General features: G+C 50.5%; 57 protein-coding genes, 2 rRNA genes and 1 riboswitch (2 of these 60 cut by a window edge). Of the genes, 34 read left to right on the forward strand and 25 right to left on the reverse strand.

Annotation, left to right across the window (positions count from 1 at the left end; all coding sequences use genetic code 11):
- Nucleotides 1-186: the end of a glutamine--fructose-6-phosphate transaminase (isomerizing) gene (gene glmS, locus NTE_RS10775; RefSeq protein ID WP_148701022.1), read on the forward strand. 1,581 nt of this gene lie to the left of the window's left edge; only the last 186 of its 1,767 coding nucleotides appear in the window; its start codon lies beyond the left edge, outside the window; its stop codon occupies nt 184-186.
- A gap of 294 nt (nt 187-480) precedes the next feature.
- On the opposite strand, the gene NTE_RS10780 is transcribed toward glmS, so the two are convergent.
- Nucleotides 481-690: a hypothetical protein gene (locus NTE_RS10780; RefSeq protein ID WP_148701023.1), complete on the reverse strand. Its 210-nt coding sequence runs from the start codon at nt 688-690 to the stop codon at nt 481-483.
- A gap of 331 nt (nt 691-1,021) precedes the next feature.
- Here NTE_RS10780 and NTE_RS10785 point away from each other — a divergent pair, with 331 nt between their 5' ends.
- Nucleotides 1,022-2,743, forward strand: a complete 1,722-nt coding sequence (locus NTE_RS10785) for a discoidin domain-containing protein (protein ID WP_158385447.1) — start codon at nt 1,022-1,024, stop codon at nt 2,741-2,743.
- A 163-nt stretch (nt 2,744-2,906) separates the two neighbouring features.
- Here the strand turns inward: NTE_RS10785 and NTE_RS10790 are convergent, their stop codons facing one another.
- Nucleotides 2,907-4,631 (reverse strand): right-handed parallel beta-helix repeat-containing protein, encoded by a 1,725-nt coding sequence (locus NTE_RS10790; RefSeq protein ID WP_148701025.1) that lies wholly within the window; start codon nt 4,629-4,631, stop codon nt 2,907-2,909.
- A 16-nt stretch (nt 4,632-4,647) separates the two neighbouring features.
- Nucleotides 4,648-6,042 (reverse strand): glycosyltransferase family 2 protein, encoded by a 1,395-nt coding sequence (locus tag NTE_RS10795; protein WP_148701026.1) that lies wholly within the window; start codon nt 6,040-6,042, stop codon nt 4,648-4,650.
- Between the two features lie 456 nt (nt 6,043-6,498).
- Between NTE_RS10795 and NTE_RS10800 the strand changes: the two genes are divergently transcribed.
- Entirely contained in the window at nt 6,499-6,978 is a 480-nt protein-coding gene (locus NTE_RS10800) for a RidA family protein (protein WP_148701027.1), read from the forward strand.
- A 325-nt stretch (nt 6,979-7,303) separates the two neighbouring features.
- Here NTE_RS10800 and NTE_RS10805 read toward each other — a convergent pair whose 3' ends face one another.
- The 3 genes from NTE_RS10805 to NTE_RS10815 form a co-directional block, all read right to left on the reverse strand.
- Complete coding sequence (locus NTE_RS10805) at nt 7,304-8,296, reverse strand: DHHA1 domain-containing protein (RefSeq protein WP_158385450.1); 993 nt, start codon at nt 8,294-8,296, stop codon at nt 7,304-7,306.
- Nucleotides 8,297-8,511: 215 nt separating this feature from the next.
- Nucleotides 8,512-11,482, reverse strand: a 23S ribosomal RNA gene (locus tag NTE_RS10810).
- Between the two features lie 252 nt (nt 11,483-11,734).
- Nucleotides 11,735-13,204: ribosomal RNA gene (locus NTE_RS10815) — 16S ribosomal RNA — on the reverse strand.
- The 16S and 23S rRNA genes sit together here, the layout of an rRNA operon.
- Nucleotides 13,205-13,733: 529 nt before the next feature.
- Here NTE_RS10815 and NTE_RS10820 point away from each other — a divergent pair.
- Nucleotides 13,734-15,857, forward strand: a complete 2,124-nt coding sequence (locus NTE_RS10820) for a thioredoxin domain-containing protein (protein WP_148701029.1) — start codon at nt 13,734-13,736, stop codon at nt 15,855-15,857.
- 5 nt (nt 15,858-15,862) lie between these two features.
- On the opposite strand, the gene NTE_RS10825 is transcribed toward NTE_RS10820, so the two are convergent.
- Together NTE_RS10825 and NTE_RS10830 are read right to left on the reverse strand one after the other, a co-directional pair.
- Nucleotides 15,863-16,186: a hypothetical protein gene (locus tag NTE_RS10825; RefSeq protein ID WP_148701030.1), complete on the reverse strand. Its 324-nt coding sequence runs from the start codon at nt 16,184-16,186 to the stop codon at nt 15,863-15,865.
- A 36-nt stretch (nt 16,187-16,222) separates the two neighbouring features.
- A complete protein-coding gene (locus NTE_RS10830; RefSeq protein ID WP_148701031.1) occupies nt 16,223-16,447 on the reverse strand; it encodes a hypothetical protein in 225 nt (74 codons plus the stop codon).
- Between the two features lie 587 nt (nt 16,448-17,034).
- Here NTE_RS10830 and NTE_RS10835 point away from each other — a divergent pair.
- Together NTE_RS10835 and NTE_RS10840 are read left to right on the forward strand one after the other, a co-directional pair.
- Nucleotides 17,035-17,670 (forward strand): pyridoxamine 5'-phosphate oxidase family protein, encoded by a 636-nt coding sequence (locus NTE_RS10835; RefSeq protein WP_148701032.1) that lies wholly within the window; start codon nt 17,035-17,037, stop codon nt 17,668-17,670.
- A gap of 4 nt (nt 17,671-17,674) precedes the next feature.
- Complete coding sequence (locus tag NTE_RS10840; RefSeq protein WP_148701033.1) at nt 17,675-17,965, forward strand: hypothetical protein; 291 nt, start codon at nt 17,675-17,677, stop codon at nt 17,963-17,965.
- Here NTE_RS10840 and NTE_RS10845 read toward each other — a convergent pair.
- A complete protein-coding gene (locus tag NTE_RS10845; protein WP_075054325.1) occupies nt 17,962-18,234 on the reverse strand; it encodes an Sso10a family chromatin protein in 273 nt (90 codons plus the stop codon). The genes NTE_RS10840 and NTE_RS10845 overlap by 4 nt on opposite strands.
- A 67-nt stretch (nt 18,235-18,301) precedes the next feature.
- A complete protein-coding gene (locus tag NTE_RS10850; protein WP_148701034.1) occupies nt 18,302-18,817 on the reverse strand; it encodes a PadR family transcriptional regulator in 516 nt (171 codons plus the stop codon).
- Nucleotides 18,818-19,972: 1,155 nt separating this feature from the next.
- Between NTE_RS10850 and NTE_RS10855 the strand changes: the two genes are divergently transcribed.
- Nucleotides 19,973-20,977: an MEDS domain-containing protein gene (locus tag NTE_RS10855; RefSeq protein ID WP_148701035.1), complete on the forward strand. Its 1,005-nt coding sequence runs from the start codon at nt 19,973-19,975 to the stop codon at nt 20,975-20,977.
- A gap of 77 nt (nt 20,978-21,054) precedes the next feature.
- Here NTE_RS10855 and NTE_RS10860 read toward each other — a convergent pair whose 3' ends face one another.
- Nucleotides 21,055-21,741 (reverse strand): phosphatase PAP2 family protein, encoded by a 687-nt coding sequence (locus NTE_RS10860; RefSeq protein WP_158385452.1) that lies wholly within the window; start codon nt 21,739-21,741, stop codon nt 21,055-21,057.
- Between the two features lie 155 nt (nt 21,742-21,896).
- Between NTE_RS10860 and NTE_RS10865 the strand changes: the two genes are divergently transcribed.
- Nucleotides 21,897-22,382, forward strand: a complete 486-nt coding sequence (locus NTE_RS10865) for a DUF4396 domain-containing protein (protein WP_148701037.1) — start codon at nt 21,897-21,899, stop codon at nt 22,380-22,382.
- Between the two features lie 12 nt (nt 22,383-22,394).
- On the opposite strand, the gene NTE_RS10870 is transcribed toward NTE_RS10865, so the two are convergent.
- Nucleotides 22,395-22,964 (reverse strand): hypothetical protein, encoded by a 570-nt coding sequence (locus tag NTE_RS10870; RefSeq protein ID WP_148701038.1) that lies wholly within the window; start codon nt 22,962-22,964, stop codon nt 22,395-22,397.
- A gap of 211 nt (nt 22,965-23,175) precedes the next feature.
- On the opposite strand from NTE_RS10870, the gene NTE_RS17360 reads away from it, so the two are divergent.
- Together NTE_RS17360 and NTE_RS10875 are read left to right on the forward strand one after the other, a co-directional pair.
- Nucleotides 23,176-23,298 (forward strand): hypothetical protein, encoded by a 123-nt coding sequence (locus NTE_RS17360; protein ID WP_264357906.1) that lies wholly within the window; start codon nt 23,176-23,178, stop codon nt 23,296-23,298.
- A 4-nt stretch (nt 23,299-23,302) separates the two neighbouring features.
- Nucleotides 23,303-23,842, forward strand: a complete 540-nt coding sequence (locus tag NTE_RS10875) for a hypothetical protein (protein WP_148701039.1) — start codon at nt 23,303-23,305, stop codon at nt 23,840-23,842.
- A gap of 12 nt (nt 23,843-23,854) precedes the next feature.
- On the opposite strand, the gene NTE_RS10880 is transcribed toward NTE_RS10875, so the two are convergent.
- From NTE_RS10880 to NTE_RS16655, 4 genes are read right to left on the reverse strand one after another with little or no spacing between them, the layout of a single operon-like run.
- The gene (locus NTE_RS10880; protein ID WP_148701040.1) at nt 23,855-25,093 is read right to left on the reverse strand and encodes a cation:proton antiporter; all 1,239 of its coding nucleotides are present in this window, start codon (nt 25,091-25,093) and stop codon (nt 23,855-23,857) included.
- Nucleotides 25,094-25,143: 50 nt separating this feature from the next.
- Nucleotides 25,144-25,506 carry a hypothetical protein gene (locus NTE_RS10885; protein WP_193354071.1) on the reverse strand — a complete coding sequence of 121 codons (363 nt, stop codon included), beginning with the start codon at nt 25,504-25,506 and terminating at the stop codon, nt 25,144-25,146.
- 37 nt (nt 25,507-25,543) lie between these two features.
- Nucleotides 25,544-26,143, reverse strand: coding sequence for a sulfite exporter TauE/SafE family protein (locus tag NTE_RS10890; protein WP_226987274.1), 600 nt, complete (start codon nt 26,141-26,143; stop codon nt 25,544-25,546).
- The gene (locus NTE_RS16655; protein WP_158385454.1) at nt 26,140-26,301 is read right to left on the reverse strand and encodes a hypothetical protein; all 162 of its coding nucleotides are present in this window, start codon (nt 26,299-26,301) and stop codon (nt 26,140-26,142) included. The genes NTE_RS10890 and NTE_RS16655 overlap by 4 nt, the downstream gene beginning before the upstream one ends.
- A gap of 119 nt (nt 26,302-26,420) precedes the next feature.
- A riboswitch (Fluoride riboswitch) is annotated at nt 26,421-26,503 on the forward strand.
- Between NTE_RS16655 and NTE_RS10895 the strand changes: the two genes are divergently transcribed.
- The 7 genes from NTE_RS10895 to NTE_RS10920 all read left to right on the forward strand — a co-directional run bounded on the left by NTE_RS10895 (nt 26,490) and on the right by NTE_RS10920 (nt 30,442).
- Nucleotides 26,490-26,927, forward strand: coding sequence for a fluoride efflux transporter FluC (locus NTE_RS10895; protein WP_264357907.1), 438 nt, complete (start codon nt 26,490-26,492; stop codon nt 26,925-26,927). (Overlaps the previous riboswitch by 14 nt.)
- Nucleotides 26,928-26,955: 28 nt before the next feature.
- Complete coding sequence (locus tag NTE_RS10900; protein WP_148701043.1) at nt 26,956-27,270, forward strand: DUF190 domain-containing protein; 315 nt, start codon at nt 26,956-26,958, stop codon at nt 27,268-27,270.
- Between the two features lie 55 nt (nt 27,271-27,325).
- Nucleotides 27,326-28,189, forward strand: coding sequence for a cation diffusion facilitator family transporter (locus NTE_RS10905; protein ID WP_158385456.1), 864 nt, complete (start codon nt 27,326-27,328; stop codon nt 28,187-28,189).
- Between the two features lie 138 nt (nt 28,190-28,327).
- On the forward strand, nt 28,328-28,918 hold the full coding sequence (locus tag NTE_RS10910; RefSeq protein WP_148701045.1) for a hypothetical protein: 591 nt from the start codon (nt 28,328-28,330) through the stop codon (nt 28,916-28,918).
- Between the two features lie 2 nt (nt 28,919-28,920).
- Nucleotides 28,921-29,520 (forward strand): hypothetical protein, encoded by a 600-nt coding sequence (locus NTE_RS10915; protein WP_148701046.1) that lies wholly within the window; start codon nt 28,921-28,923, stop codon nt 29,518-29,520.
- Between the two features lie 32 nt (nt 29,521-29,552).
- Complete coding sequence (locus NTE_RS16660) at nt 29,553-29,720, forward strand: hypothetical protein (protein WP_158385458.1); 168 nt, start codon at nt 29,553-29,555, stop codon at nt 29,718-29,720.
- Nucleotides 29,721-29,731: 11 nt separating this feature from the next.
- The gene (locus NTE_RS10920; protein WP_148701047.1) at nt 29,732-30,442 is read left to right on the forward strand and encodes a DsbA family protein; all 711 of its coding nucleotides are present in this window, start codon (nt 29,732-29,734) and stop codon (nt 30,440-30,442) included.
- Here the strand turns inward: NTE_RS10920 and NTE_RS10925 are convergent.
- The gene (locus NTE_RS10925) at nt 30,439-31,752 is read right to left on the reverse strand and encodes a hypothetical protein (RefSeq protein ID WP_148701048.1); all 1,314 of its coding nucleotides are present in this window, start codon (nt 31,750-31,752) and stop codon (nt 30,439-30,441) included. The genes NTE_RS10920 and NTE_RS10925 overlap by 4 nt on opposite strands.
- Before the next feature lie 81 nt (nt 31,753-31,833).
- Here NTE_RS10925 and NTE_RS10930 point away from each other — a divergent pair, with 81 nt between their 5' ends.
- Genes NTE_RS10930 through NTE_RS10945 form a run of 4 tightly spaced genes read left to right on the forward strand, consistent with a single transcriptional unit; the run spans nt 31,834 to nt 33,769 of the window.
- Nucleotides 31,834-32,607, forward strand: coding sequence for a hypothetical protein (locus NTE_RS10930; RefSeq protein WP_148701049.1), 774 nt, complete (start codon nt 31,834-31,836; stop codon nt 32,605-32,607).
- 51 nt (nt 32,608-32,658) lie between these two features.
- Complete coding sequence (locus tag NTE_RS10935; protein ID WP_148701050.1) at nt 32,659-32,853, forward strand: hypothetical protein; 195 nt, start codon at nt 32,659-32,661, stop codon at nt 32,851-32,853.
- Nucleotides 32,854-32,912: 59 nt separating this feature from the next.
- Entirely contained in the window at nt 32,913-33,455 is a 543-nt protein-coding gene (locus NTE_RS10940; RefSeq protein WP_148701051.1) for a hypothetical protein, read from the forward strand.
- Nucleotides 33,452-33,769 (forward strand): cupin domain-containing protein, encoded by a 318-nt coding sequence (locus tag NTE_RS10945; RefSeq protein WP_148701052.1) that lies wholly within the window; start codon nt 33,452-33,454, stop codon nt 33,767-33,769. Before NTE_RS10940 ends, NTE_RS10945 begins: the two co-directional genes overlap by 4 nt.
- Before the next feature lie 88 nt (nt 33,770-33,857).
- Here NTE_RS10945 and NTE_RS10950 read toward each other — a convergent pair whose 3' ends face one another.
- The gene (locus NTE_RS10950) at nt 33,858-35,291 is read right to left on the reverse strand and encodes a sialidase family protein (RefSeq protein WP_226986965.1); all 1,434 of its coding nucleotides are present in this window, start codon (nt 35,289-35,291) and stop codon (nt 33,858-33,860) included.
- Between the two features lie 136 nt (nt 35,292-35,427).
- Here NTE_RS10950 and NTE_RS10955 point away from each other — a divergent pair, with 136 nt between their 5' ends.
- From NTE_RS10955 to NTE_RS10980, 6 genes are all read left to right on the forward strand, one after another.
- The gene (locus NTE_RS10955; protein ID WP_148701054.1) at nt 35,428-35,595 is read left to right on the forward strand and encodes a 50S ribosomal protein L40e; all 168 of its coding nucleotides are present in this window, start codon (nt 35,428-35,430) and stop codon (nt 35,593-35,595) included.
- Between the two features lie 473 nt (nt 35,596-36,068).
- On the forward strand, nt 36,069-36,386 hold the full coding sequence (locus tag NTE_RS10960; RefSeq protein WP_226986966.1) for a winged helix-turn-helix domain-containing protein: 318 nt from the start codon (nt 36,069-36,071) through the stop codon (nt 36,384-36,386).
- A 201-nt stretch (nt 36,387-36,587) separates the two neighbouring features.
- Entirely contained in the window at nt 36,588-36,779 is a 192-nt protein-coding gene (locus NTE_RS10965; protein ID WP_148701056.1) for a hypothetical protein, read from the forward strand.
- Nucleotides 36,780-36,808: 29 nt separating this feature from the next.
- The gene (locus NTE_RS17365; protein WP_264357908.1) at nt 36,809-37,018 is read left to right on the forward strand and encodes a cupredoxin domain-containing protein; all 210 of its coding nucleotides are present in this window, start codon (nt 36,809-36,811) and stop codon (nt 37,016-37,018) included.
- Between the two features lie 98 nt (nt 37,019-37,116).
- A complete protein-coding gene (locus NTE_RS10975; protein ID WP_148701058.1) occupies nt 37,117-37,440 on the forward strand; it encodes a hypothetical protein in 324 nt (107 codons plus the stop codon).
- 512 nt (nt 37,441-37,952) lie between these two features.
- Complete coding sequence (locus tag NTE_RS10980) at nt 37,953-38,843, forward strand: DDE-type integrase/transposase/recombinase (protein WP_226987275.1); 891 nt, start codon at nt 37,953-37,955, stop codon at nt 38,841-38,843.
- A gap of 763 nt (nt 38,844-39,606) precedes the next feature.
- Here the strand turns inward: NTE_RS10980 and NTE_RS10985 are convergent.
- The 6 genes from NTE_RS10985 to NTE_RS11010 all read right to left on the reverse strand — a co-directional run bounded on the left by NTE_RS10985 (nt 39,607) and on the right by NTE_RS11010 (nt 46,610).
- Nucleotides 39,607-40,611: a transposase gene (locus NTE_RS10985; protein WP_148701060.1), complete on the reverse strand. Its 1,005-nt coding sequence runs from the start codon at nt 40,609-40,611 to the stop codon at nt 39,607-39,609.
- A gap of 100 nt (nt 40,612-40,711) precedes the next feature.
- The gene (locus tag NTE_RS10990) at nt 40,712-41,560 is read right to left on the reverse strand and encodes an HAD hydrolase family protein (RefSeq protein ID WP_148701061.1); all 849 of its coding nucleotides are present in this window, start codon (nt 41,558-41,560) and stop codon (nt 40,712-40,714) included.
- Nucleotides 41,561-41,600: 40 nt separating this feature from the next.
- Nucleotides 41,601-42,503: a transcription initiation factor IIB gene (locus NTE_RS10995; protein ID WP_226986967.1), complete on the reverse strand. Its 903-nt coding sequence runs from the start codon at nt 42,501-42,503 to the stop codon at nt 41,601-41,603.
- Nucleotides 42,504-43,176: 673 nt separating this feature from the next.
- On the reverse strand, nt 43,177-44,727 hold the full coding sequence (gene pckA, locus NTE_RS11000) for a phosphoenolpyruvate carboxykinase (ATP) (RefSeq protein WP_420835308.1): 1,551 nt from the start codon (nt 44,725-44,727) through the stop codon (nt 43,177-43,179).
- 247 nt (nt 44,728-44,974) lie between these two features.
- Nucleotides 44,975-45,979 (reverse strand): PLP-dependent cysteine synthase family protein, encoded by a 1,005-nt coding sequence (locus NTE_RS11005; RefSeq protein ID WP_148701063.1) that lies wholly within the window; start codon nt 45,977-45,979, stop codon nt 44,975-44,977.
- A 16-nt stretch (nt 45,980-45,995) separates the two neighbouring features.
- Complete coding sequence (locus tag NTE_RS11010) at nt 45,996-46,610, reverse strand: hypothetical protein (RefSeq protein WP_148701064.1); 615 nt, start codon at nt 46,608-46,610, stop codon at nt 45,996-45,998.
- 331 nt (nt 46,611-46,941) lie between these two features.
- On the opposite strand from NTE_RS11010, the gene hyfB reads away from it, so the two are divergent.
- The 7 genes from hyfB (at nt 46,942) to NTE_RS11045 (ending at nt 56,391) form a co-directional block, all read left to right on the forward strand.
- Nucleotides 46,942-49,032: a hydrogenase 4 subunit B gene (gene hyfB / locus NTE_RS11015; protein ID WP_158385460.1), complete on the forward strand. Its 2,091-nt coding sequence runs from the start codon at nt 46,942-46,944 to the stop codon at nt 49,030-49,032.
- Entirely contained in the window at nt 49,032-49,979 is a 948-nt protein-coding gene (locus NTE_RS11020; protein ID WP_148701066.1) for a respiratory chain complex I subunit 1 family protein, read from the forward strand. Before hyfB ends, NTE_RS11020 begins: the two co-directional genes overlap by 1 nt.
- A gap of 15 nt (nt 49,980-49,994) precedes the next feature.
- On the forward strand, nt 49,995-50,666 hold the full coding sequence (locus NTE_RS11025) for an NADH-quinone oxidoreductase subunit K (protein WP_148701067.1): 672 nt from the start codon (nt 49,995-49,997) through the stop codon (nt 50,664-50,666).
- A gap of 2 nt (nt 50,667-50,668) precedes the next feature.
- Nucleotides 50,669-52,291 (forward strand): hydrogenase 4 subunit F, encoded by a 1,623-nt coding sequence (locus NTE_RS11030; protein WP_148701068.1) that lies wholly within the window; start codon nt 50,669-50,671, stop codon nt 52,289-52,291.
- A 113-nt stretch (nt 52,292-52,404) separates the two neighbouring features.
- On the forward strand, nt 52,405-54,102 hold the full coding sequence (locus tag NTE_RS11035) for a hydrogenase large subunit (protein ID WP_158385462.1): 1,698 nt from the start codon (nt 52,405-52,407) through the stop codon (nt 54,100-54,102).
- The gene (locus tag NTE_RS11040) at nt 54,099-54,932 is read left to right on the forward strand and encodes an NADH-quinone oxidoreductase subunit B family protein (RefSeq protein WP_193354072.1); all 834 of its coding nucleotides are present in this window, start codon (nt 54,099-54,101) and stop codon (nt 54,930-54,932) included. Before NTE_RS11035 ends, NTE_RS11040 begins: the two co-directional genes overlap by 4 nt.
- A gap of 1,222 nt (nt 54,933-56,154) precedes the next feature.
- Nucleotides 56,155-56,391 carry a hypothetical protein gene (locus NTE_RS11045; RefSeq protein ID WP_148701070.1) on the forward strand — a complete coding sequence of 79 codons (237 nt, stop codon included), beginning with the start codon at nt 56,155-56,157 and terminating at the stop codon, nt 56,389-56,391.
- On the opposite strand, the gene NTE_RS11050 is transcribed toward NTE_RS11045, so the two are convergent.
- Nucleotides 56,354-57,671, reverse strand: the 3' portion of a protein-coding gene (locus NTE_RS11050) for a hypothetical protein (RefSeq protein WP_148701071.1). The gene runs 434 nt beyond the window's last position; only the last 1,318 of its 1,752 coding nucleotides appear in the window; the start codon falls outside the window, past its right edge; it ends in the stop codon at nt 56,354-56,356. The two genes, NTE_RS11045 and NTE_RS11050, sit on opposite strands and share 38 nt — an antisense overlap.

Consider the following 57,671-nt stretch of genomic DNA (forward strand, 5'->3'; position numbering starts at 1 on the left):
GTTGGGGTTTCTGACCAGAACAACGAGCTGTATGACTATTGGATCCAGCTGCCCAAGGTACAAGACGTATTCTATCCCCTCGTAGAGGCGATCCCACTGCAGATACTTGCCTACTGCATGGCCGTCGGGAAAAAGGTCGACCCGGACTATCCAAGAAACCTGGCAAAGTCAGTGACGGTCAAGTAATAAAGGCATACACATTTCTGTGTGCGCGCGTGTTATTTTATCGCGCACAGCAGATCTTGTCTTTTTTGAACATTTCACACGCGCAGAAGCGCCGCTGCTAATTCAGCAAATGCTGCTGTAGCAGCATATAATTAACTGCAGAAGAGGCGAGAGATTTTTTCATTCAGTTTACTAACGCAAGGTAATGATCATTGTGATCCGTCTTCCAGGATATCTTGCAATCTCGCTTGTCAAGAGGACATGAATACAGCTCGTTGCAGTACACGCACCTGTGCGCGTGGTCGCCTCCGCGCGTCATGTCGTTGGAATGGCCTCTATTTGCTCTTCAATGTCGGAAAGTGCCTTTCGTATATAGTCGGCAGTGATAAGCGACGGTATCTTCAGCTGCATCGATGGAGGAAGCATGGCATTTGCCCTGATCAGGATCGAGACCTGCCTGTCGATGTCGTTGTCGTTGCGACATTCGGAAACAAGGCGCCTTACAGAATCCACGACCTCTTGCATGAGGTATGTGGTAGCCGCAAGCGCTCTTTATCATTATGACCGGTTTGCGTTGATAAAATGAGGGATAATGCCAAGGGAGGCGTCAGGGTGAAAGAGGCAGACAACTAAAGGGTGCAATATAGAGAAAAGTTTCTGGTATTGTCTATGTCGTTGACGTGTTTATTGATATATCTTGCCCGTGTCTGACGATCGGACTTGTGCTGTTACTACTATCACTACAACAACAAACGATAAATCACAAGAAAGTGTGGGGAAAGGGCCGCCTGCAGGTTGCTATTATTATAGAGTTGGAATCGGTATGCAAAAAATCCGCATGAAACAGTCTTTGTTATTGCGATTAACAATTTTTGCTCTTTTTGCTGCAACTCTGGTAATACTACCCCCCATCGCGACAGGCGCTGGCAAAGCAGTCATTTCTGCAAGTGCGGCAGAAGAACAAGTCGCTCACCCATCATCATCATCACCATCCTGCGTGGCTTTGCCGATAGCAAAGGCAGAGGCATCAGGAAACGAGATTGGAAACGTGCCAAGCAATGTTGCTGACGGCCAGCCTGTTACGAAATGGTCATTTTTTGGGAAAGGCGCGTGGGTATCGGTTGACCTTGGAACGCTTGCAGACATCTGCCATGTCGACGTGGAATGGTACAGGGGTAACACTAGGCAGAGCACGTTTACCATATCGTATTCTTCTGATGCTGCAACGTATACCCAGCTTTATTCGGGCAAGAGCTCTGGAAACACGTCTGGCTTTGAGAGGTACGACTTTGCAAACGTCGACGCCAGATATGTCAGGATCACGGTAAACGGGAACACCCAAGACGATTGGTCGGCCATTGCAGAGATCAAGGTGTACGGCGACGTTTCTGCAGTGCCAGACAATACCAAGCCTTTCATAATGGTGGACCAGCCTGCAAACAACAGCAAAGTAATAGCGTCGTCATCAGCAGCATCTTCTGATGCCGCCACGGTCAGCATCAGGGGCAAGGCGGAAGATTTTGGAAGTGGAGTGAAAATAGTCGAAGTCAGGACAGACGGCACGGCATACGTGCCTGCAACGCCTGCTGCCTCAGGCGACTGGTCAGCATGGACCCATTCGCTCAAGCTTTCCTCAGGGGCGCACAACATAGTGGTGCGCGCGACTGACAACGCTGGAAACCAGCAGTGGCACGTCTCGGTCGTAAGGGTTTTCCAAGAGCCCAGTTCTACGGTACTGGCCGCAAGTCCTCTGAAACCAAAGGACAGGTTTGGCATCACACAGCTGTACCCGTCTGCTGCCGGCGGGCTTGAATGGTCTTCAAAGTGGGACAATGGAAATGCCCGGCAGTTTGGCAATGTCGTTGACCCGGACGACAGCTGGTTTGAGACGACACACGGCATAGGGAACTACACCGTCGACGGCAACGGCACCCTGACGGCGGCCGGCAACTTTACACGGATGTACGTGCACGACCCTGCCAATGTCAGGGAATGGTCAGAGAACCTGGAGATAACAATATACATCAACAGGATAAACGAAACGCAGCTTATCGACTATTCCGGCCTGCAGATATTTGCCCGTACAAACCACGGCACGAACGGCAACGAAAACAGGAATTTCTGCGACGACAGGGGGTACGGCGTCCTGGTACTTACTGACGGCAGGTGGAAGCTTGAAAAAGAGACAGCCCACCACCTGTCAAACGGCTATGTGGACCTGCCGGGCCAAAAGCCCTGGAGCGAGCTTCCAAAGAACACCTGGGTGGGCATCAAGTTTGTGCTCCGCAACATGGACAACGACACCAAGGTAAAGCTGGAACTGTACCGCGACATGACTGGAGGATTGAACGGCGGCAGGTGGGAAAAGATGTACGAGTTTATAGACAACGGCACGAACTTTGGGGCAGGATACGGAGCTTGCAAGCCCGGCGTAAACCCTGCACTGCCACTCGTGCACTCGTTCATAGATCCAACCAGCGAGACAAGAAAGCCGATGCTTTCTGTCTATGCAAGAAACGAGTACGGGACGATGGAGTACGCCAACTTTACCATAAGGGAAATCAACCCGCTTCCCTGACTGCTTGCGCTTTTTTTCTGTCATAGTGTGCACGCACTCTTTTGCTGCCTACGGCTGCTGTGTGTGTACATGCACACGATGATGAAGATTTTTTCGGATCATGGTTTTGTAGAGAATAAGAAAAAAGGATCGGCTAGCCAGTGCGGGCGTAGAGAAAAAAATCTCAGCCCGCGGAGACAGAGTACCTGTTGTCCCGCATGGTGTTGCCGGTGCTGTCAGCGTCGATTCTGAATCTTTCAAGCACATTGTCTGCCACGACGTTGTTTGCGACGGTGTTGCGCGACGACCCTTCAAGGATTCCGACGCCGTACTTGTTGCCGACTATGATGTTGTTTTCAACAGAGTTGTTGTAGCTTTCTTTCTGGATGAACACTCCGTACTTTTCATTGAAGCGCACGACGTTGTCCTTTACTATGCTAGAGTTGGTGAGCCAGTGGAGCCCTATGCCCTCGACGTTGTACTCGACTATGTTGTTAGTGATTGTGACGTTGTTGCACCACAGCGAGCAGATGATCCCTTGGTTGCCGTTGTCGTGCACATTGTTAGAGTCGACTACAAAGTTGACTGACCGGGTGTGCGGGTCAAGCCCGTAGCGGGTCTGCCCGTAGATCTCGTTGTTCAGTATCCTAAAGTCGCTTGAATCCTCCGAATAGAACCCGTAATAGTTGAAGGCAATGGTAGAGTTGGCAACTACAAAGTCTTTGGCGTTGTAGTATTCAAGTGCGGCGTGGGCGTACCTGGTGTCTTTGAGTCCGCCAAGAGAGTATCCAAGGTGCGTTATGGTAGAGTTCAGGACATCCATGTGCCCTCCCCTTACCACGATGTACGGGCGCGGGATGTACGGGTCTATCTCGGGGCGTGCACGGACAGGGTCCCACGAAGTCACGGTCGAGTTTGCAATCGCCGCGTTTCCGCGGATCTCAAGGTAGGTTGGATTAGGGTTGCGCTCAGACGAAGAGAGCAGTAGCACCCGGACCCCGTTTATCTCAAGGGTTGTGTTGTTTCCCATTATGATGGGCCTTGTGACAAGGTAGGCAGATTCTTGCTCGTTGTAGCGTACCGCGGAAGGATACTGCTTGGACAGCAGGTCCATGGTCCATTTCCCTTCGTTTACCCGCGTTGCGGAATTGTTGCCGTCGGAGATGAGCACGAGGGGCGGAACCTGCGAATCGGAAGGCTGCTGCGGACTTGCAGCCGCGGCAGGCTGGTCAGAGAACACGATCCCTTTTCCGTCCTGCTTTAGCACGTCTTCAAGCACAATCTTGTGCGCCATTATTTTTGGAGAGAACGCAATGACTGATGAGTCAGCGTGACGCAGTGCCACCCGGATGAACTCCATCGCGTCGCGGTCCCTGCCAGTCTGGCCAAGGATTTCGTTTTCGACTAGCGGCACGCCCCTGTATACGGACGGGAGGTATCCCGCCGCCTTGTAGCCGCTCAGGTCATCCCATGTCTTGATAACGTACCCCTGGTCCTGGATTCTCTTGGCCACAAAGTCGTGTTCTTTTAGGAACCTGTCTTCTATGAAGAACACCGCCTTGCTGACGTTGTAGTTCTGGAGCAAGTCAAGCAGTGGCAGCAGGTTCTCCTGATTTCCGTACTGCACGTAAAAAGTCAGAGTCACCGTGCTTGGCATACTTGGGTCGTACAGTATCCTTGGGCCCACGTTTGGCAGAGGAGGAGCAGGTCCAAGGCCGAGCTGTGTCGCAATGGGCGTGATGTTGTTTTTCAGAAAGTCATTGTTGTTGTACGCCTTTTTGGCCGAATAGCCCAAGTAGTCAATGAACTCGGCGTTTCTGTTGCTTGATACGGGCAGGTACATGTTCCATATCACGATGCCAAAGGTGCTCGCAAGGAGCGCACACAGCAGGACGGAGGTGTATTTCATTTTTTCTTGCCACCACTCACCTTGTCAGCCACGACTTGTTCCTCACTGTGAGGAAAGAATAGTATTCCAGCGAGCTGAGGAAAAAGCCCATCACCGACCACGTAAGCCGGTAAGCCCACTTGCCGCCCGTATCTGGGTTTCGCAACTTGAACTCTGCTGCAAACAAGAGCCCAATGAATAGCAGGCCGGCGACGTACACAACTGCCGACCAGTACTCGCCCTGAAGCGGAAGAAGGATGAGCGAGCGGATAGCTACCACTGGCGAAAGGAACGACCATATCATCTGCAGGTAATATACGGCTGCGGCAAACGGGTTTCTGTCCTTGTAATAGTATGGCGCGGTAAAGAAGAACACGCGCAGCCAGCTTTTCTTCCAGCGTATCTGCTGCCACATGAATTTCTTGAACCTGTGCGGGACCTCTGTGTAGACGATTGCGCTTTCAGAGTACATGGCCTTCCACACCTTTTGCTCCTTGTCAAGGTAGTGCTTGTTGCCGCCAATGACATAGCTTGTCAGGTGGCGGTCGTCGCCCAGCGTGAAATCGGCTCCCAAAAAGACGTCGTTTGCCCACTTGTCAAGCGCAGGCATGATGGCCTCCTTCCTGTAAGCTGACAGGATTCCGGGGCAGCAGGTCACGGTGCCAAAGGCGCTTTCCATCGCCTTCATTATGGAAAACTGGCCGTCGTACCAGGTGTCCTGCATTTTTGTCAGCGTGTTCTGTTCCGCGTTCACCGCGCGGCCGTGGCCGGAGACGGCGCCCACATCAGGGTCGTCAAAGACCTTTACCATCCGCTCTATGGCGGTCTTTTCAATTATGCAGTCAGAGTCGATGAGCAGTATGATGTCGCCCTTGGCCGGCCCTGACACTATTCCCTCCCGGACGGCCTTTCTCTTGCCGACGTTTTGGGCAAGGTGTATGACAGATATCCTGTCAGGGAACTCTTTTCGCAGGAGGTCCATCGCGTGGCCGGTGTCGTCTGTCGAGCCGTCGTTTACCATTATTACCTCGATGTTCTGGTACGTAGATGCAAGGCACGACTTGGCGGCCTCGATTATCATGACAGGATCGTTCTTGGCAGGTATTATCACGCTTACAAGAGGCTCTTGTGCGCTAAAGGGAGCGCCGGCGCCGCCATCACCGTTGACATTCTTGCCATCTTCTTCTTTCTTTCCCTTCTTTTTGCCGTAAACAGGATCCCTGTACATCGTGTAAGAAACAATGAATGAGCTAAAGACCAGAAACGTAGTAAGAAAGCTGTATATGCCGAGAATCGGGTCCAGATAGAAAAACAGCATGTATAGCTTTGTGGCGATAAGCGCGCCTGCCCCCGCTATGATAAGCGACCTTACAGCTTTCTTTCGGGGCGTAAGCTTTTGCGGTGTGTAATTTTCTCTTGTGACTAGCTCCACTTATGCAGTCCCCCCGTAATGCGAGCGCAAATGGGAAAACCGGCGTGCAGGCATTGGTCTACGAACAAGTATTCTCGACAAGTGTGAAATGCTCCCTTGTACGTGGCTAAAAGAAACAGCGTCTTGGGCGAAATCCTAGGTGATGCGAATTGTCAGGCCGGCGGTATCTATGGAGAAAATAACTCACATTATCGCATGTAAACGGCGAAAGAGACAGACTCTATAAGAGTGCAAGTGAGTATGTATGCATGCTTTGGTTCAGGGTGATTCAACAGGTCCTTTCATGCTTCTATGGCCGTTATGATTCTCTGCACAGAGAAATCGTTTGCTATTTCTTTAACAATAGTGCATGCAAAAACAGCAGTACTAGTCCGTTCATCATTTTTTGCCCGCCATATATATACATAGAAGCAAGATAAATAACTCCAGGCAGGCTCTGATATAGCGTCTACCATCATGACGACTACATCATCAACAACAGCAGCAGAACAGACCCTCAAGTCGCTTGGCATAACGCTTCCAACCCCGCCTGCGCCCGCCGGCTCGTACGTGCCAGTCGTAGTTAGCGGCAACTTGGCATTTGTGGCAGGCCAGATCCCAGTAGAGGCAGGGCAGGTGAAATTCAAAGGCAAGGTCGGCAGGGACGTTTCGATAGAGGCAGGGCAGCAGGCTGCACGACTTTGCACTATAAATGCGGTTGCGCAGCTAAAGGCCGCGCTTGGCTCACTTGGGCGCATAAAGCGCATAGTAAAAGTGACAGGGTTTGTCAACTGCGAGCCGTCTTTTGCGGACCAGCCCAAGGTCATAAACGGCGCATCTGATCTCCTTGTACAAATCTTTGGAGAAAGCGGCAAGCACGCCCGCGCCGCAGTTGGCGTCAGCAGCCTGCCCCTCGAAAGCGCGGTGGAAGTAGAGTTCATCGTCGAGATAAAGTAAAACACAACATATAGCAGGAAAAAGAAGAGAAAAAGGAGACTTTCTGGTCTACTAGTCTTTATCGATTGCCAGAGTAAGAATTCCTCTGTGACCGGAGACTCTTTCATGCTCGAAAAGCTCAAAATCATGCGAAAACATCTTTTTACACTTGTCGCAGGCATAGCAGTGCTGCATTGGGCTCATATCATCATGCAACCAGCCTTTTTGCTGCAAGGGCCCATATTGCATGTTAGGTCAGACACTGTTGGCCTAAAAGACAGTTGGCCTAAAAGACAGCCGCCTTTGCAGCCACGCAGCTAACAAATGATTTGTCAAGAATATGCTTCTATCCTGCTACCATCTTTGAATCCAGCGTCTTTATGAATTCGTTCAATCTGTCTTTTGGTATGACTGCACCGCACGCCTTGTCGTGGCCTCCGCCGCTCCCTCCAAGGCCGCTTGCGATGTCGTTTACGAGCCGGCCAAGGTGCACTTTGCAGCTCTTTGAGCCGCGTATTGAAACCACGTACGAGCCAATGTCTTCCTTCAGCTTGTAGACCATCGCCGCCGGCTTGCCCGACGAGCCAAGCACAAAGTTGACCACCATGCTTGACGACAATTCGACGGTGCTTGGCGCGTGCGCCAGGTTGTCCAGTTTTACAATGCCGGAGCGTATCGACTCGACGGCGTTTGCCACCTTCTTGGCGTACCTTTCTGCAAGCTCAAAGCCGCCCTTGACGTCGTGCGGGTACCTGCCCTTTGACAGCGTGTCGACGATCCTTACGAGAAAGTCCTCGTCTTTTTGGCTTGCAGAGATCATGTACGAAAGCGAAGTTGCTTCAAGCATGAGAAACTGCCTGTCGTAGCGCGGAACAAGTTTTGCCGCGGCGGGCTTTTTCTCCATATAGTCGGTGAGCGCGCCCATTGCGGCAAGAAACGTCGCGCTTTCTGGCAGCTTTTTCTTGTACTTGCGGTACACCTGGACGCTCGTGCATTCCTTGACCGTATGCACAAGCGTCACCTTTGCCTTTTTCAGGCCCGCAACAGTTTCCTTGCTGATGTCGTGGTGGTCGACGTAGGTCACCTTTGTACCCTTGCCAGTGATTTTTGCAAGCAGCTCTACAAACCTCTGCTCGTTCTTTTTCGACAGCCCAAGGTCGCAGATGAACAGGCTGTCGATTTTCTTTTCAGAGGTGGCAAGCTTTTCCAGCTTGGGTATGAGCGCAGGGTAATCGGAAAGTATGACGGTCTGGGCGTCAAACGCGGCCTTGGCAAGGGCTGCAGAAGCAAGACCATCGACATCCTCCTTGTGAGACATCACTACAATTTCTCTAGACAACAATATACACAGAGCATAGCCGTGGCTGGCCGGGATTAATAGTTTGAGAAAAAGAGAGAAAGAAGAAAACGCGGACCGCCGTGCACAGGAAACAGAAACACAACTACGAAATGGGCTTACACGTTCTTTGCGTGTTCCGGGACTGCGGAATAGTGCGTCCATGGCAACGGTGCCGATGGCTATCCACCAACAAAACCGGTTGCTTTGAACAATCCGGTTCAAGTGCGTTGGGCTGTTGGTGATGGCAGGCTGAACACCTCGCCGAAGCTTGGTGCTTACACCTCCATCCCATCAACGCCATCTTCTATGGCCGCCCTTCTCCTTACGGAAGGCTGTCTTTTCTCGGGAAAGGCTTCGTCCTTAGATGCTTTCAGGACTTATCCTAAGAAGCTTAGCTGCTCAGCATGCCCTGTCGGACAGCTGATAAACCAGAGGCTTCGCCGCCCTGTTCCTCTCGTACTAGGGGCGACTTCCCCTCAGACAACCACGCCCCTGTCAGGCAGAGACCGACCTGTCTCACGACGGTCTAAACCCAGCTCACGTTCCCCTTTAATGGGCGAGCAGCCCCACCCTTGGCTCCTGCTGCAGAACCAGGATGGGAAGAGCCGACATCGAGGTACCAAACCGCGGGGTCGATGGGAGCTCTCGCCCGCGACGAGCCTGTTATCCCTAGGGTAACTTTTCTGTCACCACCGGCCCCCAATAGTGGGGACACGATGGATCGCTAAGCCCGGCTTTCGCCTCTGGATTCCGTATCATTGGGAATTCAGTCAGACTGGCTTTTGGCTTTGCCCTCACCGGCGGAGTTCTGTCCCGCCTGAGCCAATCTTTGGGCCCCCTCGATACATTTTCAAGGGGGTGCCGCCCCAGCCGAACTGCCCACCTGCCGATGTCCCCGTGAGAACGGGTTAGCGATACGGTAATGAAAGGCTGGTGTTACAACGGCGCCTCCACCAATCCCGGAGGACTGGCTTCGATGGCTCCCAGCTACGCTCTGCATCCACAACCATACCGCAACAACAGGCTGCAGTAAAGCTCCACAGGGTCTTCTCTCCCCGACAGAGGTTCGTGGACTGTTCGTCCACGTTAAGTGGCTTCACCGGGCTGCAGGCGGGGACAGCGGGGCCCTCGTTGTTCCATTCATGCACGTCGGAACTTACCCGACAAGGCATTTGGCTACCTTAAGAGAGTCAGAGTTACTCCCGGCGTTTAGCGGCCCTTAGCCCAATTGAACTCAGGTTTTAGGTACCGCCACTGGCCAGGATACAGAGGCCGTACTCATCCTTTCGGACTAGCGACCACCTGTGTTTTTATTAAACAGTCGGGACCCCCTGGTCACTGCGACCTGAAGCTCCTGCTCCTCGCAAAAGCCTCAGGCACTCCTTATACCATAGGTACGGAGCTAGATTGCCGAGTTCCCTCGCCTTACGGTATACCCGAAAGACCTTAGATTTCTCATCCAGGGCACCAGTGTCGGTTCTCGGTACGGTCATGAAGCAATCTCCCTTGCCATGCTTTCAATGTCTCCTGGATTCAAGCGAACCCGCCTTGCGGCAGGCCATTCACCACTCGTCTGGGATCTCGCCATTACGGCACTCCCCCAAACTCGAAAGCTTGGACAGAACGACGGTTCTGCTCGCCTTATCCTGAAGCGACATGGTAGGTCATAACGACGCCTCATGGCATTGGAATATTAACCAATTTCCCATTCGGGCAACTCTGTTGAGGTTGCTCTTAGGACCGGCTAACTCCCGGCTGATGACGCATTGCCGGGAAACCCTTGCCCTTGCGGTCGCCGAGATTCTCACCCGGCTATGCTGTTACTGCCACCAGGATCTGCAATAGTTAGTTCGGTCCACTGGACTTCACAGCCCAGCTTCGACCCAAACACTACGCCCACCTACCGCGCGCCGGCCTCGCCGGCGGCCTAAAGTATCGGTAGTCTGCTTTAGCCCCGTCCATTTTCAGGGCTTCCGAGCTCGGCAGGTGAGCTGTTACGCACTCTTTGAAGGATGGCTGCTTCTGAGCCTACCTCCCTGCTGTCTTTGCTCGAAAACACCTTTTTGTTTGACACTTAGCAGACATTTGGGGACCTTAACTTTAGTCTGGGTTGTCCCCCTTTCGGTTATGAGGCTTACCCCACATAAACCCGCTTCCCGACTTCTACGGCGCCCGTACATTCGGAGTTCGAATGGGCGGCGAGCCCTTTCGAGCCCTTACCGTCCGATCGGTGCTCTACAATACAAGCAACCTCCATCGAGACAAGACTGCGATCTACTTCGGTGGGAACTAGCGATCACCGGACTAGATTGGTTTTTGACCCCTAATCCCAGTTCTGGGGACCGATTTGCACGTCAGGACCCTTGCGGACCTCCAGGGGGCTTTCGCCCCCCTTCGTCCTGACCAGGACTAGATCGTCCGGTTTCTAGCCTTACTGCCATGACTCAAGACCCTTTCGGATCCTCTGCCTCGCCAAAGCTGCGCAGATTTGGTTTCCCTTCGCCTTCCCCTCGTCAGGTTAGGCTCGCCATGACAGCAATCTCCCTGGCCCGTGTTTCTAGACGGAACGTACGACCCTGGAAGGCTTCAGTCCCTTGCGGAACCTCCACCTGACTCCTTTTGAGCCGTACACGTCTGTAACCGGTTGATTTCAGACACTTTTCACCCCCCTTCCGGGGTACTTTTCAACTTTCCCTCACGGTACTAGTGTGCTATCGGTCTTGGTGAATATTTAGCCTTGGATGCTACTTTCACCCATAGTCACTGGCCACTGCCAAGGCCAGTTACTCTTACTATGGCAGAATCCAGTTCTCTATTGCATACGGGGGTATCACCCTCTTCGCCAGCACGTTCCAGAACACTTCTGCTCAGAGAACTGCATCCAACGCCATAGCACACCACATCCCTACCACGTTACCGTGGCAGGTTCAGTTTGGGCTCTTCCGTTTTCGCTCGCCGCTACTAGCGGAATCTCGATTGATTTCTCCTCCTCGTCCTACTCAGATGCTTCACTTCGGACGGTTCGCCCTCCCAAGCTGAAAGCAAGGGAGTGTAAAGAGAGACCTCATTCGGAAATCCCGGGATCAACGGTCGCATGCACCTACCCCGGGCTTATCGCAGCTTGCCACGTCCTTCATCACTTACCAAGCCGAGTCATCCTTCAACCGGCGTCTTTGCACTTGTACACCGGCCAACACTATTGCAGCCCCGGAAACTCTACGCGAACGTTTGTTTCCGTAAAGCCACTTCGTTTTACATTTCCTCTATCGTTTTCGTGGCGTGTTTCTGTTTCCTGTGCACGACGGTCATTGCAGGCAGCGCCTGCTGCGTCCTTCGCCCCATGCTCACGCATGGAGTTGCATGTTTGTTTTTGCATAGGTCACACGTGCACCCTGACAATGGCAATCCTTTACACTCAAGTCGTCCGGCCGAAATCTAAGGAGGTGATCCAGCCGCAGGTTCCCCTACGACTACCTTGTTACGACTTCTCCCCCGTTGCTGACCCCAGGTTCGATAGCGCCAATTAGGCGCCACCTCGCCAAGAACCAGCTTCGGTGAAGCGACGGGCGGTGTGTGCAAGGAGCAGGGACGTATTCACCGCGCGATAGTGACACGCGGTTACTAGGGATTCCAGATTCATGAGGGCGAGTTTCAGCCCTCAATCATAACTGAGGTAAGGTTTGTGGGATTGCCTCCTCCTTTCGGAATCGGAGCCCGTTGTCCTTACCATTGCAGCCCGCGTGTGGCCCGAGGGTTTCGGGGCATACTGACCTGCCGTAGCCCCCTCCTTCCTCCGCCTCAGCGGCGGCGGTCCCTCTAATTAGCCCTGCTAGTCCGGAGACCAGCAGTAGCAACTAGAGGCAGGGATCTTGCTCGTTACCTGACTTAACAGGACACCTCACGGCACGAGCTGGCGACGGCCATGCACCTCCTCTCAGCTTGTCTGGTAAAGTCTTCAGCTTGACCTTCACTCTGCTGTCGCCCCCGGTAAGATTTCCGGCGTTGACTCCAATTGAACCGCAGGCTTCACCCCTTGTGGTGCTCCCCCGCCAATTCCTTTAAGTTTCAGTCTTGCGACCGTACTCCCCAGGCGGCAGACTTAACGGCTTCCCTGCGGCACTGGGTTGGCCCAAAGCCAACCCATCACCGAGTCTGCATCGTTTACAGCTGGGACTACCCGGGTATCTAATCCGGTTTGCTCCCCCAGCTTTCATCCCTCACCGTCGAGCGCGTTCTGGCAAGCCGCCTTCGCCACTGGTGGTCTTCAGTGGATCAGAGGATTTTACCCCTACCCACTGAGTACCGCTTGCCTCTCCCGCCTCCTAGCCCTGTAGTATCCTCCGCAGCCCATCTGTTGAGCAGGTGGATTTAACGGAAGACTTGCAGAACCGGCTACGGATGCTTTAGGCCCAATAATCGTCCCGACCACTCGGGGTGCTGGTATTACCGCGGCGGCTGACACCAGACTTGCCCACCCCTTATTCTGCACCATTTTTAGAGGTGCCAAAAGACGTCCTTAACGGACGTCACTCAGAGTAACCCTGTCAAGCTTTCGCCTATTGCAGAGGTTTCGCGCCTGCTGCGCCCCATAGGGCCTGGGCCCTTGTCTCAGTGCCCATCTCCGGGCTCCTCCTCTCAGAGCCCGTACCGGTTACAGGTTTGGTGGGCCATTACCTCACCAACAGCCTGATCGGCCGCAGTCCAATCCAGGGGCCATGTAGGTTTCAGCCATGATCCATTCCAGAAACCATGGCCTATCGCGGTTTATCCTCAGTTTCCCGAGGTTATCCACGTCCCCTGGGTATGTTGACTACGTGTTACTGAGCCGTATGCCACGCATTGCTGCGTTAACTCGCATGGCTTAGTCCCACTCTGATAGCAGTCGGGTCCGGCAGGATCAACCGGAGTCAATCCATTTTTTTTGTATTTTTTCTCGTTAATGAGAGTACGGCCGGACAACTTGGTAATTGTGCGGATCGCTATTGTCGTTATGTGTTATCGTTACGGGTTTGCACGTGTGACCTATGTCGGAAACGATGTTGACATCGAATCCCCATGATATGAGCGCAACTGGAGGTCAGTGAATCACAAAATGGCTCATTACCAACATCATCACTGACGCCGCCTTGATGTTACGTTCGTTCATTTCCTTTACAAGGCACCGATATAAATCTTTCAGAACGAGCGTAAACCGTGAGAAGACACATCACTACCGGCCACTGCAAGCGTCCGATTTAGTGCTGGTTAAAGCTTGTACAAACCTGTTAATAAAGTCTATGCCTGATTTCTACAGGTAGAGCAATAGTTCCAGTTGATCATGTGCTTTGAAGCCAAGTAATTCAAGATTTTGTTGTTTTGTACGACTTTCACAGAAATTTTCTCTTCCATAAAAACCACTACAAAGTCTAAATAGAGTGCTAGAGAAGCTGCAGGCACAATGCATGACAATCCCCATGCTGCCAACAGCGGTGGCAAACCAAACAGGCTCGTACAAGAGACCAGCCCGTACCTCTTGCAGCACGCATACAACCCTGTCGAGTGGTACGCGTGGGGGGAAGAAGCTTTGGAGCGCGCGAAAAAAGAGGACAAGCCCATCTTCCTAAGCGTCGGATATAGCGCGTGCCACTGGTGCCACGTGATGGCCCACGAGTCGTTTGAAGACGACGAGACTGCCAAGATAATGAACAAGCATTTCATCAACATCAAGGTCGACAGGGAGGAGCGCCCGGACATCGACGACATTTACCAGCGCGTGTGCCAGCTTGCGACGGGCACCGGCGGCTGGCCGCTCTCGGTTTTCCTGACTCCAAACCAAAAGCCGTTCTACGTCGGCACGTATTTCCCAAAGGACGGCAGGCAGTACGGCCTGCCGGGCTTCAAGACCATATTGCACCAGCTGGCGGAGGCTTACAAGAGCAAAAAGAACGAGGTCGAGATGGCAAGCGCCGAGTTCATGGACGCGCTATCGCAGACTGCCAGGGACGTTGCCGCTCTGCCCGCCGGCGAGGCAACCAAGGCAGACGTGGAGCGCTCAATACTGGACGAGGCAGCCATGGGACTGCTGCAGATGGGCGACACCATATATGGCGGATTTGGGCAGGCACCCAAGTTCCCAAACGCGTCGAACCTGCTTTTCCTCTTGCGCTACTATGACATTTCCGGCATCAACCGCTTTCGAGATTTCGTGGTATTTACGGCAGACAAGATGGCGCAGGGAGGCATACACGACCAGCTGGGAGGCGGCTTTGCGCGCTACTCGACTGACCAAAAGTGGCTCATCCCGCACTTTGAAAAGATGCTGTACGACAACGCGCTCCTTGCGCAGCTGTATGCCGAGCTGTTCCAGATAACCAAAGACGAGGAACATATTGCAGTCCTGAGAAAGACGCTTGACTTTGTAATCCGCGAGATGACGCACCCAGAGGGCGGGTTCTACTCGGCGCAGGACGCAGACTCTGAGGGCGAAGAGGGCAAGTTCTACCTGTGGACCAAAGAAGAGATCCGCGAGATTCTGCAGGACCAGCTTGCAATAGACGCCTTTTGCGAGCGCTATGGCGTAACAGAAGGAGGCAATTTTGAGTTCAAGAACATACTCAACGTCAGGTCTTCTGTCGCAAGCATCGCGCAGAGGTACGGCAAGACGCCGGACGAGATAGCAAGGATAATCCAGGATTCATCTGCCAAGCTGTTTGCAGTCCGCGAAAAGCGCGTCAGGCCCGGCAGGGATGAAAAGATCCTGACGTCGTGGAACGGCCTGATGATATCGGGGTTTGCAAAAGGCTATGCGGTCACCGGCGACACACGATACATTGACGCGGCCAAAAATGCGGTCAGGTTCATCGAAAGCAGGCTTGCTTCTTCTTCTGATGATGACGATGACGGCAGGCTGATGCGCACGTTCAAGGACGGCCAGTCAAAGCTAAACGCGTACCTTGACGACTATGCGTTTTACGTATCGGGACTTTTGGACCTCTTTGCAGTTGATTCAAGGCCAGAATACCTGGAAAAAGCTGCAAAATACACGGAATTTATGGTCAAGCACTTTTGGGACGACAAGGAGGGCAACCTGTTCTTTACCTCTGACGACCACGAGCAGCTGATCGTGCGGACCAAGAGCTTTTACGACCTTGCAATCCCGTCAGGCAACTCTGTGGCGGCGTCAAACCTTCTCCGGCTGTACCACTATACGCAGAATAACGGCTATCTAGACAAGGCGGCCCGCATAATGAAGTCTGGAGCTAGGCCGGCCGCTGAAAACCCGTTTGGCTTTGGGCAGCTATTGATTGCGATATACATGTACGTGAAAAGGCCAGTAGAAGTCACGGTCGTTGGCAAGGGCGGCGGCATGTCAGGGTGGCTAAAATCGCAGTTTCTGCCCGACGGCATCACCGCGTTTGTATCAGAAGAAAAGGACCTGCCAGCCCTGCAGAAATACCCTTTCTTCCAGGGCAGAAGCGCCGAAAAGGGCGAGACGGCGTTTGTGTGCAGGAACTTTACGTGTTCGCTGCCGATAACGACCGAAAAAGAGCTGGCGCGCCAGCTTGGGCGGCAGCAGAGGTAGCCTGTCTAGGCCCTGCTGATGTCGACTGTGACCCTTTCGCCTACCCGGGGGCTCCCTATCTTTTCATAGCGCCTCTTGGGCATCGTTATCTGGATCATCGTCTGCGAGTACGACCTGACGACCGTCTGGGGCTGGGCGCGAAGTATCGCCTCCAATACGGGTTTTATCTGCTCCTTGACTTCCTTGTCCATCACGGCGCGGTCGATGGCCTCGATCATCATCTGCTGCTGCGACACCGTCTCTAGCTCGACATCCTCGGCAAGCGCAAGCGTGACGTTTGTGCCCGTGTCTGTCATCTGGGTTATCCTGAATCTGGCTGAATCGTCCATGCTCTGTAGATAGAGGGAGCCACTACTAAATATCAATCAATCCCTGAACATTTCTTCTTGCTCGATGTCGCGCTCCTTCCACGACAGGTACACCATGATTCCCGCGCTTATTGTAAACACTACGACATTGACGATAATGATGTCGAATCCGACGCGCTGGTTGAGGCCGTACAGCCTGACAAACGCGTACCCGACTGCCCCTACCATGGCCGCCATGCAGGAATAGATGCCATAGCGCAGCTGTTGTCGCTTGTTGTTCATGGCCAAACTTTGGCAAACGTGCGTATAACTTTTAGCGGCTTGGAAATTGCATATGTGGCGTCATTTGCAGCAACGGACCCTTGCAGCCAAAATGACACACTTTTTCTAAAAAGGTACAGGCCAAAAACCCTGTGTATGAGTAATTATATGCAAAAATCATGTTTATTTTGAACATAAATATGTTATATCTATTTTCTATCTAGCAATCTATCAGACATGAACTCAAACGTGTCTGAGCAAGTATAGCTAGACCGCCTCTACTCAAGCTAAATGCAGAGTAGAGGCATACACACATGTTTTTACCACAAACCTATAACATGACAGAACGTGTGCCAGCTTGCATGCTGTCCTGCAAAAATAACTCGATTGTATGAACAAAACCAGTTAGAAAGCTATCATAGCTAAATTGTTCTATAACATTCTGTCAGGTGCGCATACACACGTGTGCTCTAACGCACCTGAACGTCAAATGTCCCCTGTTGGCGCCCTCGCTGCTTGTTATCATCCTGCGGCGGGGGCATCTTGTTATCAGTACGCATAACTTTTAACAGCGCCTGCGTCATAGCATGTGTACAGCAGAAGCATATATGCAGCTGGTCAAAAAGTTCGAGATAAAGTCAAGGGACAAGATTATCGATTTCCTAAACAGCCAGCCGGTGGGAAGGGTGGCTTCCATAGACAAGAACGGCTACCCGCAGGTGATCCCGATGAACTTTGTGTGGTCGGAAGGCGCGGTGTACATGCACTCGCACCCGATGGGCGAAAAGCTGGAGAACATGCTGCGCGACCCCAAGGTCGGCTTTGAGGTAGACCAGCACGTGTGCTTTTTGCCGTCATACTACTTCCACCCGACTGACGCGTCGCAGGCTGACACGCTCTACATTTCAGTGGTGATAAAGGGCAGGGCGGTGCTTGTCAGCGACGGCAACGAAAAAGCAAGGGCGCTCAACGCACTGATGGAAAAATACCAGAAGGAAGGCAGGTACGAGCCTCTCGCCGCAGAGATGCCCGTCGTGCACGAGGTTGCCATAATCAAGATAATCCCCGACGAGATGCGCGGCAAGTACAAGATAGGACAGCACTGGTCCCGGCCCTACCGGCTAAAGATGGCGCAGAACATAATCGAGCGCGAAGGGCTCGAGAACGCAAAACCCATACTGGCGATAATGGGCATCGAGACTAAGAACGGCGCGCCAGAGGCAGCAAGCGAGCTGGAGATGTAGGTCCATGCCCCGCTGCAGCGTGCACACTGACTTTTTTGACGACTCGTGCGAAGCTTGCAGGCAAGAGTACCTGGAAATGAAGGGCGTAGGCAAAGAAGAGCACATTATCGAAGAAGGAGGAGAAGGAAAAAAATACAAGGAATTCACGGAGGAGCGCGCAAAGAAATTGTTTGAGGAGGTTATGCTGCAGTACCTAAAGTCAGGGTCAACAGACCTTGAGGCGGTGGAAAAAGCCAAGGCCGTCGTGCGCAAGCAGTGCGCCATCCGAGGGATGCCGTACTGGCCGTGGCTCTAGGCGGGGATCTTTTTCTTCCTGGCGCCGGGAAATATCATCTGCCCGACGTCTTTGTACATCTTTAGAAACTGTCTGCCCTTTTCCGTTGTGTAGTACTCTTTTTCCTCGGCCACATAGTCAAGCAGCCCACCGTCCTGCAAAAGCTCAAGATACTCCTTCAGCTGCGGGAACGACAGGAAGGCCTTGTACATTATCCTGGTCTTTATTGCGCCGCCCTGTGCTATTTCCAGTATTGCGGCAGCTATGTCCATCCTGCTACGATACTTCACGCCAGTTTTTTGCAATCATCAGTTAAATGTTTGCTCTAGTCGAACCCTAGAAAATAGTCCTGTATTGCTATTCCACATCTATCTTTTGTACGCGGTCGGAGCTGCGCGATTCATGTTTGTCAAGCTTTTCCAGCTCTGAAAGCAGGAACTGGCGGTATTTGGTGCGCTCCTCCTTTGAAAGGGTGTCTGCGTGCGAGCCTATCGCGCTGCCTATCGTGATGACGCGGTCCACAAGGTCGGTTGCGACTGCCGCGCCTATGGTCCCTACGCGGAGCATTGCATCCAGCTGCTTGTGCACAATGCCGTTTAGCGTTTCAAGGTCGTTGATGATGGCAAGGCCTTTTGTCGTTATCGAATACCTGCCACCTTCGTTTTCAGATACCAGCCCGTCATCAAGGAGCCTTCCAAGCAGCGGGTAGATGAGGCCGGGCGACGGCTTCCAGCGCCCTTCTGTCTGCGCTATTGCCTTGTCGATTATCTCCTTTCCAGTCATCGGTTTTTCTTTCAAAAGGGTCAAGATGTAGTGGCGGGAAAATCCCCTAGGTATAGAGCTTCCAACACGTGCGAGCCATTCGCTTATCATATCTTCTCTATATCACTAGTAATATCGCCAGTGATATATCAAGATATCGCTAGTGATTACACTGTTGAATATGCGGGTGATTTCCCTCCCGCGTTGAATTGGGGTCATGGACTGTTGAATTAGGGAGATGACGCATTTTGGATTCTCACACGTAGGCTAATGATAGAATGACTGAGAGGGGAGATATAGCCCGACTGGCCTTCCAGCCGTTTACGGGGTTGCTGCATCATATACGGCGATGATGCAAGAACCGACTCTTGCTCCATGCGTCATTATGACGCTTGGCTTGGACATTCTCACGCCTGATGTTATTAGCATACAAGCGCGGGCCTCTAGAAAGCCCTACCCTCTCGACCACCTAATGTAAAAAGCAGTAAATTAACTTGGCGCTCAAACCGATAGCCGACAACGTTTCATGGCAGTTCCACCCTGCCATTTAGCCAGAACGTCGGCCAAGCGTCACCGCAAAGCCCATCTCCTTACGTAAATAGCTCCCTGAACGGCAGGGCGCGGAGATGCGTTTTTTACATTCATGGCACGCCCAAGGCTTCTGCTCACGCAGCTTCCTTTTCCCCGCTTACGCAGGGTTCATGGCAAGACTAGCCAATCCCCGTTGTTCCATCGGCTATCAAATAGAATAAAGTAACAAGATTGCTATTAACTTTGTATCATCTTTATCCAGCAGCTATCCTTTCCACTCGATAGCCATGCAAATCCGTTGATTCTAAGGATGTCATTTATCTCTCTCCACTCTGGCTTTTCGATCCACATCTTTTGCTTGAACTTGATGCAGTCTTTCTCGCTGATAATTGATAGTTTTTCAAACCTCTTGCCTAGTTGGTTGATTACAAAGCCCTCGAAGTTTCTCTCTTTTTCACCATTGATTGCCGACTTTACTATCAGGTCTTTGATGCGGTTCTGCTCGTTTAGGTTCAGGCCAATGTTCGCAGCCTCGGCAGGTGTTTGGCCGCCTATGACCTAGATGAAAACTACATTCATTCATTCTTCAGTACAAGCTTTAGGTCGAATAACAAAGACTTTTGGAAGGTTTACTGGCAAAAAAAATAATTCCAGAATCCATAGCCAATGAATGCAGAACATAAAAAGACATCTAAAATCTTATAAAAATGATACATTTGTCTATTGATCGCCAACATGAGAAATTATCCTATCACTGTTTCACCAAAGTCAAAGCCAATCCAGAGCATCAAAAAAATTGTCGCCGAACACTTGGACGCAGAAAACGCGCGGCTAAGGTTCAACCAGGTTAATCACTTTATAGATAATGTTGTTGGTTTTGACACTTCTTTTTCGTGCAGGCACATCTTGCTTGTGTATGAAGAGATAGAGTCGGCCAGACAAATCGAGATGCGATACCTAAAAAGCCGATTGCAGAAAGGGGAAACTTGCATGTGTCTGGCACACGGCGACAACAGTACGGAAGAAGGTCATGATTCCGAAAGTAACATGATGCGGGCCGAAATGACAGACAGCGGAATTGATATTGACAGGCTGGAAAAGACAGGCCAACTTGCAATAATGACAATTCCAGATTCAGGATCTCTCAAAACGCAGGATTGCAATCATCCTAAATCTGTTAATGCGACGTACCTTGAACTGGTAGGAAAAATGTTTGGAGGCAAAAAGCCTCCTTTTGGAGGCTTTGGGATTGCCGCCTCAGAACGAGACTTGAGAAAACCGGAAGGTTTAGCCTTGCAACTCCAATTAGAGCGACTAGGCAAGAAGGGCTTTGAGAATTTTGTTGGAACTTGGATATGCCCGTATGCTGTTGACGACTTGATCGAAAGTCTAGATAAGGAATGGATGCGGGAGCTGCTCCTTTGTCATGACGCGGTCATCTGCGTGAGAAGAGACTTTAGCGCCATTGCCTTGAATCTGGTGCACTCTAATTCCATCTCTTTTTCAAGCAGGACTGTACGCGCCGCGCTATTCAAGCTTGAACCATCTCTGGGCAGAGCTGCAATTGAGACGATACTGCAAGACATGGAGATTTATGGGATGCCGCTTGATGACGACCATGCAACACACACGATTGCAGACATTGAGCTTGCGATGAGAAGAATATTTGGAGGAGAGGGCGGCGCATTGATAATGGAGCGACTCAGGAGGATTTTAATTCCAAGTCCTGTCGATAAATGAGTGATGTCACTCTGGACTCTTTACACGTGCGTCAAGATCCAAGTAGTCTGTTCGTGCCTCTTTGAAACGAATCGCCTTTATCTTTTGTTTCTTCTCAAGACGTTTGCTACCGGCCGCATTGCGACTTCTATTCTTCCGGCTATGCCTACAAAGATAAAGGCGACTCCGACTCCTAGGAGGATCCCGCCAAGCACGTCCAGAGGATAGTGCCCGCCGACGTACACCCTAGACAAGCACACAAGGGCCGCCTCTGCCGCCAATCCTAGTGACACTAGCATTTTCCTGCCAGAACCCCTATAGAGTACCAGCACAGTAGCGGCACCTGCCGATACTATCAACGCATGGCCCGACGGGAACGAGAAATCAGGATCTGCCGCAAGGAGAAAGTCCGATTGCGGAACTATGGGCCTTGGCCTCGCGACAATTTCCTTGGCTATCGTACCAATCGGGATAAGAACCAGCAATGCCATGGTCATCACGACGGCAGTTTTTCTGCCAGCCCGCCCTCCAAAGAAAAAGATCAGGGCGCCTGCAACGATCCATACTGCCTCCCTCCCGTACTCTGTCAGGAGAATCATGAACTGGTCAAAAGGAGTGGAAAAGTGAGAGTCGTTGACCGCAAGAAATGCATCCGCATCGTCCTTGGCTATTCCGGAATTGCTGCTGTCAGGATTTACCCTCGGCGAAACCAGAGCTGCCAAGACTAGGAATGACGCGATTAGCATCATGGAAACTGCAAGGTATTTTTTGTCGTTGTTGTTCAAGAAGATGTGTATGTTTGATAAAGATCGAGTTGGGTTATAACAGTTAGCTCCATTGCCGTACCTCGGCAGCATTTTTGTTCAGGGTTCGCACTTTCCGGCGATTTTACAATTGTAAACTGCCGTTGCTATATACTCATAATTCGCTATTAGCCTCGATGCAAGAACACAACGACAAAGATGCGCACCCTCATCATGGCGGCGGCAGCCTGAGATGGGCAACTGCCAAGCACGCGCTCAGGTGCCTGATAGGATGCAACATAGGCGAAGGCATTGGAGCTGCAGTAGGCTTTGCGCTTGGCTGGGACGTGACTTCCACGCTTGTCTTGGCTGTCGCCCTTGCGTTTGCAGTCGGGTACGCGTTTACCATGATACCCATGCTCAGGACGATGCCGTGGAGGCAGGCTGCAAAAGTCACGGTCATTGGCGACACTGCAAGCATTTCGGCGATGGAATTAACAGAGAACCTGCTTGCTTTTGCAATACCGGGCTTTATGATGGCCTCACTTGCCGATGCCATGTTCTGGATTGGAATGGGGATAATACTGCCAGCAGGATTTGCAGTGTCCTACCCTGCCATGTACTGGGCCATGAAGCGCGAACAAAAAGAAGGTGGATCGATGATGCAAGCGCATCATCACTGACTTTTTTCTTGTTTACCACAAAATCGGAACCGTTTCTTTGTCCTGCGTTATCAGGTTGTAATGGAGGTTTATCTGCCTGTTCAGCCCTACAAGCAGGCCAGCGCCAAGTACCAGCAGAAATTCAGAAACTATCAGGGCAAGGCCGACTGCTGCCGGATTGACGTCATGCAGGACTGTGTTGGGACTGTAAACGAATAGTGCAGTCAAAGATCCGACGAAGAACAGCGATATGACTATTCGCGCGCCGGTCGCAGCTACGTATACTAGGTATATTGCAAGCCCGCCCTTTGCGTAAACAGCCCCGTTGGCAGTCTTCCAGAACGACAGGGTCTTGCCAGAGTACCGGTTTGAGAGGTATTCCGCGCCTACAAAAACAAGGACATAAGGCACGATGTAAACTAGCGGGATGCCAAAAGCAAACGAATTGAATGTCAGGTAGGAAGCAAACACCACGTAAAAGATAGAGAGCCCGTACAGCCTGGCCTTGTGCACCTTTGACCCACGTACAGCCGCCGTGATGCGGGTATAGCCGAGGAAACCCATCATCACTGCTGCAAATATGATTGAATAGGCCGGGGGCACGCACAGGGTAACGGTCGATCACTTTTACGCCTTCAGCAAGACTTTCATAGAAAAAAATTGCATTTTATTAATCATAAGCGCTTGTTACAAGGCAGACGCAGGCATGATTTTTTGCAAGCGTTGCAGTCAATTTCAGGTACAAGTTAACGCATCCAAACACGGTTTGAGCATTGTTTATGGTAACTGTACACGATAGCAGTATTGTCAAGACATGTTTGAACAAATACTCTGGGTGGTGTTGGGATTCGCGCCGACACTGGCCGCTTTGCAAGCGGCAGACAAGATGATAGCGAATAGCAAGAACAGCAGCAAGCCGTTAGAGGTGGAAGCGTAGAAAAATGTCGTCGGGCAGGTACTTTAACAAAGGCGTCAAGGCGCTCGACTTGCCGCACGTAGGCCACGTGGTTCGAGAGTCAGAAAACGCAATAGTCGTTTTCGGCGAAGGCGGCGACAGGTACGACATTCCCAAGCAGGCGATCAGGTTTGCGGCAGCCAACGTGCTTGTCGACCTGCCCTTTTCAGAGATAGTGAAAAGGTACAAGGTCAGCAGGGACGCTCCACTGCCTTCAGGCATGAAGGTCCACGAAGAGGCTCCCGGCGATGTCGACCTTGCGACGTACGAGAAAAAGTATCCCAAGCCGCTCTTTAACAAGGGAGTGAGGTCGCAGGACGAAGAGCACGTCGGCCACGTCATGAAAGAAACAGACGAAATGATAATAGTCTGGGGCCACCGCGACTGGCGCTTTGACATACCCAAGTCCAAGATAATCGCGACAGGAAGGAACGTCATCGTCGGCCTTGACTACAAAGACGTCTTTCAATACAGGGTTGACAGGGACGCTCCGATCCCGTCGGAGGAAGCAACGGCAGAAGATTAGATTTTTTTTCTTCTACTCCTCTGTTTTTTGCTGCTCCGGCGCTGCAGGTTCTGGCGGATCCTTGCGGTACGCCGACTTTAGCCATATCGGCGTGATTATCGTAGTTGCGGCGACCATTATGATTATGGCGGTGTAAATATTGCCGGTGAGTGCGCCAGAAGACACGCCGACTCCAGCCACGATGAGCCCGACTTCGCCCCGGGATATCATGCCTATTCCCACCTTCATCGACTTGTTGCGGTCCTTAAGAAACAGCAGGGCAGGCAGGCCGCATCCGACCATCTTTGACCCTATCGCCACGGCTATCAGGGCGCCTGCAATAAGCAGCACGTCTGCGTTGACGCCCCTGAGATCAACCTGCGCGCCGATTATTGCAAAAAAGAGCGGCGCAAATATGATCTGCAGCTTGTCGACATACTCTTCAATCCTGTGGATTACTCGCGTGCTTGCTATCGCCATCCCCACTGCAAAGGCTCCCACAATTGGCGACAGGCCAACGAACGCGGCGATGCCGGCGGCCGCAAAGAACGCGGCAGTGGCGATTCCCTCGATGCTCCCCCTGGACTTCCACAGTCTTTCGACGTGCAAAAGCCGCGGTATCAGGAAAATCGCGCCCACCAGCAGCGCGGCAAATATGCCGAGGATCTTTAGTATCAGAAACACGATGTCGGTTATCGCAGGCGTGACGTTGCCGGTCTGCACCATCGTAGTCACCACTGAAAGCACGGCTATTGCAAGTATGTCGTCGACTATGGCCGCGCCGATTATCAGCCTGGCCTCCTTTGCCCGGATCCGGCCAAGCTCCGTCAGCACCTGAACAGAGATTGCAATGCTGGTAGCAGTAAGTGCGGTGGCAATGAGCATCGACTCTAGCGCGGCAAGGCCAAACTGCAGAAACACGAAATACCCAAGGAAAAAGGGCACTGCGACGCCGATTGCGCCCACGGTAAAAGCAGACGCGCCTCCCCTCAAAAATTCCCTGGGCGTTATCTCCAGACCTGCGATAAACAGTATAACGACTGCAGACATTTCGCCGATTGTCCTGACAGTCTCGTCAAGATTTACAATCGGCTTGTCCTGGAACATGACAAGCCCGCCAAGCGCAAACGGCCCGACGATGATGCCGGCGACCAGCTCGCCAAGCACCACCGGCAACTTGATTCGTGCAAACAGCTCGGCAAATATCTTGGCCGCAAAGAGCAGTATGCCAAGCGAGATCATGACGTGCAAAAATGCTGCTTCGACTGCCAAGCGAGATAATAACCGCGCGTTAAAATAACGAGCGGGCCATAAAAGACTAACTAGGTTCTTTTGCCCTGCGCCGACTTTAGCGTCTCGGTCAGCTGGAAAAAGATCGGGTTTGCGCTTACGTCTACGAGGTTGAGCGTGCCGTTTTCCTTCACTATCTGCCGCTCAAACTTGTCCTTCTTTGCAAGCACGACAGACGAATAGTGGATTGTCCCCTTTAGTTTTTCTTGGACCACGCTTTCAGTATCGGGAAACACCGCGTGCTGGAACACGAGGCCGTTGCACCAGTTCATCGACGCGATCCCGCCGCCTGCAGCGCGCGACTGCGACAGCACGATGCGCACAAGGTCCTCAAAGCCGTACTCTATCACCTCGTGCACCACCAGCTTTTTCCAAGGCTCGATAGAGATTTCCAAGCTGCATTCGATCAGCGTGTGCATGTATATAATAACCCTAGCTGTACAGGGCGCGCCAGAACATCACCGCGGCAACTGCAACCAAGATGAGCCCTATCAAAAGCTTGAGCGTCCGCTCGTCAAACCTGCCGGTGTATTTTGCGCCGACAAAGGCGCCCGCCATGGCAGTCGCGCCCATGACAGCAAGCACTTCATAGTCTACCTCACCATTTATGGCGTGTCCAATAAGGCCTGCCGCTCCCATTGCGGAAGACGCGGCGAGGTTTGTGCCAACTGCAACCCGCGGTTCCATCTTTAGCACATTAATCACTGCAGGAAGCCTGATGCTTCCAAGCACAAGGCCCACAAGCCCTCCAAGAAAGCCCACGCCAAGGCCTATTGCGGACTCGGGTGCAAGGTTTGGGCGCAGATTTTCCGCGCCCTTGTGCCGCAGGCTCTTGATGAGCGAAAACGCCTCGTATGACACTATTGCACCGACAAGCAACAATAGCCCTTGTGCCGGCACAATGCGCGTAAAGAGCGATCCGGCAAATGCGCCTGCCGCTCCCGTCACCGCCATCACGGCAAACACGCGCCGATGCAGGTTGTTCTGCCTCATGTGCCGGATCGCAGCCGCAAGGGCGCCAAGCGTGCTTATCCCGTATTGGTTCCGGCGGCCACGCTTGCAAAAGCCTCCGCTCCAAAGATGAGCGGAAAGCGCACAACGCCCAGTACGAGCCCTACAAGCCCGCCTACAAACCCTATGGCAAGCCCAAGGGCTGCAAGGGCGGCAAGCGTAAGGGGGTCAGCAGCCACGCGACCACAGACGCGCTGCTTGGCTGATTAATGTTTGCAACAGAGATCGTTTAGGCTTGCAGAGATTCTCGCAGGATATTTTCCGTACAGTTAGCTTTATTTCCAGCATCTATCTTTCTATGCCTTCAGGCTATGGCATTAGCCTTGGCGCAGCAGGCCTAAACCGCCCTTTTCCAGAGGTGCTGATAATGCCTACCAGAAAATACAGCAGAAAAAATGGTGGGCAAAAGGAGACAGAGAGAAAGAAAATGAAAGGAATAGAGTTTGTGCTGCTTGCTGCAGGCGCGGTCGCCGGCGCGTTTCTACGCTACAGGATGGCCGAGTCGCCGGTTATGCTCGACGCGCTCCCGGTAAACGTGCTAGTGATCAACATCACAGGCAGTTTCATTCTGGGCGTCTTTTCGATACTTGCAGCTGCATGGAATCTTGATTCTCGCTACTCGCTTTTGGTGGCAATTGGTTTTTGTGGCTCCCTTACCACGATGTCGTCGTTTGCGCTAGAGACAAACAACCTGCTTGAAAACAGGCAGCTTGGCCTGGTCGCCCTCAACATAGCTGCCAACGTCGGACTGTCCATAGGCGCGATAATCGGTGGCAGGTCCATTGCAAGCGTACTCTTTAGGTGAGGCTTTGGAGGGAAAAATAACACACACAATGGTTGCAAGAAAAATGGTTGCGCTTGCGATAAGGATAAAGAAGAACGACGAATTTGAGGGCAAGCGGCTGGAAAGGGTCCTTTTGGACTTTTTCGTAGAGTCTGGAATTTCCGGCTCCACGGTCTGGGCTGGCGTCGACGGATTTGGCAAGCGGGGCAGGTCAAAGGTGCAGATAGAAGGTATCACGGTCAACATGCCCCTCCTCATTGAAGTCGTGGACGAAAGGCAAAGGATAGAACCACTGCTTGCAGAGATAAAGAGGATGGTAGGCGACAACGGACTTGTCACCCTTCACGATGTCGACGTGTTATGACCCGCACGCACGCTAAGTATAATAGGCTACTTTAGGCATTAACGACAACCACTTTTTGGACAAGTCTGCAGTTTTCGACGAGGCAAGAAAGGCCGCATGGGTTTCCATATGGACGCTGATAGCAATAGGCGTCGCCGAGGTCCTGCTCTCCTTCTTCACCAACAGCCTCACGCTCTTTGCAGACGGCCTTGACTCCCTTGCAGACGCGCTCGTCTCCTTTGTAGTGTGGTTTGGCATAAGGATGATCCACAGGCCAAAGAGCAGGCTCTTTCCCTTTGGCTACACCAAGATAGAGAGTTTTGCCGCGTTCGTTGCCGCAGTCATCATCCTGTTCCTTGGCGGTTCTATAGTATACAACGCCTACCAGCATTTTCTCCACCCCGAGCCGGTCGGCAACTACCCCGTCACGATGGCCGCCCTTGCAGGCGCCGGCGCGGTGTCGCTTCATAGGGCGTTCAAGGTGAGAAGCGTCGCCAAAAAGTACGACCTCATATCGCTCAACCTCGACGCCAAGAACTCGATAAAGGACGGCACCGCCTCGTTCGTGGGTCTTGCAAGCGTCATTGCGGCATTTTTTGGCATCCCCTACATGGACGCAATAGGCAGCATCATGATTGCAGGGTACATCTTTTACATGGCGTTTACCGCGCTAAAAGAGTCGGCGCTGGTGCTTGTCGACGCTGTCAAGAACCCCGAGATGCAGGCCGAGATGATAGCCCATATCGAAAAAAAGTTCAGCGTAAGGGTGGAAAAGATACTGCTCCGGCCGGCGGGGCAGGAGTTCTATGCGCAGGTGCACGTAGAGCTTGACAAAAACATGAGCCTGGACAAGGCAAACGAGTTGATGTCCAAGATACGTGCGTCTGTAATGTCAGAGTTTGAGACAGAAGACACGGTGGTAATTCCAAAGCCGGTCTAGGACATAGACCAACATTTTCTAGAAATTATATTAAGCTATTCTCTATTTTAAACATAAAGCCGTATCGTTTAAAAATAATATAATTATTATAATGAACTTTGAGAAAAAGCAGAAATATTAAAGTCACGTATATAGGGCATGTTGCCACAGTCATCGTCCGCAAAAGGGGCAATGGAAAATGGGGCAAAGTACGGCGCCATTGCAGGGTTGATAGCAACGTGGTCCATCTCGACTGCGATAGCTGCATCGGAACTTGAACTAGGCCTCCCAATAGGCACATTTTATGCGGTGATGGGTACAAGCCTTGGCGCAGGCGGTTTTGGCCCTGCCGCGTACCTGGGCTTTGGCCTGCACCTGCTGACAGGAGCGCTGCTTGGCGCAGTCATAGGACTTCTCATGTGCCGGTTTTTCATGATTAAGTTCCTGAACCCGTACCGGGCAGTTGCTGCTGGGATAGGTGCAGGAGTCGGTGTGTGGCTTGTGCTGTTCCTTCCAGTGACTGCGCTTTTGGTCCAGCCCTCGATTGCCAGGATAAGCTTTTTGCTTGCAGAGAGCATGCCGCTGCAGAGCGCGGTGCTTGGCAATGCTAGCCAGTTTGTGTGGGGCATTGCGCTCAGCGCAATTGCGTTCCACCTCGTATGGGGCGCAATATTTGGCTATACGGCAAGTGCGTTTTTGCGCATCAGGGCATTTCGCATGACGCATCCAGAGAAGGGGATGATGCAGTAGCAATGGTGGCTGCTCAGGACAAGAATACAGTTGTCTCGCTGCAGAAAAACCGCGGCCTTGCGGTGGCCGGCGCGGGAGCCGCATCTGGCCTCATAGGCTCGCTTGCAATCTCGGCACTCATACTGCTTGCAGAAAGAGTTGCAGGACTGCCGGTAGGCACTTTTTACCTAATGCTTGTTTCTGCAATGTCGCAGGCGCAGGACTATAATACACTTGCAATAGTGCAGGGCCTGCTTTTGCACATGCTTGCCGGCACGGCATTAGGTCTTGTAATCTCGGCGCCGTTTGCAGTTTCAAAAAAAGCGTACATATCGCTTGGCAGGTTTGCGCCAGCGTACGGCCTTGCGGCAGGCGTGCTGGTCTGGGCCGCGCTGTTTCTTCCGGTCACGTACGGGACCATGATGCCGCTTTTGCAGTCGCTTGACGGCCAGTCAGTCATCAGCCAGCGCGTGCCCATCGGAACCCTGTTTAGCATTGCAGTGTCAGACATGCTTGCAATGATGGACAGGATCATCTACACCGCGCTTGCGTTTAACATGCTCTTTGGGCTTGTCACGCTGATGCTCACGAGGGCTTTTGCAGAGGCGATAATCGGCAGGTAGTTTTATAAAGCCAACCAAGTCTTTCTCCGCACATGGTCCAGAGGCGCATCCTAAAGAACCAGAGAAGGGTGGGCGAAGCAGTCATGATTGTATCTGGGATCGGAGTTGGCATCCTGGGCCTTGCTCTTAGCATCCCGCAGATCTCGTTTGGCGGCCTCTGCATAATCGGTCTTGGGATATTCTCGATATTCTGGAGATGATATAACCGCACATGGGCAAAAAGAGTAACAAGAACATCCTCATTGCAGTCATTGCTGCAGGCATCATAGTTGCAGCCGGCGCCGGCGTGGCCTTTTCAAACACTTTTGCGCAAAAGCCACAGCAGCAGACCGATGAGGAATTTGCCAGGATGGTGTTTCAGAAAATGCAGTCGCCTACAATCGCGGCCGCTCCCGTGCTTGGGAACGCAAGCGCGCCAGTGACGGTGGTAGAGTTTGGCGATTATCTGTGCACGTTCTGCCACAGGTTCCACGAGGACACCAAGGACAAGCTCATGGCCGACTATGTGGAAACCGGCAAGGCAAGGTTCGTGTTCAAGGACTTTCCGATAAACGACCACCTCGGAGGCGGCTCGTCCCTCGGCGCGCAGGCGTCGTACTGCGCAGCTGACCAGGGCAAGTTCTGGGAGTTCCACGATTTCATGTACAACAACTGGGGAGGCGAAAGGGCAGGATGGATAACCAAGGAGAACATGGCCGACTTTGCCCAGAAGGTAGGCGTTTCCAATGTTGACCAGTTCAAGTCGTGCCTTGACTCTGGCAAGTACGCAAGCGCAGTCAAGGACAACTACAACATGGCCAAGAGCGTCGGACTGGGCGCCACTCCAAGCTTTGTAATAATTCCGGCGGCCGGCGAGCCCAAACTGGTGGTGGGCGCGCAGCCCTACCAAGTGTTCCAGCAGGTTATCGACGAGTCATCTTAACCCTGCTGGCGGCTGACCACATATCTTTTGCCTGTGAGCGAGAACAGGGTTTCAGAGACTTCCTTCAAGAGCGCGTCAACCCCGGCGTTCGTTTCTGCCGCCTGCTTCCTCAGCTGGTCAAGGCGCTGCCGCTCCCGTATGAGCCCGTCCTCGTGCTCTGCCATCATGGCCTCGACTCTTCTTCCATGCAAGACTACCCCGTGAATTCTCTCCTGATGCAGTGCCGCAATCTCGGCAGAGATAGAGGCCGACTCCTTTTGCAGCTGCGGAAGCGACGATTGAATGGACGCCAGGTACTGGAGCGCCTTGTCAGAGTCTTTTAGCTGCATCTGGCCGGAAGCAACTGACTTGTAGACCTCTGCAAGCAGCGCTGAATACGATGACGTGTCGCCCTGCTGTTGCTCGCCTCCAAGTGCCGTCCACGGCTCTTCAGACAGCACCCGCAGGCGCCTCTCCGTCTCCTTTGAGACGCCGTACGAGTATTTTGACAGTGCCTTTGAAACGTGTGAGAACATCTCTGCGACCTGCGCGTTGAACTGCTCCTGCCTTTTCTCTGCCTGCGCGAGTTTTTCCGCGGTGGCTTTGGCCTGTGCAAACTCGGCCGAGCCTTCAAGCGTCGCAAGCTCTTCCTTTAGTTTTGCAAGGTCAGATTCAAGCGCGGAGATGCGCTCCTGCGTGGCCTGCGCAGCCTGCTCCTCCGCCCTTGCTGACGAGGTCTTTTGCAGGATGGTGTTGAGCATGTTTGAGCACCTTGTAACCGGCGCGCGCTCTTGCTCAAACGCGGATATGGCCGCCTTGACATCCTTTAGCAGGTCTTCCAGGTCTCCAAGCTCGCCCTTCATACCAGAAGCGTGTTTTTTGAGAAAGTAGTTGAGCATCTTGCTGTGCGAGCCTGTGACTTCGCCAAAGCGGTGTATCATCGATTCCATTCTTTCCTTGAACTTTTTTGCGTCTCCAAGGGTCTGCACCTGCGGCAGTTCCGAAGATGCCTCGCGTCTTAGCGCGGACACCACCATCTTTTTGGTGTTTTCTATGTTGGAGCCAAACCTCTTTTCAAGCTCCTCAAGTTTCAGCTTTTCTTTTTCCATCCCATCGGCTATGGATGCAAGCGACGCAAGTGAGCGCATGGCAGATTCCCTTGCAGGCGCAAGCCGGGCAGAAAGCGACTGCACGCGGGCAGACTCGATGCTGTCAAGTAGCGACTGCACGTCCTGTATCGAGAGCATAGTGCCTGCCTGCGGCGTGTCCGGCGCAATCTGGGCCGGCTCGCTTTTTTCAGCCTCCTTCTTTTTGAATAATCCAAAAGGCACAAGAATCTTTGGCGCACAATGAGCAAAAAACTGTTGCGGATCCGGGGAAAGGCTTAATGCGCAGTTGAAGGTAACTTTCTCATGGCCGAGGGGCATGCCGCTCCAAAGCATTCTGTACTTGCTGGCGCCAAGACATGGTTTGCGCGCCATGAGCAGACTCTTTTAATAGTAAACTGCGTCAGCATTGCGCTTCTGTTTCTGCTTCACATATTTGGCTCGACAGTCCCGGTGTTTGCGCCGGCGCTTGGAAGCCTTGTCAACGTCTTTGCAATAGTGCTCGTGTCGTTCATCTTTGCAAGCGTGGTGTGGAAGGGCGTGGTGCCGGCAGTGATATGTATGCTTGGAGTCGTGCTCATGCACAACGCTATCATACTGCCGTACTATCCGCCGGCAGACCCGACGTTTCCAGACTTTATGGTCAGGAGCCAGGACTTTTCAAGGAGCTCTGCGCAGGTGTCTGCGCAGGTTGCCTCGACCATGCACTTTATCCTCGGCCTTGGCATGGTGGCCCTTGCCATCACGCTTGCGTACAGGCCCGGCTTTTTGTTCACGAGAAACCGCCCGCGGCAGGAAGAAGGCGACGATGATGACATTTGGTCAAAATACCCCATATGGTACGACAACATCAAGCTGGTAGGCGACCACAAGGAGCCGATGGCGCAGGCAAAGAGCCTGATGGAGGACAGGGACCGCTACCTGATATGGCGCTACGAATACGTGCTTGCCTACATTTACGGCACTGCCCACCTTGTCAGGCCGGACGGGCTCGTGCCCAAAAAGAACACGACGTTTGTGAGAGACGAGAAAAGCGGACTTTTGGTGGGCAAGGCCCGCCACACCGGCTACTTTTTCTAAAAGACAAAGATGCAAAATTTTTAAAGGGTCACGCACCACCCCATCCCAAGAATGATTTCCAGCATCGTCATATTCGTGCTGGCCTTTGCGGCTCTTGGCCTCCTGCTTGGCTATGCGTCCGTATTTGACGTCCAGCCGCAGCAGCACGAGCGCGCAGTCAGGGCAGACATAGGCTCAAACAATAACAACGGCACGTCAATCACGCTTGGAGAACAGGTAAACGTGCAAGTGCAGTCAGCAGGCTAGTACACGTACGTTGAGATTCGGCGCCAATGTTTTAACTGGCGGGCGCCAACCTTCTGGCATTGGATCCAAAAAGCCAGAGTGCGGCAGAGCAGTTGATATCGCAGGAAGTTGACGCCGTGGGCGCCAGTCCCGCAAGGGTAAAGGGCAACGGCTGCGCCGCGTGCCACGTCCTTTTCACGCTTGTAGACAAGATGGGCCTGAGCGAAACCGATGCGGCAGATCTTTTGTCGCAGGTCCTGACTGACAGGCCGGCGTTAAACGACCGGTTTATCGAAATGGTGGAGAACATACACATGAAGCAGAGGATGGCAGGAGTTGCGTTTGCGATAAAGACAAGGGAGGCAAAGGACCGCTACATAGACTCGCAGTTTAAGAACTCGCTGGACGAGCTTTTGGGCGATGCTGCAAATTTCGGCGCAGAACTGGCCATGCGCAAGCTGGTCATGACCCATATCTCACTCCAGATCGCCCAGAACCTCGGAATAGACTACCACGCCGCGACAGAAGAACTGTACTACTATATGCGAAAGCGCGACGAAGAAACGCATAGTCAATTGATGCAGCTTGTCAGGTCCATGATAGAAAGGGGCGCAAGGAAATGAAGGAAAAGGGGCAGGCATTTGATCTTGACGACCTCTTGACAAAAATAGACAAGGACAGCTACTGGGTTGATTTCATAAAAATAAGGCACCTTGAGGCAGGCGTGCTCCGGCTGTACCCTAACGAGGAAGACACCCAGACTCCTCACGACGCGGACGAATTGTATTTCGTAGTTGAGGGAAGCGGGTTTATCAGCATGGGCAAGGAGAGCAAGGCGGTGAAAAAAGGCTCGGTGCTGTTCGTGCCGGCAGGCATGCCGCACCACTTTTACGGCAACAGGAACACGCTAGTGGTGCTGTACATGTTTGCAGAATAATAACAGCAAAAGACTCTATTCGGCGTGTGCGCGCATACGTTTTCAGTGGTTCAGAAAAAAACGACAGGAATGAAACTGCGCATATATATCAAGAGGCAACTTTGCCCTTGGCAAGAAATATTTCATGGTTTCCTACCGTCAGGTCTTCCCACACTACAAAGACATCATTTCCAGATATTGATATTGAGGGACATTCTGAAATCCCAGAGTTTTTGCTCAGATTGAAAGGTTGTTGTTGCGCAGATGTGCGATTCCCGCCAAGATTTGAAACAAACATGATCTCTTCGTTGTCAGGCGACAGCGGGACTTGGGCAGCCACATGCAGAGAATAAGCCGCGGTCTCGCTTGTGCCGTTGCCAGTGTTGTTATCATTATCGCCTGATCCTAGCCTCCCATTCATTACCGCAAGCTCGACATTGGAAGGGCTCTTCAGAGACTTGACGCTTGAAGGGCCGGCAAAGGTGCCTCCACCGTCGCTGCTTTGGACGTAAAAGAGGTTCTTTGCAGCCATGGCATCGAGACCTCCCCATATTATGTAGACATCATTATCTCCGTACGCCGCGATCTGGGCTTCGCCCACTACCTCATTCCCACTGCTCAACTTGGCAGCTGAAGAAAAGGCACTCCCGCTGTCTGCGCTCCTTGCAAAGTAGAGTCCTCGTCGCGGATTGTTCTCGCTTTCCATAGCGCTCCACGCAACATACACGTTATCTCCGTACGCCGCGACCTTTGGAAATGCTCTTGAATCGATGCCGCTACTATTGCTGCTGTCCCGTGCAACGGTGACAGGGTCTGCAAACGTGTTTCCATTGTCGCTGCTTGCTCTGAATATTATGACGTTGCCGCCATCATCAGGAGCCTGCTCTTGCCATACTAGGTAGACATTGCTGCCAAAGACTGCCATTTCCTGATTATAGGATGAAACATTTCCAGAGTTGCTTAACACCCGGGGTTCGTCAAAAGTTTTTCCGGCATCACTGCTTTTTGCAAAGAATACTTGTTTTTTCCCAAAGGTATTATCGGTCCAAACGGCAAATACGTTGCTGCCAGACGCGGCAAGCTGAGGATGTTCTGAAAATCCTGCGTTTCTGCTCAGGTTTAATGTCTTGTTGTTAAAAGTCTCCCCGTTGTCTTGGCTTGACTTGAAAAATACATCATAGTTGCTGCCGGCGGCAAGATCCTGGATCGATTCTTGCCATACTACATAGACGCTGTCATTGACGGATGCTACTTGACCATAAACCGAATCGTTGGGATTGTTGGTAAGGTTGATTGCGTCCCTAAATTTCACGCTACTTGTGTTGTTGCTTGTAACAACAGCCGGCTGCCGATTGTTATTACTACCGCCGTGGTCACTACTACCAGTCTGTGGCTCGCTGCCATCATAAGATAATGATGGCAGATTGGCATTTTTGTTCGATAAAGCAAAGGAACCAGAAGAAAAGACGAGCGTTAGGCCCGCAGCGGCAACTATTGCTGCTGCTACTATTATTGTCGTCGCTAGCAATGCAGCACGTCTCATATGGCTTGAATAGCATTTTCTAATATATTATGATGGAGTTGATAGCAGGCGCAAAGAAGCCGGGTAAACCAGAGCCAAAGCAGGACCCGGAATAGGTATAAATCAGCCCTTCTCCGAATGAAAGGAGAACAAGAACATGCCGATTGCCGACGCTACAAAGAAACAGATTGCTCAGCAGCGCAGGCTATACTTCAAGATATGCTTCCACTGCGGTGGCAAAAACCCGATATCTGCGACAAGGTGCAGAAAGTGCCACAACGACCAGATGCGCCTGAAGAACAGGACGCTGGGTGCCAAGAAGTAAAAAGGGCACAAACAGAATACCTCCCCCTCTTTTCACATTTACGTTTTGAGGACTTGCAGACACCATACTGAAAAATCACGAGAAAAGAATTGATGTGCTGTTTCTAGCCGCATACGTATGCGTGCAGAATGCACAGGCATGTCAAAATAATCTCCCCTCTCTGCAAATTTGCTCAGTCGAGAACAACGCAGTTGGCGGTAATTTGCATGTGAGTCTCTGGTTATGGCCACAAAGTCATTATTATCGCCTCATTGCGTATCTACCATCAGGCATGGCCTCAATCGTGCCTGAGCAAGTAGTCAACAACATGTACCCCACTCCCCGCCCGGTGGCATATTATGGCTGTGTCATGCATGGGCGGGGCAGTTTAACAATAAAGACCGCGACTCTTGATTATTAGTATGACTCTAATAGAAATGTATGATTGCTCTTTTGTTAGGGGCTTTTTATACAAAAGAGAGGTATATACTCCATTGAAGCGCTCCGCTAACCGAAGCCGAGTCGAAATTGCTTACGACATTCTAAAGTTGTGCCTCACACCGCAGAAAAAGACGCAGATAATGTACCGGGCAAACCTAAGTTACGAACAGGCCAACTACTACCTGGCTGTTTTTGTTACTAAAGGGCTGCTAGAACAAAACATGCGCCAAGGTGTTAATGATCAAGGGTACAGACAATATTTGATTACAACGCAGAAGGGACGCGATGTGCTGCAGGGTTTGGCCAATGCAATCGAACTTTTAGATTCAATCTTTGCAACTACTACTACCAAGATCCAAGCAAGCGCCTAGTAATCAATCTCTAGAAAACCTTGCTGTTCACTTGTTCATTTTTATGATAATATAGCAGACGCCTTTTGGCAAGTTGAGCATATTTTTCCAAACGTGTTTTGCGTACTGGTGTCAGAGCTTGAAGTGTAACTGTTTGCCGCTCAAAGATTTATTTTGCATCATTGACAAAACTTGAATACGTCGTTTGCCTAACTACTGAATATGGTTAGTACTACAGCCGCAATCGTGGCAGGCCTCGTAGCTGGCGTTGCATTAATTGTCGCATTTTCTGTTCTTGATGCTAACCCCTCTTTTCAAAACAAATACGCCAAAAACAACAAGACTGTCGAAGTAACAATACCGGAGGCTCGTCAGACCAACGCGCAGAGCACAATAATTTTGAACCATCGTTAATTACGGTTGTAATCGGCGACAATAACACGGTGCGGTGGGTCAACAAAGACACCGCGGCAGTCGCAATAAGGTCAAACGATGTACTAGACTCTAGCTTTTACAACGTAACGCATGGCAAGAATTTCTTGATGCCAAATGGGACCCTTACGTTTACCTTTAGCACGCCGGGCAAATTTGATTATCATGCAGAGCCCAGACCTTGGTTCCACGGTACAATAATGGTCTTGCCCCAACGCTGACTGGCGTTTGGCGGCCAACTAACCCCTCCTCAATTCTTTGAAAATATTGTCAACTAGCAAATTTCCCTGTTGGACTTTGAACGGGATAGAGCAAACCTATGAAAAACGCATACGAAAAGCATAAGAATTCAGAATCTGTGAAATATTTGCGCAAGCACTTGAGCAGGGTCAAGGTTTTATCACAGCCCGTTCGCGGCGACGTTCTTAGAAAAGCTCTTGACGACCTTGATCTATGGGGCGAACAATTCGGCATAATAATTACCAAGTTGCTTCAAGCAAACGGCCTGGTCTTTGATGCCCACCACTACTATTCGCTTCACGATATCGAAAAACAATTGCGACGGTTCTTGGGCAAAGAAAACTCGCGCCAAATTAGCGCAGTAATCAAGATTGGCATACAAGTGCAATATTTTTCATATTAAAAGCACTTGTAATACCGTATAGGTTGATTGACAAAGTTACAGAATCAAAATTTAGCCCGCCGGCGCTACGCGGTCGGCCGTATCGAAACCGAGCAAGGTCGTATGCAAATCAGAGAAAAACCGTATACAGAAAATTATGCGCCATTTTCTCGGCGGTCTTTTGGCGCATAAGCGAAATCAAGTGGATGGTTATAGTTTACCACTCTACTTCACACTCAGAAAGCAGGATCCTATTATTAAAAATTCGTATGTGTTTACGTCCAAATTGAAAAATACAGGATTTTTGAAAATCTAATTGAGATTTATAAATATCTTGACGTTAGAACGTGGATTATTTGTGGTAATTGGAATATGGAAGGGAGGACCTAAACACACATAAAAATTCTATCTTTTCCAGAAATTATTTCACCCTCTAGTCAAGAGAGCACTAGCAGGCTACTATTGGATCAGGTCGGGCACGACATTCCCATTGTCAAGCTATAGACAGCGAAAGGATAGCTTGGATAGTGAAGATGAAAGAACAGGGAGCAAAGAATGCGGAAATTGCGTCGGTACAGAAGGTGTCTGTCAGGCGTGTGCAGCAGCTCTACTCCAGGTACAGGAAGAATGGCGAGTTACCCGTACTTGGTAGAGCCGGAAGGCCCACAAAACCCATAACAGAAGACGAGGTACGCCTTGTAAGAGAGGCATACTCGCAGTACAGGGCCAACGCATGGTACCTTTCAAAATACATCTACAAAACCTATAACGTCAGGATAAACCATAACCGTATCCACAGGATAATGGTCAGCGAGGGCATGTCTTCTGAAGAGGCCAGAAAGAAGCAGAGGAGGAAGTGGATAAGGTACGAGCGGGAACACTCCAACTCCTTGTGGCACACAGACTGGCATGAGATCAAGGACCCGAGGTGGAAGGGAAAGCAGCTTATCGTCTATGAAGACGACGCGTCGCGGTTTGTTACAGGGTACGGCGTGTTTGACAACGTGTCTTCACAGCATTCTGTAGACGTGCTTGATGCTGCCATCAAAAAGTACGGCAGGCCGGCTTCCGTAATATCTGACAACGGCTCTCCTTTTACAACAAACGTCGAACCACTTGACAGCGACAAACCGGCGTCCTTTGAGCACTACCTGATGAAGAACAACAAGATAAGACACATACGGGCCAGGGTCCGGCACCCGCAGTCAAACGGCAAGCTGGAAAAGTTCTTTGACATATTCGAGAGGAAGCTGAAGTTCTTCAACTCCATAGAGGAATTCATGGAATGGTACAACAACGTCAGGCCGCATGGCGCACTGAACCTCGATGAGATGGAGACACCGCTAAAGGCATATTATGCGAGGATGGCTCCAAGGGACGTGTTGGTAGACCCAGAGCTGCTGTGGAGGGACGGACCGTGGTAGAGGGGCGAAATCATTTCTGAAAAAAACAAAATATTTCTAGGAGTTACGCAGTTAAATAAAACTGGTCACCGAGCCTTTACTTGTCTGCCCAGATTCTTTGACAACCTTGCTCATGTCGTGTTGATGGGATAAAGGACAACCGACGTGGTGTTGTGAATGCCCTGAAATACCAAGGCTACACACCACGTCCCCGTGACTTCAGGCTCCGAGCATACAGGATTCGTCTGTTGAATGTTGGTAGCGTAAGCTGTGTACGAAATACATTGCAAGTGCGTAACTCCTATTATAGTGATCCGCGTTCAACAAATACTGTCATGGCAATACTGAATACCAGAGATGCCCTATTGCTAACCCCTATTAAACCGCTGCGAGCTTCAGTAAAACTTTGTATATTGTGGACGGGGTAGGTATTTTCTGTTCTCAGTAATTCTCAGAAATTAAGTAAAATGAAACCATATACTTAAAGGATAAACCAACCACAGTTTTCCAATGCAGTGTTATGCCAAATGTTACTATGATTGGCGAAGTGACGATGCATATCTGACAGACACATTTGTAATGAGAAACTTCTATGTACCAACTAGTCAGGCGATATAGTTTTGAAAATATCAAATTTACCTAAATTCGAGAGGGATAAAGATGGATTCTTCACGTGTCCCAATTGCAGCGCGCCGTCTCTAAATCTGAGGGATGCAGCGGCACATTTCATTGTGATGCATAATCGCGAGCAGCCTAAACGCTAGCTAAACTACGGGGTTGTTGCCTAATTCGATATCGCATACTGTCCCACCTTGATTCCAAGCTTGTTTGCACATTGCATCCGGTTTAGCACTTCCATGTTCCACCCGATGGCCTTGATTATCCCGAACCTCTTCTGGTTGTTCTTTAACCGGAACCTGCAATAAAGCTGATGATGCTCGGTTTCTTCGGCGCCGAATATTCCCTCTATCAACCCCCTGTAGTGGTACACTGACACATTGAACAACTTGGAAGCCTTTCTCCGGTACTTCATGCGTTCCCCTTTGTTTCTGGCGTTTATCTTCTGCTTGATGTTTGGAAGCATGTCCATGCCAAACACAGATTTGCAGTTATCCTCCGCGTCATAGCCTCTGTCAGCGTTGAATATCGAGCCTGCAAGGTCTACTCCGTACTTTTTCAGCTTGTTCAGCATCGTCCGAAGTACCGGTGAATCATGCGTCTTCTTGCTGGTTGTCCTTACAGTCAGTATTACCAGGTGGTCAAGTACGGCTGTTACGTGCCACTTCAGGTACCGCTTTACCCTCACCACCTCAAACTTCCTCTTTTTCCTGACAGGCCGGACCTCTTTCTCGTACCTGTCTGTCTCCACGCCGGTACTGTCTGAGCCCAGAATCCCTTTCTTCCAGCCGGATTCTTTCAGACACAGGTAAGCAGACCTTACCAGAATATCGTCAAGATACTTGATGGGTATCTTTTTGAATGTACGGGCTATCCATGTATGGTCAGGGTAGGGCTCATTATTCTTCCAGGGCAGGTTGAGCGATGGTACCATGTTCTGCATGTCCCGGTACGTCGAACCGAATACGACCATCAGGATGCAAATGCAGACGAGCTTCTCCCAAGAATGTACAGGCTTTTTGCCCTTCCCGCTCTTTTTCTTCTCTGGACGGAGAGGAGGATTTTCCATTACCAGAGAGGCTATATTCTTGACAAGCATATCGCGTTCCAAGGTATGCGCCAGATGGTAGTACTGCCAGTACCCGTCCTTCCTCTTGTGCTTGCACGCCATGAGGGGTGCATACCCCTCCAAAGCTAAAGCTGGTCCAGTGAAAAGCCGTTTACTGGCTGTTAAAATGAATTAGGCAACAACCCCCTAAACTACCAAAAACTCATACCGAGTCCACGCGGAAGCTACTACCAGTAAGAAGCTCCTTGTGGAATTCAAAATCGTTATCTTGTAGTCTGCGAAGAAATCGAGACAAATGATTATATTCGATAAGGTATTGGCAATCTAGTTTTGGACTTTTCTTGCTAGATGAAACTCCAATTGAAATGTCTGCCTTTCTAAAAGCAGGATTGTCATTCTCAGAATCACCAAGATACAATATAGGCCCTTTACTATAATCATCCATCTCAGCTATTATCCGATCAAATCCAAATCCCTTGTCGCATTGTGCAGCGTGAACGTCAAGGAAAGGATAAGAATCATACGTTTGCAAGAACGGGCTGGATGAACAATCTCTGGGCATAGTCGATACTTTCTCCTTTACATATTGCGTGATTATCCAATAATTCCTCCTGTATTCCTTGTGATTCCTCCAATCAAAAGTTATGCTGGCTAACAGCCCATCATATGTAAATCGTCGAACGGTCTCGATGCCGGGAAATTTTATTCCTACATCACGTGCTAGCTGGTTCAACGCATAGCCACGTCTATGCAAGATATCTCTTTCGAGTAGCAAGTGACGCGTCTTGACTTTGCATCCTTTTTTGGTCTTTGTTCTATCAAAGACAATCGTTTCGATTCCTAGAATGCATGAAACTATATTAGCAAATGGCACTCTGCCACCAAGAGACTCATAGTCGTTTCTTGACAGGATACAAACGGGAATATGATCGGCTATTTCTGACAGGATAATCTCTAGTTCTTTTGGTATTGCATCCTTACTTTTAGAGTTGCTGGCTGGATACAATGTACCATTATAATCAGAGATTATCGCACAGACTCGTTTAGTCATATTGTTTCAGCTCCTTTGCCAATTAGACTAGATGCTACGATCAAATTTCAGCAACTCTGACACCTCTGAGCCTCAAATAATTGAGGTTGTTTCGGATAGTTACCTCTGTTACTCCTGCCACTTCTGCAATACTTTTCAGGGTCGCACCTTCTTTGTTTCTTAGGCAACACATGTAAAGAACTGTTGCTGCAATCCCCGTAGGATTCTTTCCTGCCGATGCCCCTTTTTCGACAACAGAGTCCATAGTGGTCAACGCCATTCGTTTGGTTTTCTCGCTGACTCTTGCTTTATTTGCAATCGTTCCAATCCACCTCTTCGGATCGGCCAGAGGTACTTTGATGTCAAGCTCGCGGACAAGTGCCCTATAACTTCTCGAAATCTCTTTCCTCTTGACGTAGGTGATTTCGGATATGTCTTTGAGAGTTCTTGAAACTCCCGCTTCTCTGCATGCAATGTACGCAGCCGCAACTAGGACAGAAGATGTCGATCTCCCCTTCATCAGTTGCTTTTCTAGAGCTTTTCTGTAGATATATGCTGTCTTTTCAACAATTGAATCTGATAGACCAAGTTTGGCCTTTAATCCGCTAAGCCCGTCAAAAGCCATAACACGGCTCGGGTTAGTTTTTGTTCTAAAATCCCACCTTCTAAGCCTCTGCATTGTTGCATGCGTGGATGCATCCAACCTGCGTCCGCTAGAATCCCTGTTGGCCCTGCTTATCATTGTGGCCAGTCCCATATCGTGTTGGGTAAGAGATATTGGAGATCCTGTTCCCGCACCGTTATTCTTTTCAGCATCAAAAGAGTACCATTTTGGACGGCTGTCCAGTGTCTTATCGGATAATACGCGTCCACAGCTACTGCACACTACCTCCCCCAATTCAGGGTCAGTAACAGGAACACCGTTGTTGCACACCGAACACAGCATTGACACTCGCATTACCATGAACCAGTCACCTTTTGAGGATTAATCGAAAAATCTCTAGAATGATCCACCCTTGTTCCCTCTGTTGATTGATGAAACGTATCTCATAGTTCTTTCTAACATTTCGAGTCGCTGGTCAAGAGACTGTCTTAGAACAATTACTTCATGAGTAAGCTCATGTATTTCCGCGGCTACCTCCTCGTTGAATGAAGCATTACACCTGCTGCATCGAGTAGTCTTTGAATCATCACTTCGTAAAAGTACCATCTTCAATTAGGATTTTCAGGCTGAACAATAAAAGCTTGTTATGTAGATTCCAGAAATTTCGATAATTAGTAATTTGAGCAAAGGCAGGCACATGAAGCTCTTTTATGTAATTCTAACAACTCTGAGAATTTAGAATTTTCCTAACCGTACGTTTAACTAGCCAAGGGTCAATTGCAAGCTGCCAACTCGGCAAGGTGAAAATGAGTGTCAAGTCAGGATTCCTCGCAAACCACGGTCACGCCACCCCAGAATACGACATCCAGTCCAGCTCCCGCAAAGGCAAAGAAGAGAAAGACTGGATCTCCTGCTGCCAGCCAATCGCAACCGGCTCCGAATTAGGGAGCCCTTCTCTTTTTATGGTGCACGCCAAGCCGTATGATTGTGGCCTACATAATCCTGCTATGTGTTTGGAGAGGTATAATACGTGCTATCTGATCTGTGGTCCCGCCACTGAGAGTCTCTTCGCAACATCTCCGAACTTTTCAAAGTTCTTTATGAACATAGACGCGAGTTTCTTAGCCTGCTTTTCATATTCAAGCTTTTCTTTCCACATCCTTTTCTGATCCAGAACTTCTGGAGGTACACCGGGGCACGACAACGGTACATCAAGATTGAAAATCTCATCTTTCTGCCCTTGAATACTATCAAGCGTTCCATCTAGGGCCGCTGTCACCATCGCCCTAGTGTATTTCAATTCTATTCTCTTGCCTATCCCGTACGGGCCACCGATCCATCCAGTATTAACCAAGTAAACTCGGGACCCGTGCTTCTTGATTTTCTCACCAAGAAGACGTGCGTACACTAGTGGATGACGGGGCATAAAAGGCGCGCCAAAGCATTCCGAAAATGTCTCCTTTGGCTCCGTTATTCCTCTCTCTGTTCCGGCCAGTTTGCTTGTATATCCTGACAAAAAGTGGTACATGGCACCTTCTATCGAGAGTTTGGATATAGGCGGCATTACTCCAAAAGCATCTGCGGTGAGAAATATGATAACGTCTGGATGACCGCCTATGCTCGGTTTTACGGAGCCGGGTATATGATCGAGCGGATAGGCTACCCGTGTATTTTCAGTGAGCCTTGCATCGGAGTAATCCGGCTCGCGGGTGTCATCTTTTATGACAACGTTCTCCATGATCGAGCCAAACTTGATCGCATTCCATATCTGGGGTTCGTTTTCTTCTTTGAGGTTGATGCACTTCGCATAACACCCTCCTTCAAAATTGAATACGCCTGTTTCGGACCAGCCATGCTCGTCATCGCCTATTAGACTCCTCCCTGGATCCGCAGAAAGTGTGGTCTTGCCAGTACCTGATAGCCCGAAGAAAAGTGCTACTTGGCCGGAATTATCGACATTGGCCGCACAATGCATCGGGAGAACGCCTTCTTCGGGCAGAAAATAGTTCATAGCGGAGAACATGGCTTTTTTTATTTCTCCAGCGTATGAAGTGGATCCAATTAACACTATGTGTCTGCTTAAATTCAAGACAATAAAAGTCTCGGATCTCGTGCCATCCACAAGAGGCATCGCCTTAAAATCGTTCATCGACAATAGGAGAAAATCTGGCTTGAAGGATTCCAATTCCTCTTTTGAGGGTTTGATAAAAAGCTGACTTGCGAAGAGGCACTGCCAAGCCCGGTCTGTTATGACGCGTACACCAAGCCTCCCGTTTTCGGGGTTGGCCCCAACAAACCCATCGAATACAAAGAGATCCTTATGCGACATGTAGGATCCCATCCCAAAGAATATTTGTTCGAATTTGTCTGGCGAGATGGGGCGATTAATATGGTTCCAGTTTACAGTATCACGCGTGACGTCATCAAGAACTATGTATCTGTCTTCAGGCGATCGCCCTGTGAATCTTCCCGTTTCGACGCAGAAGGCGCCATTGGAAGCAAACCTCCCCTCTTTCAGGCGCAGCGCATGCTCAAGAAGACACGGTACTGAAAGGTTCATGTAAGTGCGGTCAGTTGAGGGAATTCGAAAATCAGATTCTGGTGCATTGACATCCTGCTGATCCCTATTCGGCACATAGAACGCGAATCGCCGACTATATTTAATCGTCCCCCGAGCTATTCTACATAATTGTAAAATTCCAAGAATTATTAGAAATTCACACCTTCCGTCGCAAAGGGTAGGTTAAGTGCATCAAGCAGCCTCTGGGCGCCGTCCTACGCGTATTTTCAACCGCTACAAAGATGGTGCAGGAAGTGCCTATTCAGGAACGTTAGTGCGGAGATATGATTTCAATCCCGGAAAGGCTCTTGGAATTTTCTAACGCCTTGACATACTCGCCCTCGGTAAACACGCCTTGCTGCAGATATAGACTTTTGAATTTCCTCCCGTCATCTGCAAATATGCCTACCAGAACCCCCTTTTCCAACCTTTCAGCTACCTTGATCATCGACGACATGACGGAGCCTGATGAAGGGCCTACCAAGAGTTTTTCTTTTCTCGAAAGCATTTCCACTGTATCAAAAGATTCCTTGTTGGTGGCGGTAATCCATTCGTCAACAACTCCAACGCGGCGCTTGAAAAGATCTGGCATTGCCGACTCTTCAAAATTCCTAAGACCCTGTAGCAGATGATTCTTCTGTGCCTGCACGGCGATTATTTTGACATCCTTATTTTGCTCTTTTAGATAGGTCGCAGTTCCAGTAATCGTTCCGCCAGTACCGCATCCCGCGATGAAGTGGGTGACTTTGCCGCGAGTCTGATTCCATATCTCCGGACCAGTACTTTCATAATGAGCAAGAAAGTTGGCTTCGTTCTCGTATTGATTTGGCATGTAGTAAATATCTGGCCGGGGTTTTGCAATCGCTTTTGCAAGGGCAATGCTTTGATCGGTACCTGCTCCAACACGCGGACAAAGGTCATCCGATGTCTCGTGTAACGTGGCCCCAAGTTTTCGAAGTATCGCTTTTGTTTCCTCGCTTGCCTTCTCGGGCACGACCAGCTCGACTTTATATCCAAGTACGCGGGCTATTCCTGCCAAGGCGATACCTGTATTTCCGGAAGTGGGTTCAATAATTGCGCTTTTGGCTTTCTTCAGGATACCTCTTTTCTCAGCATCTTTTATCATCCAGTACGCTGCCCTGTCTTTGACCGAACCGAACGGATTGCAAAATTCTAATTTTGCATAGAATTTGATACTATTGGTGGAAAAAGAAGACAATTCTGCCAGGGGCGTGTTACCAATTTTATGGTCTATGTTGGAATCTGTGGTTGTCATTCCCTATTGTTCCCACCTATTGTTCGTCGCTTGCATATCCTTTATCAATCAGAAATTTCTTGAACTCATCAGATTCTGTTATCATGAGATCAACTGATCGAAGAAGCGTCGCATAAAAGAATTCCATAGCTTCATGGCTTCTCTGGCAGTTTGGGCAGATGTTGGTCTGTTTGGTTGGCAAGAATCGCTGGAGCTCTTTTTTTGTACTGAAATGGTCGTATGTCTCTCGGAGAGCCTTCATTACAGGCTGCCGAATTTCTTCTGTTATCCTTTCATGCAAGCCGCTGACCTTCAGAGCCGCATCAAACTCTTCATCAATTCCATACTTGCCCCACGTACTTCTTTCGCATACAAAGCGTTTCCTTCTCTCCCCCTTGCCTTTCTTTTCCCTTGGATATAGGAAGATGAACTGCAATCGGTAAAGCTCTTTGAGTGTAGAATATACCACACTAGCAGGGATCTTTTCCTTTTGTGTGATCTCTTCTGCAGTGATGCCCTTGGCCCCTGCTTGTCTAATGTAGTTCATAATGCGCCAAGTAGTTTCCTTTGAGAGGATGTCTGCTTCAAGGTACGATGTGACTGGAAAATGTGTAAGGTAAGTCTTAATATTCTTCATCTTTGCAGTTTGCAATGAGATTCGTTGCTATTTACGTAGTTTTAAGTTTTACGAAAATCCGCAAACACGGCAATTCCATATTCCAGCATAATTTGTCCAATTATGCTTAAAAGCCGATCATACAGAAGTCGCTGCTGCGATTCGGGAGCGCCGACATCTATATTGTTTCGACGCCTTTAGTAGTATTTGCGTGATGCAATTTACAAATATTAAAAATTTGAAATTCCTAATTTACGAGAGTCACATAACACTTAAATTAGTACTTCCACCGCCCCGAATCATCAGAGCCATCTTATGACAGGGCAACGGCCGTTGATGGTCTAAGAGGATAGGAACGACAAGAAAAGTGTCAGAAACAGCATTAATCATTGATGGAGGCTACTTGATTCTCTTTCAAGCGGCCGCTCTCTCGTTTGTTTTAGGCGCGCTCTTGCCGCTTGCCTTTAGGAAAGACAAGAATGCCAGCGTCGCTTCGTTTGCGCCTGCTGCTCTGGGCTCGGTCCTGACGATTGCACTTGCAGCGTCGCTTGCAATATCGGGTGCAACACTTGAAGTGCCCCTGCCCTTTGCCGCTGCTGCGCCTGAGATAGAATTCCAGTTTTACATCGACGGCATGTCCGCGTTTTTCATGCTGATAATAGGTCTTGTGACACTTGCAGTGTCGATATACTCGATAGGCTACAGCAGCGAGTACTATGGAAAGCGCAGCATAAAGGCTCTTGGGCTTCTCTTCAACCTCTTCGTGCTTTCCATGATACTTGTCACGGCATCAGACAACGTGTTCTCATTCTTGGTTTTCTGGGAGGCCATGTCGCTTGCCTCGTTCTTTCTGGTTATCTACGAGCACGAAAACGAGAGCAACATCAAGTCGGGCATGACATATATTGTGATGACTTATCTGGGTACGGCGTTTATTCTAGGGGCGTTTCTTGCGCTGTACTTCCAGACGGGGAGCCTGTCCTTCGACTCGTTCCGGAGCTCCGAGCCGCCCATGCCCGCGTACATCAGGGACATCGTCTTTGTCCTTGCGCTTGTCGGGTTTGGCACAAAGGCAGGTCTCGTGCCTTTGCATCTCTGGCTCCCGCAGGCGCACCCTTCAGCCCCAAGCAACGTGTCTGCGCTCATGTCAGCCGTCATGATAAAGATGGCAATCTATGGCCTTGTGCGAGTCACGCTGGATTTCACGTCGCCAAGCTCGCCCGACTCTGCATGGTGGGGCATGCTCATGGTGGTCGCCGGTTCCGCGTCAGCGCTCATCGGCGTTTTATATGCCGCGATTGAAAAGGACATCAAACGCGCGCTCGCGTTTAGCAGCATAGAGAACATAGGCATAGTCATCCTCGGCCTAGGCCTCTCTGTCATTTTCCTTTCTTTCGACCTGAAGGCGCTAGCAGCGGTCGCGCTTCTTGCAAGCACGTACCATTCGCTCAACCACGCCGCCTTCAAGAGCCTGCTTTTCATGGGCGCCGGCTCTGTTCTCTTTGGCACTCACACGAAAAACATGGAAAAGCTGGGCGGGCTTGCAAAAAAGATGCCGTGGACTGCATTTTTCTTCCTCATAGGCGCCATTTCAATCTCTGCCCTGCCGCCGCTCAACGGATTTGTGAGCGAGTGGCTTACGATGCAGGCGCTGCTCTCCTCCTACCAGGTGCCAAACGTCATACTACAGATATCCATCAGCTTTGCTAGCATCGCGTTTGCGCTCACGGCGGGGATAGCGCTTGCAACATTTGTCAAGATGTTTGGCATCTCTTTTCTCTCAAGGCCCCGCTCGGAGGCAGCCGTGCATGCAAAGGAGGTCCCGAAGACCATGATTGCAGGGATGGGCGTGGCCGCGGCCATGTGCATCGCCTTTGGCATCATGCCATTCCTGGCCGCGGGCATGATTGCTTCGTCGTTTGGGTTGGATCCGCAATTTAGCGATGCCATGTCGCCCTTCAGCTCGCTATCGGTGCTTTACAGTGCCGGCGGCATAGAATCCATAAGCAGCATGTCGATGCCTGCAGTGGCAATTATGATGGGCTCAGTTGCTGCAGCAGTCGTGGGCTTTGCAGTAGTTGCAGGTTCGAGAAAGACTGCGAGGAGAATTTACAGCACGTGGGACTGCGGATTTGGCGAGCTTAATGAGCGGATGGAATACACCGCGGCTTCGCTCTCACAGCCTATCCGCACCGTGTTCCGTATCCTCTACAAACCGCGCATGGCAGTAACCAAGGAAAATTACTCTGACTCTAACCCGTACATCAAAAAATCCATGCGCGTCGAGTCTGAAACCAAGGACGTATTCGAGGACCGGCTTTATTCGCCCGTGGTCGGCGCGACTATAGCTTTTTTTGACAAGATACGTATGATACAGACGGGCAAGGTCAACGCGTACCTTCTTTACGTCATGGTAACGCTTGCACTGTTGCTGCTTCTGGCGAGGTTGATATCCTGATGGCTGAGGCCCTGACGATAGCAGTAGGAATAGCACAGACAAGTGCAATAGTTGCCCTTGCCCCGCTCCTGACAGGCGTCATGAGAAAGGTAAAGGCAAGGACGCAAAAGAGGGTGGGGGCAAGCGTCCTCCAGCCGTACTACGACCTTGCAAAGCTGATGAAAAAGGACGAAGTCGTCTCGGACCAGAGCTCCTGGGTATTCCGCTCTGCTCCGTGGGTCGTGATGGTAGCAATGATTACGGCCGCGCTATTCGTGCCTGCATTCTTGCCGTTCAGCCCATTTGGCACTGTCGGAGACATACTGGTGGTGTTGGGGCTGTTCGGCCTCGCGCGCTTTTTCACGATGCTTGTAGGACTTGACGTCGCAAGCACGTTCGGCGGCCTCGGAGCAAGCAGAGAGATGATGATATCTTCACTGACCGAGCCAGCGCTATTTCTGACGATATTTGTCGTGTCGCTCTCGCTCGGCGGGACGAACCTCTCAAGCCTGGTTGGGGCAGCGGCGCAATACGCCGGCTTTGCAGAAGCCCCGAGCATGCTATTTGCCCTGATAGCCTTTTTCATTGTTCTGCTGGCCGAGACGGGAAGGCTGCCGTTCGACAACCCTGCGACGCACCTTGAGCTCACGATGGTTCATGAGGCTATGGTGCTAGAATACTCGGGAAAGAGCCTTGCGATGGTCCAGTGGTCGCAGTCGATAAAGCAACTGCTCCTATTTGCCCTTCTGGTAAACCTGTTTATTCCCGCCGGCATCCCTGCGAGCCTGGACTCGGGCTGGTCGGTCGCCGCGGGCGCCGCCGGATTTGTGGCAAAGGTTGTGCTCCTTGCAATGCTCGTGGCATACGTGGAGACGCGAGCCGCCAAGTGGAGGCTCTTTCGGGTGCCGGACCTGCTCGCAATGGCTATAGCAAGCTCGATGATAGGAGTGATCTTTTTCTATTTATGATAGGAGGGAGTGGTCGTGGAAATTCCACCGATTGACATATTGACAATTTCGTCAGCAGGACTCCTCATAGCGACGTTCGGGGTAGTCGTCAGAAGGGGCTTTGCGGATTGGCTCAGCGCCTACCGCTACCAGACGGTGGTCCTGGCCGCGGTGACTGCGGTGATAGCGTACTTTACCGGCGTGTGGGAGATTTACGTGGCAGCCGCGCTGACGCTCGTAATAAAGGCGATAATAATCCCAAAGGTGCTCCTGCGAGTCACCAAGAAAATCAAAGACGAGTTCAAGATAGAGACAAACCCGTACGTGAGCCTCAGGCTGTCAGTCTTGATATCGGCTCTACTGGTCGCGCTCTCGTACGCGCTGACCCAGCAGATGTTCCCTGCGTCGAGCCTTGACAGGGTGACCATGATGTACCTGCCGGTGTCAATCTCCCTCTTTTTCATCGGCCTGTTCGTCATGGTGAGCAGGAGGATGGCGCTCAACCAGGTGGTCGGGCTTTTGATAATCGAAAACGGGCTTTTCCTGTTCACAACCGCATTAACACACGGAGTTTCGCTGATTATAGAGATAGGAATTTTCGTGGACATTCTGATAGGGATCATCATCTCTGCAATTCTCATCTTCCGGATTAGTCGGACGTTTGACACCTTGGACATAGGCAGCCTCGAGAAGCTGAGGGATGACTGAAAATGACTGAATGGGCCTTGTTGGTTGGTGCTACATCGGCGGCGTTTCCTACTGCGTCAAGCGTGTTGATATTTTCCCTGCTCCTAACGCCAGTGGCAGGAGCCCTCTTTGTTACGCTTTTCCGCAAAAAAAGGGCCGCGGAGCTGATAACGGTCGTTTCGGCGTCGTTAATACTGATACAGGCCCTAGGTCTTGTTGCAGATGTGATTGTTGAAAAAAAGATCTCTGCTTTTGGCGAGTTGTTCTTTTTCGATGCCTTTGGTGCACTGATTATGCTCCCAATTGCAGGAGTCGGTTTCGTCTCCGCGCTATATTCGATCAACTACATGGGGAGGCAATACGAACATGGCTTGGTTGATGACAAGCATATCATCAGATACTATCAGGGATTCAATGTCTTTCTGCTGACCATGTTGCTGGTGCCTGTATCTAACAACATGGGTGCAATGTGGGTAGCCATAGAGGCCACGACTCTGGTGTCTGTCTTGCTGATAATGCTCTACACAAAGGAAAGTGCCATAGAAGCGGCGTGGAAGTATCTGATAATCGCGACAGTTGGTCTGTCATTTGCGCTGTTTGGGACAGTATTTTTCTACTACGCCAACGTCACCGCGATCTCGCCCTCTGCCGAAGCAGAACCTAGCTCCGCCATGAACTGGACAGACATGGTTTCTCACTCCAAACTGCTTAATCCAGACATCGTCAAGATCGCCTTCATCTTTATCCTAGTCGGCTTTGGAACAAAAGCAGGTCTAGCTCCGATGCATACATGGCTTCCAGATGCGCACAGCGAGGCCCCGACGCCGGTCAGCGCACTGCTCTCGGGAGTGCTGCTCAATTGCTCAATTTACAGCATCATAAGATATCATATAATAACATCCGGAACGGTCGGGTCTGCGTTCTCAAACCAGTTGCTGATAATACTTGGGGTTGTATCTGTAGGTATTGCAGCGGCATCAATATACTTCCAGAAGGACATGAAACGCATGCTTGCCTATTCAAGCGTCGAACATATGGGAATAGTCTCCCTGGCTATGGGTTTTGGCGGATTTATAGGAATATACGGTGCACTACTTCACATCATAAACCATGCTATTGCCAAACCACTGATGTTCTTTGCGAGCGGAACAATAAGCCAAAAGTACGAGACAAAGACCATGTCGGGAATCAGAGGCATTATCAAGATCATGCCAATCACAGGTGTGCTTTTTCTAATCGGAGGGCTCGCCATCGTAGGCATGCCCCCGTTCAACATCTTTGTGAGCGAGTTCATGATATTGAGCTCCGGATTCGGAAGCGGTCAGTTTGTCGCAAGTTCGCTTGTCATTACATTCCTAGTAATAATATTTGCAGCCTTCATGCGACACCTCATAAAGATGGTCTTCGGCAGCCCCAAAGAATCTGGAAGAGGAATGTCTGAGGATTCGATCGCAAAGAAGGATGAAATGGGCAAGCTCGCAATAATACCGATGATAATTCTGGCGATATTTGCAGTCATACTCGGTTTCTATATCCCGTCACCTATACAGACCTTGGCGAACGATGTCATGCAGATTTTTAACCAAGGGTCTATTGCTGCAGCGTTCCCCACATCAGATTTGGTTTCGGGAGTTGAGTCAGGATAAATGTTTGATTTTGTGATCGAAGTCTTCGTAATGGATCTTTTTATGAAGAACCCGGCTGCACCCCGAGTAAATGACAGGATACAAAGAATTACAGCAAGAGGTGGAACATGGATATGATGCTGGGAGGAGATGCAACTGACCATTCCAACACAGCGAAGTACAAATCAGCGATACTCCAAAAACTAGGCAAGAAGGTAAGAGGAATTCATATTCTGAATGGCAATGAAATCCACGTCATATTATCAACCAAGGAAGAAATCCCGGAATCATGCTATTATGTGCACAAGGATCTGAAGACAAAGCTTGCAACTGTAATCTGTAGCGACGAGCGTCTGGCAGGCCGCGGCTTTATGCTCAGATACGTTTTTGCAAAAGAAAACGGAGAGGACGTGTTCATCATTTTAACTGCGAGAATAAAGGAAAACGATGACTCTGCAGGCGGGCGACATTTAACTTTCCCAAGCATAGCCCTTCACATTCCCTCGGCCGCGCTTTATGAGAGAGAGATTAAGGACATGTTTGGCATCTGGCCTGACGGCAACCCCGACACAAGACCTCTCGTGCTTCATGAACAGTGGCCGGAAGACGTCCATCCTCTAAGGAAGGATTTCGACATTAATTCAAAAATTCCTCGGATTTACAACCGCGAGTATCCGTTTACAAAGGTGGAAGGCGAAGGCGTGTGTGAAATCCCCGTCGGACCTGTGCACGCGGGCATAATCGAACCAGGACACTTCAGATTCAGCGTTCTGGGAGAGAACATCATCAACCTTGAAACACGCCTTTTCTATACACACAAGGGCACAGAAAAGCTGGCCGAAAGCATGAACCTTGACCAGGTCTTGTTGCTCAGCGAGCGAATATCCGGAGATGAAGCCGTGGCCAACTCGATGGCATACTGTCAGGCATTGGAAAGGATTGCAAGGGCAAATGTGCCAAAAAGAGCACTTCAGATAAGAACTATCTGCGCGGAGATGGAGAGGATATACAACCACCTTGGAACGCTTGCGGGCATGTCAACTGACGTGGGATTTGCCTATGGCGCGTCTAGGCTCAACATACTCAAGGAAAGGATGATGCAGCTCAACGAATACGTGTCAGGTAGTCGGCTTCTGTTTGGTGTTAACAGGATAGGTGGAGTGGGCATAGACCTGATGGACGATAAGCTGAAGCATGTCGTAAACACTACGAACCTTTTGTCGGAGGATTTTCAACGCGTGATATCGATGCTGAAGGACAAGTCGTCGGTAATGGACAGGATGCGAAACACAGGAATAATAACGAGGAGGGTGGCCGCTGATCTTGGGCTTGTGGGAGTAGCCGCAAGGTGCGCGGGCATAGACGCAGATACAAGGCGAGACCATCCTTACGCCGAATACGATTCCCTTCGTCTTGATATGCGCCATGACACGCCCCAGCATCTGATGGAATACGAGATAGAGATGCAAAAAATGAAAGGAGATGCATTGTCGCGGTTCGAAGTTAGGGTAGAAGATGTTGTAAATTCGATCAGCATTGTGAACGAAGTGATAACTAATCTACATAGTGACAATGTACTCGTTGTCGCTGATGTCGTGGACCGACTTGAACCTTACAGTCACGCGCTTGGCTATGCGGAATCACACAGAGGTCAGACAATACACTGGGTGATGATAGGGGAGGATTGCAATTCACTCTCTAGATACAAGATTAGAACAGCGTCATTTGTTAACTGGCCTGCGATAGAGCAGGCTGTGCTCAACGACATAGTCCCCGACTTTCCACTTGTAAACAAAAGCTTGGACCTTTCGTATTCGGGGAATGACCTATGATCGGAAAGATTGGCAAGCGCGCAAACAGCGGCTCTGCGGACATCGTGGGCAACAGCATCGAAACCGTTGGCGATCCGATAAAGGACATTCATGCTTTCCCGAATTACCGGGGCAGGGTTTCGCTTGCCGAAAAGGCCGGACTGCCACTTGAAAATTATGAAGCTGCAGAAGAGATCTGCGCGTCGGGGGCAATCAAGATACAGGCCTGTGGAGACAAAGAAAAGATAACTCTTGACATGGGCAAGTGCTTTTTGTGCGGAAGGTGTCAGGAAGTGGCGCCGGACCTGCTCAGGGTTGAAAGCGCGTTTGCCATCCCTGTAAGGAAAAGGGAAGAGCTGATAGAATCGCTTGACGGAATCGCGCCGGCAGAAGAATCCTTTGAAAAAATGGGCAAGGAGCTAAAGGAGAAGGTGGGCAAGATTCTTGGGAGATCGCTTGCTGTGCGGGAGGTAGACGCCGGCTCGTGCAACGGCTGCGAAGTCGAGATAACCGCGCTCAACAACCCCGTCTACGACATAGAGAGGTTCGGCATCCATTTCGTGGCGTCGCCGCGACATGCAGACGTGCTACTTGTCACCGGGCCGGCGTCAAGGAACATGGAAGTGGCGCTGAAAAGGACGTACGAGGCTACGCCGGACCCAAAGATAGTAGTCGCTGTCGGCGCGTGCGGGTGCAGTGGGGGCATATTTGGCGACACCTACGCGACTACGGGCGGAATTGACAAGATGGTGCCTGTCGACGTGTACATACCCGGCTGCCCGCCAAGGCCGGAGGCTATACTGTACGGGCTCTTGCTGGCAGTCGATAGGATTCCGGAAAAACACGGCTAGGAAAAGTACGGGCTCAGAGGGACTACTTCAAGCTTCTGTTACACAAGCTCAAGACTGAAAGTATTCGACAAGGATGCTCCGCAAGAATGCTGTACGCAATAGCAAAGCCTGCAGATTTGCCATTTCAAGTGGAATCCGCTTCTTGCCTGACATTGATTACTTGGATTACTATATTGGTGAAGAAGTTTATGCATTTTGTCGCATTGACATCGGATAAGGTGATCATGCGGCAGAAACCCTCTAGAGGACAATGACGCGGCTTCAGAAAATAGGTGATAGATTATCACTACAATTAAGATAGATGTCGTAAGGTAGGCTGAAATGGCGTGGGAGTAGCATCAGAGCGACAAGAATGAATAAAACGACGAATGACCGACGGCTAAATCTTATCATGCAACGATGCGGAGCGGAAGAAAAATGTATGATAAGGTAAAAGAAAATTGAACATGAAAATGGATAATGCGGGGAGAATTTTTTGGCACCAGCAACAACCGACCTTCTGGCGTCAAAAGTCCATGTAACATCTTTGCCATTCTTCTGCATAACTCCTGCAAGCGCTGAAAGTGCAAAACCTGTGCTTTTTGGCAGCAATGTCCTTTTTGATTCAATTCAGCATCCATAACCAAGCTTTGACAGATGGGTCTTAAGGTCGTTGGATCAGTTCTACTTCTGGTCCTACGATCATTGACAGTTATGATTCCTATGCCTGATGCAACTTGCACCACTGACCCCTAGATATGCTTGGTGCCACTTCTGGTGCCAAATAGCACATCAATTGTCCTGCAAGTTGGCACCAGTGGTGCCAGATCATACGTTTGAAGTGGTACCACTGGTACCAAAATCCCTCTTCTGGTGCCAAAAATGATACCACTGGTATCACGCAGACTGCACAAATGTGACTGGAAATGAATCGATTTGTCTAAAGATGGGTTTGGTGCTACTGCACCCCGCCTGTTCTGGTACCGGTGGTACCAACGGAGGAAGCAGGCAATGCCTGCAATCAGGTTTCGTTCGGTAGGTTTGTTGATTAATATTTTCAACATTACTAATAGCAATTAGAATTAATAAACATTCTTGTAAGTAAAAACACAAGATTCCTGCTAATAAGTAGCAAATTTCACACATGAATCATGCCAATAGGCAGCTCTAGAACAGTACGATAATTCACAAACCCGGCACAATTTTTCTGCCTTAAATTCCTACAGTGCTGTAGTATTTGGAGGTGAATGATGCAACCACAGAGGAAACCGTAAACGATGTTCCTAGCAAGCAGACAAGAGTCAGAATCAACACAGAAATAGAAGGCGAGCCGGCAAAGATACTGCTTGAGCTGAAGCAGCGGGGTCTTGTTTCAGACAACACGGACGCTGTCAACCAAGGCCTGCTTGTGCTGTACGACAGGGTGCTCAAGCGCGATATGGCTAGACTTCAGCTGCAGCGGTTGAAAGAGGTCCAGTAGGAAGGGTCTCTCCTTTTTCTTTCCCCTTGCTTCCCTCGTTGTCGCCTGCTTCAAGTTCTTCTTCAAACTTGAACACGCTGCTATTGGTTTTGATTGCCCGGTCCAAGACATCTGTTGCATCTTCTGGTTTCTCCCATACCGCGTCAAGCATCCTTCTGACATCGCGCTCGTCCCTTGCCGCCTTGCATATCTTTTGTACCGTCGCATCTTTTGGCACTCCTTTATCGCGCAGTTTTTCATTGAAATTAGCTGCTCTCAGGAGCTGGACATTCAGCCTTTCGGCGTACTGGGCCAGTGTGATTGTACTGTCGCTGTTATCTTTGCTATTGACCGTTGACACCTTTACGTGGATGTCCTCAAACGCTCCGCCGGCAAACACTCCTACAACGCCGTTCTTTACCTGCCTTTCCTCCGGAGTGTCGACGCCAAAGTCGGTGCTCCATTTCAGCACGTTGAAAAAGTCATCCAAGTCCTTTCTTCTCACTAGCCCCCACTTGCATTCCAAGACGTATGTGACAGGTCTGGCAAATACTGAGGGTGTCACGGTCCATACTCTATCTACTTCTGCGTTTTGCCTTCTGTCTCCCACACTTTTTATCAAATGAAGAGTAATACGCCTTGGGTCCATCCTGCCGGTGCCGTTGTTCCGGTGGTTCTGTGTCCGAAACTCAGCTCCTATAGTAAACTTGTCAATGAACCATTCAACGCAGGCTTCCCAGTTGTGGCCTATCCGGTTTGCTCTCCCCTTGCTTATCCTGATGTAGTTTTTCGCCATCTCCAAAGCTGCGTTTAGGACCTCTTCGTTCATGGATTCATGGTAAAAGTAGCGGTAAGCGTCAAAGAGCTTTACCTCTCTGATAGAGGGATACAGCTTCGTGGCTCTGGCAATGGCAGATTCAACTTCGTTGTCTGTTGCTCTGAGCGCATCTTTGATCTGATTTATGCTTGCGATTCTCCCAAGCTCTGTTTCGCTTACCACCAGGTTCCTTATTGCCAGCACCCGTTGTACCAGAGGGTTTGTTGACGCCTTGCTCTTTAGCGCTTCGTTTGTGCGCATGACAGCTTGCTTTAATGCATCAAGGTCGTCGCCGCCATCCTGCTGCTCAATCCATGTAATCAAATAGCCTTCCTGAAATGGTGACTGCGAGTCATGGGTCTGATATCCCCTCACATACAGCAGCCCTTTCCTTTCGTACCTTCTGGCAGTGGTCATGATGTCCGGCATTGTTACCCCTTTTTCTTTCAGTGCATTGAAAATCTCGGTTGAATAGAATGCCCTG

Origin of the sequence: Candidatus Nitrososphaera evergladensis SR1 (assembly GCF_000730285.1) — an archaeon.
GTDB lineage: Archaea > Thermoproteota > Nitrososphaeria > Nitrososphaerales > Nitrososphaeraceae > Nitrososphaera > Nitrososphaera evergladensis.

Bases quoted from the DNA above. Each gene is read 5' to 3' on its own strand.
- NTE_RS10950 (WP_226986965.1), bottom strand. From the start codon at position 35,291: ATGAGACGTGCTGCATTGCTAGCGACGACAATAATAGTAGCAGCAGCA.
- NTE_RS10900 (WP_148701043.1), top strand. From the start codon at position 26,956: ATGGTTGCAAGAAAAATGGTTGCGCTTGCGATAAGGATAAAGAAGAAC.
- NTE_RS10855 (WP_148701035.1), top strand. From the start codon at position 19,973: ATGAGAAATTATCCTATCACTGTTTCACCAAAGTCAAAGCCAATCCAG.
- NTE_RS10995 (WP_226986967.1), bottom strand. From the start codon at position 42,503: ATGGTAATGCGAGTGTCAATGCTGTGTTCGGTGTGCAACAACGGTGTT.
- NTE_RS10930 (WP_148701049.1), top strand. From the start codon at position 31,834: ATGGCCGAGGGGCATGCCGCTCCAAAGCATTCTGTACTTGCTGGCGCC.
- NTE_RS11035 (WP_158385462.1), top strand. From the start codon at position 52,405: ATGATGCTGGGAGGAGATGCAACTGACCATTCCAACACAGCGAAGTAC.
- NTE_RS10990 (WP_148701061.1), bottom strand. From the start codon at position 41,560: ATGACTAAACGAGTCTGTGCGATAATCTCTGATTATAATGGTACATTG.
- NTE_RS10980 (WP_226987275.1), top strand. From the start codon at position 37,953: ATGAAAGAACAGGGAGCAAAGAATGCGGAAATTGCGTCGGTACAGAAG.
- NTE_RS10825 (WP_148701030.1), bottom strand. From the start codon at position 16,186: ATGGACGATTCAGCCAGATTCAGGATAACCCAGATGACAGACACGGGC.
- NTE_RS10955 (WP_148701054.1), top strand. From the start codon at position 35,428: ATGCCGATTGCCGACGCTACAAAGAAACAGATTGCTCAGCAGCGCAGG.
- NTE_RS11030 (WP_148701068.1), top strand. From the start codon at position 50,669: ATGACTGAATGGGCCTTGTTGGTTGGTGCTACATCGGCGGCGTTTCCT.
- NTE_RS10910 (WP_148701045.1), top strand. From the start codon at position 28,328: ATGTTGCCACAGTCATCGTCCGCAAAAGGGGCAATGGAAAATGGGGCA.
- NTE_RS10975 (WP_148701058.1), top strand. From the start codon at position 37,117: ATGAAAAACGCATACGAAAAGCATAAGAATTCAGAATCTGTGAAATAT.
- NTE_RS17360 (WP_264357906.1), top strand. From the start codon at position 23,176: ATGTTTGAACAAATACTCTGGGTGGTGTTGGGATTCGCGCCGACACTG.
- NTE_RS11005 (WP_148701063.1), bottom strand. From the start codon at position 45,979: ATGACAACCACAGATTCCAACATAGACCATAAAATTGGTAACACGCCC.
- NTE_RS10830 (WP_148701031.1), bottom strand. From the start codon at position 16,447: ATGAACAACAAGCGACAACAGCTGCGCTATGGCATCTATTCCTGCATG.
- NTE_RS10985 (WP_148701060.1), bottom strand. From the start codon at position 40,611: ATGGCGTGCAAGCACAAGAGGAAGGACGGGTACTGGCAGTACTACCAT.
- NTE_RS10965 (WP_148701056.1), top strand. From the start codon at position 36,588: ATGGTTAGTACTACAGCCGCAATCGTGGCAGGCCTCGTAGCTGGCGTT.
- NTE_RS10920 (WP_148701047.1), top strand. From the start codon at position 29,732: ATGGGCAAAAAGAGTAACAAGAACATCCTCATTGCAGTCATTGCTGCA.
- NTE_RS10820 (WP_148701029.1), top strand. From the start codon at position 13,734: ATGCATGACAATCCCCATGCTGCCAACAGCGGTGGCAAACCAAACAGG.
- NTE_RS10835 (WP_148701032.1), top strand. From the start codon at position 17,035: ATGCAGCTGGTCAAAAAGTTCGAGATAAAGTCAAGGGACAAGATTATC.
- NTE_RS10840 (WP_148701033.1), top strand. From the start codon at position 17,675: ATGCCCCGCTGCAGCGTGCACACTGACTTTTTTGACGACTCGTGCGAA.
- NTE_RS10790 (WP_148701025.1), bottom strand. From the start codon at position 4,631: ATGAAATACACCTCCGTCCTGCTGTGTGCGCTCCTTGCGAGCACCTTT.
- NTE_RS10895 (WP_264357907.1), top strand. From the start codon at position 26,490: ATGCCTACCAGAAAATACAGCAGAAAAAATGGTGGGCAAAAGGAGACA.
- NTE_RS11020 (WP_148701066.1), top strand. From the start codon at position 49,032: ATGGCTGAGGCCCTGACGATAGCAGTAGGAATAGCACAGACAAGTGCA.
- NTE_RS10945 (WP_148701052.1), top strand. From the start codon at position 33,452: ATGAAGGAAAAGGGGCAGGCATTTGATCTTGACGACCTCTTGACAAAA.
- NTE_RS16660 (WP_158385458.1), top strand. From the start codon at position 29,553: ATGGTCCAGAGGCGCATCCTAAAGAACCAGAGAAGGGTGGGCGAAGCA.
- NTE_RS10800 (WP_148701027.1), top strand. From the start codon at position 6,499: ATGACGACTACATCATCAACAACAGCAGCAGAACAGACCCTCAAGTCG.
- NTE_RS10865 (WP_148701037.1), top strand. From the start codon at position 21,897: ATGCAAGAACACAACGACAAAGATGCGCACCCTCATCATGGCGGCGGC.
- NTE_RS10875 (WP_148701039.1), top strand. From the start codon at position 23,303: ATGTCGTCGGGCAGGTACTTTAACAAAGGCGTCAAGGCGCTCGACTTG.
- NTE_RS11040 (WP_193354072.1), top strand. From the start codon at position 54,099: ATGATCGGAAAGATTGGCAAGCGCGCAAACAGCGGCTCTGCGGACATC.
- NTE_RS10915 (WP_148701046.1), top strand. From the start codon at position 28,921: ATGGTGGCTGCTCAGGACAAGAATACAGTTGTCTCGCTGCAGAAAAAC.
- NTE_RS10850 (WP_148701034.1), bottom strand. From the start codon at position 18,817: ATGATAAGCGAATGGCTCGCACGTGTTGGAAGCTCTATACCTAGGGGA.
- NTE_RS10780 (WP_148701023.1), bottom strand. From the start codon at position 690: ATGCAAGAGGTCGTGGATTCTGTAAGGCGCCTTGTTTCCGAATGTCGC.
- NTE_RS10935 (WP_148701050.1), top strand. From the start codon at position 32,659: ATGATTTCCAGCATCGTCATATTCGTGCTGGCCTTTGCGGCTCTTGGC.